The following is a 56409-nucleotide window of genomic DNA, read 5'->3' as shown; positions in this document are numbered from 1 at the left end:
GCACCGGCGACGTAGCCCGTTGGCGCCGCGATGGTGCGGTCGAGTATCTCGGCCGCAGCGACCACCAGGTGAAACTGCGCGGCTTGCGCATCGAACTGGGCGAGATCGAGGCGGCACTGCGCGAACTGCCGGGCGTGGAGCGCGTGGAAGTGCTGCTGCGCCAGGACGCGCCCGGCGATGCCCGGCTGGTGGCCTATGTGCCAACCGCGCTTGCCGATGCCGTAAAGCTGCGCAGCCACCTCGCCACGCGTGTGCCGGACTACATGGTGCCCTCGGCCTTCGTTGGTGTGGACCAGTGGCCGGTGACCGCCAACGGCAAGCTCGACCGCAACGCGTTGCCGAAGCCACCACAGCATGACGTCGCTGGATTGGCACCGCGCACGCCGCTGGAACAGGAGCTGGCGTTGCTGTTCGCACAGGCGCTCGGGCGTGAGGCGCCGGTGGCGGTGGATGCAGATTTCTTCAGTCTCGGTGGTGATTCGCTGTCGGCGGTGCACCTGCTGCTGGCGATCGAGCAGCGCTGGCGCTGCGATCTGGGTCTGGGTGCCTTGTTTGCGCAGCCCACCGTGGCCGCGCTGGCAGTTCGTATTGCCGAGCCGCCCGCGCTGGCTGATCACGCGCTGGGGCCGGTGATCGCATTGGCCGCGACCGACGCCGCCGGGCCCATGCCGCTGTTCGTGCTGCATCCGGCCGGGGGCATTGCCTGGAACTACCGCACCCTGGCCCGGGCACTGCAGCCGGCACGCCCGGTGTATGGACTGCAGTCGCCGGCACTGGACGCGCGGCAGCCGCTGCCGAGCAGCATCGAGGCGATGGCCAACGACTACGTACAGCGCGTGGTCGCATTGCAGCCAAAGGGGCCGGTGCACCTGCTGGGCTGGTCGGTGGGGGGCATCCTCGCCCAGGCGATGGCGGTGCGCCTGCATGAGATCGGCCGCGAAGTCGGCGAACTGGTGCTGCTGGACGCCTATCCCAGCGAGTGCTGGCGGGCCGAGCCGGAACCCGATCCCATTGCCGCATTGCGGGCACTGCTGGCGATTGCCGGCCACGATCCGGATACGCATCCGGAACTCGACAGCCGTGAACGCATTCTGGCGTTCCTGCGTCGTGGCGGCAGTGCACTCGGCAGCCTGCCGGATGTGGTGCTCGATGGCGTGGTGCGCGCAGTGACCGGCACCAATCGACTGATCCGCGAGCATATCCACCAGCCATTCGACGGCACGCTGGTGCACGTGCGTGCGGGCCGTGATCATCAGGCACGGCCGCAGCTGCAGTCGGCGTTGTGGCGGGCCCACGCGCGCAAGGTGCAGGCGCTGGAACTGCCGTTCCTGCACGCCGAACTGACCGGCCGCGATGCGGTGGCGCAGTTGGCGCCATGGTTGTCGGCGCGGCTGCGCCAATGGGACGAGCAACAGGAGATCGCAACATGCAGTTGACCGGTTTCGAGGGCCGCGTAGCGTTGGTTACGGGTGCATCCGGCGGCATTGGCGAGGCGTTGGTACGGCTGTTGGCCGAGGCCGGCTGCACGGTGGTGGCGACCGATCGCGAGGCGCCGCGCGTGGCCGATACCCGGGTGAAGTCGCTCGCACTCGATGTAACCGACAGCGCCGCCGTGGACGCCTTGGTGGATCAGGTCGAGTCCAGCATCGGACCGATCATGCTGGCCGCCAGCGTGGCCGGTGTACTGCATGTGGGCGGCGTGACCGATACCACCGATGATGAATGGCGCCGGGTGTTCGCGGTCAACGCCGATGGCGTGTTCCATGTCGGTCGTGCACTGTCGCGGGTGATGTCACCGCGCAGGCAGGGCGCGTTCGTTACCGTCAGCTCGAATGCGGCCGGCGTGCCGAGGCACGGCATGGCCGCCTATGCCGCATCCAAGGCCGCGGCCACCATGTTTACCCGCTGCCTCGGGCTGGAACTGGCGCCGCTGGGCATCCGTTGCAACATCGTGGCCCCGGGTTCAACACTGACCCCGATGCAGACCGGCATGTGGTTGGACGAGCATGGTGCCGAGCGGGTGATCACCGGCAGCCTGGAAACCTACAAGGCCGGCATTCCGCTGCGCAAGCTGGCCACCCCCGAGGACATCGCGCACTCGGTGATATTCCTGCTCTCGGAACAGGCCGGGCATGTGGCGATGAGCGACCTGTACGTCGACGGCGGCGCCACCCTGCGTGGGTGAGCTTTTGTAGAGCCGAGCCCATGCTCGGCTGAGGGCGAAGGCAGCCGAGCATGGGCTCGGCTCTACAGCGGGCTGGCATCGGTTTGCGCTCAGGGCAGTGTGAGGCGGTACACCAGCACGCGGTTGTCGTTGTCGTACGGGCTGTCGCAGGCCTGGCCCTGCATGCGGCAATGGCGGGCGATGAAGTCGTTGTCGTTGCCGATCAGCAGCAGTACGTCGTTCGGGTGCTGCGGGTCCAGCGCCGGCAGCACGTCCATGGCTTCCCATTTTTCCGACAGCAGCCCAGCATGCAGGCCGCGCTTCGTGTCCAGGTCCAGCCCGGCACGCGCAAGCTGCGGGCGGTCGAGCAGGTTCAGCAGTTCGTCGCTGCGTGCGGGCATGATCTCCGGCTTCAGCGCGGTGCCGGTCGGGTCGGCCAGAATCGAGGCCGTGCCGGTTTCATAAGCACGTTCGGCCAGGTTGGTGGCATCGGCCACATCGACCAGCAGCACCGACTTGTAGACGATCGGGTCGTCGCCGTCCTTGCCCAGCCCGTTTCCGTCGCGGGCCAGCAGCAGGAAGCGGCTGGCATCCAGCGCACGCAGCTCGCTCTGCGCCGCGGTTCGGTCCAGCTTGCCCTTGCCGTCGTGGGCGTAGGCAGGCAACGCCATCACGTAATGGCCGATCGGCTGCTGTGGCGTTGGCGAGGTCGTCACGTCGTAGACCAGCACGCGGGTGTTGATGCGACCGGCTGCATTGCCCCGTGCGCTGTCCTGCAGCGTCGCGCTCTGCAGGGCCACGAACAGGCGGCTGCCGTCGGGCGACAGGCCCATGCCTTCCACGCCCTGGTTGTTGCGGCGCCCAGTCTGCGGCGGCACCAGCGAACCAAAGGCGGGCTTGCCATCGCGCTGGGGACGGATCGCAGGCGGTGCCACGATCACGCCCTGCAGCTGGCCCTGTGCATCGAAGTAGTAGACGTTGGCGGTGTACTCATCGCCGATGTAGAAGTGGCCATCGGCGGTGAACTGCAACGATTCCGCGTCCAGCGAGACCTTGCCCGCACCGGCGCCGCTGGCCGGCGAGGGCAGCACCACCTCGCGCTGGGTGATCGTATGGTCGCCGGGGTCGGCGCCGGTGAACGACTGGCCGTTGAAGTCCTTCAGTACCACGCCCTTGTCCGGCACCATCGTCAGCGTACCCAGCGCACCGGCCTTGCCCGGGGTAACGTCGATACGCAGCTGCATGCGCTCGACGCGGCCGGCGTAGTCGTAGAACAGGCCTGCCTCGGGATCGTTGCGGCCACGGTCGGGCAGGGTCCACAGCACACCCTCGTAGCCGTTGGCGGTCCGTTTCCAGCTGCCGGGCTGCACCGCCAGCGACGAGAACGAGCCCAGCGTGTCGCCGAGGAAATCCACCGTGCCCGCGGGCAACCGCCCGGCGGCGACCAGACCTTTATCCACGTAAGTACGACCGCCTAACTGCAATGTGCGTGGCGGTGCGCCAGCGGCCTCGTGCGGAGCGGAGTATCCGCTGGCGGAGAGGGTGGCCAGCAGCAGGGCACTAGCAAGCATCGGTGGACTCCAGGCCGTCGATCAGAAGCGAAGGTCGATGGTACCGAACACCTGGCGCGGTGCCGAGGCATGGAACACGTACAGCTTTCCGGCCGGATCGCTGGGCGCGAACACGCTCGAATCCAGGTTGCTGGCGTAGCGCTTGTTGGTCAGGTTGGTCACGTTGAACGACAGGCGCATGCCCTTGGCGAAGCCGACCTGGCCGAAGTCGTAGCCGCCGGCCAGATCGAACACGGTGAAGCCGCCGAAACCCTGGTCGTTGGTGTAGGTGTAGAAGCGCTCGCCGGTGTACTTTCCGCGCAGGCTGGCGAACCAGCCGCTGTCGCGCCAGGTGATCTCGGTGGCCAGCAGCTGCTTGGGCGTATCGGTCTGGATCCTGCCCTTGATCTGCTGCTCGACACCCGCCTGCACGTAGTTGGAGGCATAGGTCGAGCGGTTCAGCGAGGCCGAGGTGTACCAGCTGAAGTGCTCGTTCGGGGTCCACAGCACGGTCAGCTCGGCGCCGCGGCTGTCGACGCCACCGACGTTGTAGAAGCGGTTGCCGCAGGTCGGGCCGACCGGCTGGCGCGAGTCGCAGGGGTTGTACTGCAGCAGGCGATTGTCGAAGCGCACGCTGTAGGCCGCGATCGAGGCCTGCACGGTATCGGTGACGAAACGGTAGCCGGCTTCCAGCGAGCGCGACTCTTCCGGCTTCAGGTTGCCCTGCGCATTCCAGGTGGTCTGGCTGACCGCCTGCGGGCCCAGCTTGAAACCGCCCTGGAACATGGCAATGTTCTCGGCGTAACTTGCGAACACTTCGTGGTGCTCGGCCAGGCGGAAGTTGGCGCCGATGCTGGGCAGGAAATTCTTGCTGGCCTTCAGCGAGCCGGTGGCGAACTGGTTGTTCGAGGTCGGCGAGATCGGCGTCTTCGCGTCGCCCGGTAGTGCTTGTGCATCGGAGGTGGCATGCGGGCTCTTGGCGCCCAACTCCAGCGTCAGGCGATCATCAAGCAGGCGCCAGGTGTCTTTCAGGAAGAACTGATGGGTCTTCCAGCGCGTGCGCTGGGCGAACACGCCGACGTCGGAGGGCAGGGTGTTCATGCCACTCAGGTCGCGCGGGCCATCCACGGCGGTCTGGTAGCGCTCGGCACTGCTGGTGTTGCGCTCGTACCAGACGCCGCCTTCGATGCGATGTGCACCCAGCTCCCAGTCGAACGACAGCGTGCCGCCATCGCGGTCGATGGTGTAGATGGTGTTGCGGAAGATGATTGGAATCTCCTGCGCCGTGCCCTTGTTCGACCACGCGCCACTGTTCCAGTTGTGGCCTTCGCCGCGATCGTCGTGGTGATAGGCCAGCGCCCGCAGGCTGAAGCCATCGGCCAGGAAGAAGTCGCCGGCCAGGTAGTAGAGGTTGTCATCGCGCAGGATCTGCCCGGCGGTGAAGGCACCATCGGCATCCTTGTCCGGGCCGCTGTTGTCGCACTTCTTCGCGTTGAGGCTGGCGGTATTGCAGTAGGCCTTTGCAACGGCCTTGTTCCAGTCCGGTGCGTAGCCGCCCCAGTCCCAGCCGAGGCCGCGCGACATCTCGTCCTTGGACAGGTAAAAGTAGTCGGCCTGGGTGGTGCGCGAGGTATCGACGAAACCGGTGAGCTGGCCGCGGCCGAAGTTCCACACCCCCTTGGCGTTGAACTGCTTGGTGGTGGACGTGTTATAGGCGGTCTGGTCGTTCCAGAGGTCCGAGACCGCATTCATGCCGGAAACGTAGCCGGAGAAGCCGTTGTACTCGCCGCTGTCCACGCGCACGAAGGTGCGGCGGTTGGCATCGCTGCCGAAGGTCTGCACCACGCGACCGCCGAGTTCCTGCGCCGGGCGGTCGGAGGTGTACGAGATGGTGCCGCCGAGGTTGCTGGTGGACGGCGTGCCGAGGCTGCCGATGCCCACGGCCAGTTCGGCGCCGGCCATGTTCTCGCTGATCAGCGCGCGGTTGATGGTCAGTCCGTTGTAGTTGTTGTACGCACCGTCGCCCAGCGGCACGCCGTCCAGGGTGTAGCCGAGGCGGGTGGAGTTGAAGCCGCGCAGGCTGAGCGTCATCGACTGCTCATTGGTGCCCAGCGCATCGGCCGACTGCGCGTTGACGCCCGGCAGCAGGTTCAGGGTCTTCTGCAGGCTGGTACCCGGCGGCAGGATGTCGAGGTTCTCGCGAGTGATGCGCTGCACCTGACGCGCTTCACCGCTGCCGATTACCGAGACCGCATCGAGGGTGGTGGCCGAGGGCGTGCTGGAGGTCGGGGCAGCATCCTGCGCCCAGGCCGCGGGAGCAAGCGCGATCGACAGCGCGGCGGCCAACAAAGTCTTCGTCATGTTGCAGACACTCAGGCAGGCACGAGCTACCGCGCTGGCGCGGAGCTCATGGAATTGAAAAGGGGAGACAAGCGATGCGACTGCAGGCGCTGAAGGCGCCGTGGGTCCACGTGAAAATGGTGCGCTAGACAGATGACTGTCTGGTGACATGTTCAGTTGTTGTGAGGCGCAGGCCTGTAGAGCCGAGCCCATGCTCGGCTGCGTGTTCCCGGAGCCGAGCATGGGCTCGGCTCTACAAACGCTTCAGGGTCACGGTAGACGCCAACCTTGGTTGGCATGGGCAGCATCGTGGTGAAGGAGCGCCAACCGAGGTTGGCAGCTACCAAATGCTTACCCAGCGTTGCGCGGCTTGCGCGCGCGCTTCGGCTTTGCGGTATCTGCGCCGCTGGCGGCGCCATCCTGCACCGCCTGCAGCCAGGACAAGGTGTCCACGTAGTCGATGAAGTGGCGCAGGTAGCCGGGGCTGGTCGCCTGCATCGTGTCCAGCATGCGTTGCACCAGCACCGCCGAGTTCAGCGGGCCGCCGTCGGCGGGGGCCTCGGTGCGCAGCGAGCGGCGCACCTGCAGTTCGCTGCGAAGTTCCGACCACTCGCGCTGCACCTGCTGCAGCATCGGCACCTGCGGGTAATGCGGCAGCGAGCGCGACCCTGCGTCCAGGTCGCGCACCAGTGCGCGCAGGCCTTCGAGCGCTGGCGGCTTACTTGGCATCCGGCGCCTTGGGCTTGGGAATCGGCGCGATCTCCACGCGACGGTTGCGTGCGCGGCCTTCCTCATTGGCGTTGGAGCTGACCGGCTGCTCGCTGCCGAATGCGGCGGCGAACACGGCGTCGGCCGGTACGCCATCGGCGATCAGGGTGCGGGTCACGGTCAGCGAACGCTGCGCGGACAGCTCCCAGTTGTCGGCGAAGCGGCGGTTGCCTTCGCGCACGGGCGCGTCATCGGTGAAGCCGCTGACCATGAGGATTTCTTCGCGACTGCCCAGATAGGCGGCCAGCGGTGCCGCCAGGCTGCGCAGCAGCTCCTGGCCTTCCGGCTGCAGCTGGTCGGAGTTGAGCGCGAACAACACGCTGCCGCTGATCCCGATGCGGCCGTCGACCAGCGTCACCCGGCCAGCAGCCAGCGGGCCGGCCAGTGCCTGTTCCAGGGTCTGCAGACGCTTGGCTTCGGCCTGGCGCTGCTTCACCTCCTGGTCCAGCCGCTGCGACAGCTCCAGCTGCACGGCGACCACGCCGACCAGGATCAACACGAACGCCCCCAGCAGCACTGACATCAGGTCGCCAAAGGCGGCCCAGATCGGGGCATGCGAGCCGCCATCGACCTCCAGTTCGTCGCTCATGCGCTGGCGGCCTTGCCGCGGCGCGCGGCCAGCTGCTGCAGTTCCTCCATTACCTGCTTCTGCGACAGCAGGCTGAGGTCGACCACCTCGCGCGCCTGCGCCACGTAGTAGGCCAGCTGCTCGTCGCTGCGCGCCAGCGAGGCATCCAGTGCGCCGCCGATCTGTTCCAGGCGGCCGGAAAGCTCGGTGGAGGCACTGCCGAACTGCGCGACCGCCTCACCAAAGGTGCTGGCCAACTGGCCCACTTCACCGGCGCTGCCGTTGAGCGCTGCGGCGATGCCGTCCAGCTTCCCGGTCTCGGCGGCGATATGGTCGGTGAAGCGGTTGCCGACGCGTTCCAGCAGCTCGGCGGAGCCGCCGACCAGCGCGTCCACTGCGGTGCGCTGCTCGTGCGAAGCATGATTGATCGCATCGAGCAGGGTCTGCACGGTGGCCAGCAGGCGACCGCGCTCTTCCAGCATTGCGTTGTCGCGCACCAGGCTTTCGGACAGGGTGCTGCGCAGTTCGTTGATGACGTCGGCAGCGGCCTTCGGCGCGGCTGCCGCGGTCTGCAGCAGGGTGGAGACTTCGGCCAGCGTGGCGCTGGCCTGCGCGCGACCGTTCTCACCGATCTGCTGCGCGGTGGCGGCCAGCGTGTCGCAGACCCGCTGCTGTTGTGCGGCGAGGCGTTCGCCGTTGGCCTGCAGGCGCTCGGCCAGGTCGGTGGAAACGTGCTGCAAGGCATCGCTCCAGCGCTGCAGGCGCTGTTCGTCGCCGGCCTGAAGCTGCGCATGCAGCGCGGCGTGGGCTTGCTGCAGTTCGGCGCTGACCGCGTCCCATCGCGCCTGGCGCTGCTGCTCGCGGCTGTCCAGGCTGGCCTGCAGTTCGGCATGCGCGGTTGCGGCGGCGGCCTGGGCGGCCTGCCAATCCTGCGCGCGTTGCTGTTCGTGGTCCTGCAGCAGCGACTGGCTGGCGCTGTGGCGCTGCTCCAGTGCCTGCAGCAACGCCTGCGCGTGCGCGTCCAGCTGCTGGCCGGCTGCGAGCAGCGCCTGCTGCTGGCGCTCGACCAGCGCGCTGTTCAGCGCATGCTGCTGTTCGGCGGCGGCACGCAAGGCCTCCGCATTGTCCTGTGCATCGGCCTGCAGGCGCTCGCCGATACGTGCGACCAGCGCTTCGGCATGCGTGGCCTGGCCATCGCTGAAGGCCTGCAGGTGCTGGCGCAGATCGCCCACCAGTGCCTGCTGTGCCTGGGTCTGTTCACTCACCACCTTGGCCCAGCTGGCCTCGGTCGCAATGCGACTGCGCTCGAAACCGTCGCTCAGGCCAGCCAGCTGCTGCTGCACGGCCTGCTCGACGCGGGCGTGCAGTGCCTCGCCATGGTGGGCCAGACCGGCCAACGTGGTCTCGGCCATCGGCTGCAGCGCGCCACCGATGGCGGCGGCACTGGCTTCGGCACCTTCGCGCAGCGACTGCTGCAGCGAGACCGCCAGGCGCTCCTGCAGCGCCTGGCTCTGGGTCAGGAATTCGGCCTGGCCGGCCAGCAGGCGCTCGTTGGCGGCCGTGCTGTGCTGTTCAAAGGTCTGTGTCATCGCCTGCAGGCGGTCGACCAGTGCCGGCAGCGCGGCGGACTGTACCTGCAGCAGGCGCAGCGACTCGGCGCGCTGCCAGGCCTGCGAGTAGGGATGCAGGTCGCTTGCAATGGCCCGGTCCAGCTGCTGCACGGCCTGCAGCCGGTCACGACGCAGCAGCGCCGCCAGCAGGCCGAGCATGGCCGAGCTGGCCACACCGGCGATCGAGGTGCCGAATGCCACCGCCAGGCCCTGTACCGGCGAGGCCAGCGAGCCGCGGATGGCGGCCATGTCGGTCGCGCTCTGCAGGGCCAGGCCGGTGCCGCGCAGCGTGTCCATCATGCCCAGCAGGGTGCCGAGCATGCCCAGCAGCACCAGCAGGCCGACCAGGTAAGGGGTCAGCACCGGTGCGGGCAGGGCGGTGCGCTCGCCTTCCACGCGCAGGCGCACGGCGTTGCGCAGGCCCACCGGCACGCGTTCCAGCCAAGGGGCAAGGCTTTCCCTGGCGCCGGACAGATCACTCAGCGCGGTGCGCAGGCCGTTGCTGGCCTGGCGGTAGCGGTACAGCTCCACGCCACCGGCGATGTAGCAGGCCGCGATGATCGCCGCCACCGCTGCACCCAGCGGATGCACCGAAACGTAGCCAATGCCGATCCAGCACACGGCCAGCAGGCCGACAAGGAAAACAACGACATGGAAAGCAGTTCTGGACATGGTGTTCCGGTCAGTGGGAGCGCAGGGCGTCTTGCAGCCCTTCGATCGGGTGGAAGCGCAGCTGCAGCTCGGCGAGCAGCAGCGTGCGCATGTCATGGCGGAAGGCCGTGCGCCAGCCGGGCTGGCCGTGCACGCGTTCAAAACGGGCGCCGAGCACCGCCGGCGCGGTGGCCAGCAGGCTGTGCTCGCGCGGGGTGAGGGTCTGTTCCATCACCGCATCGACCTCGGCCAGCCGTGCCAGCTCGGGCGAAACCTTCACCAGCTGGTCGCGCAGACGGCCGCGCAGGCGCCCGGTGGCGGTCTGGATGGCCTGCTGCAGTACCCGGTAGCGCTGGCGCAGCGAGGCGAAGTTGGGTGCGGCGGCAGCTTCGGCCAGGTCCAGCAGGCGCTCGGCCTCGGCATCCTCACTGATCGAGGCGAGCAGGCTGGCGTGCGCCTGGGCACAGTCGGCCAGCACATCCTCGACTGCCTCGGCGGCTTCACCGGGGTCGGGCAGGCGTCCACCGAGCGCCCCGGACAGGGCCACGGCACGGCTCCAGTCCACCCACTGGCCGAGGCGATCGGTCAGGGCGGGACTGGTGGCCGGCATCGCGCCGTCGCTGAGACGGGCGAGCAGGCGGAGGAACTCCGGTCCACCCAGGACCGGCTGCGCTGCGTTCGCCATCAAGGGGTGTGGGGCCAAAAACCATTGATTTTACAACCAGATGACCCGGCCTGGATGAAGGCCGGGCCGGGGGAGGGGACCCGCAGGCGCGACAAGGCTTAGAATGACCGGCTGCACCCATCCGTTCGACCCTTGGAGTACCCAATGACTGTTGCGCAGTTCTACCCGATCGGCACCCCCGGACAGCCCTGGGGCGACGCGGAACGCGCACAGTGGCGGGCCCGCCAGCAGCGCCAGCGCAGCTATCACGACGACGTGGTGGCCGCCCTTGAGCGGCTGGACGACAGCTTCGATGTGATCCAGTACGGCCAGCTGGACTATGCGCCGGACCATTACCCGCTGTTTGCCGTGGTCAACCACGACTGGAACCCGGCGCTGCCGACCGCGCTGATCACCGGTGGCGTGCATGGCTACGAGACCAGCGGCGTGCATGGCGCCCTGCAGTTCCTGGAACAGCAGGCCGAGCGTTACCTGGGCCGGCTGAACCTGATCGTGGCGCCGTGCGTCAGCCCGTGGGGCTACGAGCGCATCCAGCGCTGGAACCCGGATGCCATCGACCCGAACCGCAGCTTCCGTGACGGCGGCCAGATCGAGGAAGCCGCCGCGCTGATGCGCTGGGTGGCCGAGCGCAAGCCGAACCTGCTGGTGCACCTGGACCTGCACGAGACCACCGACAGCGACCTGCAGGAGTTCGATCCGGCCCGCTGCGCCCGCGACGGCAAGCCGTTCGAGCGCGACACCATTCCGGATGGCTTCTACGTGATCGGCAACAGCGAAGATCCGCAGGCCGAATTCCAGAAGGCATTGATCACCGCCGTCGCCCCGGTCACCCATATCGCCCCGGCCGACGCCGAGGGCAACCTGGTCGGCCTGCCGCTGCAGTCGCCAGGCGTGGTCTGGGGTGAGTCGCGTTCGATCGGCGCCTGCGCCGGCTTCACCGACGCGCGCTTTGCGACCACCACCGAGGTCTACCCGGACAGCCCGCGCACCAACCCGCAGGAATGCAACGACGCCCAGGTGGCGGCGGTGTGCGCGGGTCTGGATTTCGCCCTGGCGGCGCAGTAACGCGCCACGTTGCGGGCAGCGACCGGCATCAACCGGCGCTGCCTCGCTGGCGAGGTGGCCACGGCCGGCGAAGCCGACGGGCGACAGCCGGCGAAGACATCCAGTTCGCGCTGGTACACCGTGCTGTTGATCCCGAACAGGCCCAGCAGTGAGTGGAAGACGTTGTCGTGGCTGTGCGCCCTGTGCAGGGCATTCTCGCGCAGGCAGGCCAGGTCCACGCCCGCGTTGCGGCTGAATTCCGGTGAGAGCCACATCACCATCGGCACCTGGGTCTGCTCGCGCGGTGCGATGAAGTAAGGCGTACCGTGCAGGTACATGCCGCGTTCGCCCAGTGACTCGCCATGGTCGGACACATAGATCAGTGCGACATCACGCTGGTCCGAATAGCCCTGCAGCAGGTCGATGGCCTGGCCCAGCATGCGGTCGGTATGGACCAGGGTGTTGTCATAGGTGTTGACCAGCGCCTCGTTGCTGCAATGCTGGATCTGGTTGCTGTCGCAGGTGGGGCTGAATGCCCGCGACTGTGCCGGGTAGCGTTCGAAGTAGGTCGGGCCGTGGCTGCCCAGCTGGTGCAGCACGACCAGGGCGTCACCGTTCATGGCGTCAATGCGTGTTTCGAGCTGATGCAGCAGCACCTCGTCGTAGCAGGTGCCGTCGGCGTTGACACATTGGCCGGCCACCTTCAGCGCGGGCATGTCCTCGGTCGGCACGCGTTCGCACACGCCCTTGCAGCCGCCGTTGTTGTTGTTGCGCCAGAGCACGCTGATGCCGGTGCGCTGCAGGATGTCGAGCACGTTCTCCTCGGTCGCTGCGCGTACATCGTCGTACTGGCGGCGGGTCATCTGCGAGAACATGCACGGCACCGAGATCGCCGTTGCGGTTCCGCATGAGGAAACATCACTGAAGCTGATGACGCCTTCCTTGCGCGAGAGCCGGGGATTGGTCGCGCGTGGGTAGCCGTTGAGCTGGAAGTTCTGTGATCGCGCGGTCTCACCGACGACCATGACTACCAGCTTCGGGCGCGGCCCCGGTACGCGCCGTGCGTCCATGCCGATCGGGCGCAAAGGTTGCTGGCGGGTGCTGTAGAGGCCTTTCAGATAACCGTGGGTATGGCGCACGACGTTCAACGGCAGCACCTGGTCACGGAGATAGCGGTTGTTGCGCAGCAGCGAGGAGTAGTCCTTGTAGAGCGCGAAACCGATTGCCAGCAGTACCATCATGGATACCAGGACGTTGACTGGCCACACCAGCAGCGAACGTATCGAACCGGCCCCGCTGGTGGTGCGCACCAGGGCCAGCCCGGCAGCAGGCAGCACGCCCAGCGCCAGCAGGGTCAACAGCAGTGGCAGCGAGAGATAGGCGTTCAGCTCGGCCTGGTTGGTCTCGAACACGTTCTGCACCATGCTGCGATCGATCAGCACGTTGTAGTGCAGCATGAAGTAGCTGCAGGCGGCGCTGACGACAACGAGCAGCACCAGCAGCGGCCTGCGCAGGAACGGCAGTGCCAGCAGTGGCGTCAGCATCAGGTTGAACAGGCAGAACAGCACCACCGGCAAGCTGGCCAGGAACAGCACGCTGCGCAGGCTGCTAAGGTCGATCAGCCCCCACAGCGTCTTCCAGAGGGCGATGTTTCCAATCGTGGTGAAGAACAGTGCGGCGGCCCAGACCAAAGCGATCGGATGGAGCCGTGGAAAACGGAGGCATTGACGCACGAGCAGGGTCCGCGGAACGGGAGTGCGCGCAGTATCGAAACGGCTTTATCAGGAAGTTGTCAGGATTGGCGGCTCACCCCAGCAGGATCACGCCCCACACAGCGCCGACCATCATCAATGCGGTGGTCTGCGCGGCACTGCCCATGTCCTTGGCATTCTTGGACAGCGGATGCTGTTCCAGAGAGATGCGATCAACCACCGCCTCGATCGCCGAGTTGAGCAGTTCCACCAGCAGGCTGATGAAACAGACTGCCAGCACTATCGCGCGCTCGACCGCGCTGATGTCCAGCACGAACGCTGCAATGATCAACAGCGTGTGCAGAAGCAGCAGCTGACGAAAGGCAGCTTCGCCGCGGAAGGTGGCGATGAAACCATCGCGCGAATGGATGAGGGTGTGGAAGATGCGGCTCAGGCCGGTCTTGCCGTGCGGGTACTTTCCGCTGTCCTTGGGGTGCTGCATGCGGGTTCCGCCGTGAAGTGAGCCATTCCAGCATGTGCACGCGCGCGTCAGGAAACCGTCAGAGGGGCCACTCCAGGCTGAACCGGCAGCCCCGCTGCGAGGAATGCACCGTCATCCTCCAGCCCAGGTACCCGACGATGCGCTCTACGATCGACAGTCCCAGTCCCTCGCCACTGTGCGGGCTGCCAGGTAGGAAACGCTGGAACTGCTGTGGGTCGATACTGGACGGCAGGCCCGGCCCAGTGTCGGCGATGATGAGTGCGGTGTCGTGGAGGGTGATCCGTACTTCGCCCCGATCGGTGTACTGGCAGGCATTGCGCAGCAGGTTCCAGATCACGCTGTGCGCCAGATCGGCGTTGGTGTCCAGCACGGGTTCGTGCCGGGCATCAAGCGCAATGATCACCGGCTTGCCGGAAATCCAGGGCTGGCAGCGCTCCATACAGGATTCGATCAGCGGACGCAGGGCCACCTTGTTGCGCGGCACGGTACTGGGGTCGCGTGAGAGCAGCAGCAGGCAGGTCAGCTGGCGCTGCATCTCCTGGGTGGTGCGCAGGATGCGCTCGGCGCTGGGAACCAGGTGGCTGTCGGCCGGAAGCTGGCAGGCGAGCGTCTCCGCAGCGCCGCCGATGATGGCCAGCGGCGTGCGCAGCTCGTGGCTGGCATCGCCGCTGAAGCACTGTTCGCGATGCAGGAACCGTTCGAGCTCGTCACTGTGCCGGGCGAAGGCGCGGGCGAGTACACCGATCTCATCGCGGGCGTCCTGGTAGGGAAAAGGCTTCTGGCCGTCCTGCACCGCGTCCGCCAATCGCGTGATGGGTGCGATGACGTGCGTCGCTACCTTGCGGCCGATCAGGAAGGCGCCGAGCACGCAGATCGAAATGACCAGTGCCGCAAAGGCATTGATCAGGTGTTCCAGGTAGCCATAGGGTGCCGCGTCCTGCAGCAGGTAATATCGTTGGCCGTCACTATCGAACACGCGCAGGTGCCACTCGTTGGGCGCCTCTTCGCCGTGATAGCCCGGACCGTATTGGCGCAGCACGACAGGCACGTCGTGGGCATCGAACAGCTGAGTCCCCGGTGGCAGGGCGGGGCGTTGGCCGCGAGCGAGCGCGGCCTGCAGCCTTTGCACTTCGCTGTCCTGGGTCCGCGCGACGACAGCGGCCCGGACCTGGTCGTAGTCGACCTGCTCGGCCAGCACGATGAAGCCCATGGCACCGGCCATCGACAGCACGAACGAGATCGTGATGCGGGTACGCAGGCTCAGGCGGCGGTAGTGGGAGGCAGGACTCACGTCTGCATGCGCCAGCCGACGCTGTGCACCGTGGTGATCAGCGCGGTGTCGAAGCTGCGGTCCACCTGCAGGCGCAGCTCATGGATGTGTGTCCGCAGCGCGCCGCTGTCCGGTGGCTCGTCGCCCCAGACCAGGTATTCCATCTCCTGCTTGCGCACCACCGCAGGAGCCGCACGCACCAGGCACATCAGCAGCTTGTGCGACGTGGGTGTCAGCGCAATGCAGCGGCCTTGGCGCCAGGCCTGTGGCGAGCGCGTGTCCACCTGCAGGTCCCTCCACGCCAGCACGCTCTGGACCTGGCGACCCTGCGCCCGTCGTACCAGGGCCTTGATACGCGCATCCAGTTCCTTCAGCGAGAACGGTTTGACCAGGTAGTCATCCGCGCCCAGGGCCAGGCCCTGCACGCGGTCTTCGACCGGATCGCGTGCGGTCAGCATCAGGATCGGTACCGGGTTTTGGAATTCCTGGCGCAGCTTCTGGCACAGCGTCATGCCGTCCAGGCGCGGCAGCATCAGGTCCAGCAGGATGGCGTCGTAGTCGTGCTGCGTGGCCCGGCGCAGTCCGCTGGCGCCGTCGCGGGCGTCGTCCAGCACGTAGCCGAGAGGCTCGAAGAAGGCGTACAGGTTGGCTACGAGCTCGGGGTTGTCTTCGATGATCAGCAGGCGGGTCATGGCGTGCGTCCTTGCGCGTGGCCGAACTGTGCCCGATCCCTGACTGATTGCCAATGCGCATGCTGAATGGATCGCGGCCTGGGTTCGGCCCCGTCAAGCGACGTTCACTCGGCCGGGCTGCGTGAATCGCGGATCGAATAGATCACCGAAAAGATCTTCCAGCCCTGCTCGGTCCGGATCAGCTGCCACATTTCCTTGCCCCAGTTGGTCTTCACCCCATCGTCGTTGAAGCTGTAGTCGAACGACACCGAGGCCACGTCGCCATCCGTCTCGATCTTGGTGTTGGAGAATGTCTCTTCTTTTGGCTTGGGCGAAGCCACCGCTCCGTCGATCAGCGCGATGAAGTTATTGGTGGGAATCTGCCGGGCCTTGATCGCATCGGGCTTGGCCTTGCGGATGTCCTGCAGGCGCGCGTCCTCGGAGACGAACTGCCAGCCGATATCTTCCGGTTTGTCCGAAAAGAACAGGCTCATGTAAGTTGGCTTGTCCTTGTTGATCAGCGAGGTGCGGAACGATTCGATCACCTTTTCGATCGCTTTTACATCCGCAGCTGATGGGTGCTGGGTTGCGTGGGCCGGCTGGCCTGCGACAAGGAAGGCAGCGAGAAGGAAGGCAGCGAGAAGCGCGCCTTGGAATCCGATGGTTCGCATCATTGACGTGGGTCGCAGCAGGGTAGGAGCGCCGCCGGGCCCACGGCTGCAGGGCCCCGGCGCGCTCCACATTCAACGATGCAGCGCGTCAACAATCAAGCCGGTTGCGATCTCCACCAACAGGTACTCGTTGTCGGACTGGCGCACCCAACGCCGGTCGCGGCCCGGCTCACGCAGGTGATAGCGCGCATAGTCGTCCACCCAGTATCGGCGATCCACTTCGGACCACGGCAGGCGCTCACCGCGTCGCCAAGCCTTCTTCTGCCAGCCCGGCGGCGGCGCATCACGGTTGTGGGGGCCGCCGGCATGCGGCGGCGGGCCGTTGCCGCGAGCGTGGTGCGGCGGATCAGCGAAGGCGGGAGCTGCGGCGAGTGCTGCGGCCGTACTCACGGCAATGGCAAGCAGACGTATGGATGTCATCGGGATGTCTCCGTCATGGCCGCGGTATGCGGCGCTGTGAACGCGAATGTAGGGCAGGCCATGTGAATGAATACGGGTGTCGGCATGCCGTTCATGAACAGATCGGGTTGCGCCTGCTGCTGCGAAGATGATCTCAGCGTGTCGCATCATCGGCTGTGTCGCCCGCAGCCCAACCGCCGCCCAGTGACAGGAACAGTTCCATCTGACGGTCGACCCGCTCCGCGCGCGAGGTGGCCAATGCGGACTCCGCATCTGCCAGCGCGGCCTGGGCCGAAAGCACGTCAAGAAAATCAATCCTGCCGAAACGGTAGAGTTGCTGTGCCTGCCCGGCGGCCCGCGCTGCGTCCATCCGCGCCTGCGCCAGGCTGCGCTCGCGTTCAAGGTCCTGCGTGCAGGCAGAAAGCGCGGTCTCGGTCTGGCGCAGTGCCCGCAGCACGATGCCGTCAAACGAAGCGAGAGCGGTATCTGCATTGGCACCGGCCGCTGCGATGCGGGCCTTTGCCACGCGGCGGTTGGGCCAGTGCCATGACAGCACGGGGCCGATGCTCGCACCGAAGCCGTCAGCCGACAGCAGATGCGCCGGCGTGCCGACCACGCCCGAAGAGGCGCCGAGGGTGATCTGCGGATAGAGACCCGCCGTCTCAGCGCCGATCATTGCAGTTGCGGCGGCCAGGCTGCGTTCGGCTGCGCGTATGTCAGGGCGCCGCTGGAGCAGCTGCCAGCCGTCACCGACCGGCAATGCTTGCTCCAGCTCAGGGGGCTGTGGGCACCCTTCCGCTTCCCTGGGATAGTCTGCCGGGAGCCTGCCCATCAGCGCCGCCAGTTCGAACAGTGCGGCCTGGCGCTCTGCCAGCAGGTGCGGTATCCCCGCCGCGCTGCGGTTGACGGCGGCACCGGCACGGCTGACATCGAAGTCCGTTCCGCGCCCGCCTGCAGCCAGGCGTCGGGTTGCCTCCAGCGTGGCGCGCTGTATCGCCAGCACTTGCCGGGTTGCGGCGAGCGTGTGATTGCGGGTGCACACCTGGAGATAGGCACGGGTGACGGCAGCAGCGACGACCACGCGGACCTGGTCCCGTGCCGCAGCGACGGCCTCGGCGTCCGCGTTGGCGGCTTCGATACCGCGGCGGATGCCGCCTGCAAGATCCACTGGATAGGAGAGCTGAAGGCCCAGCGCGTACGACTGCGGCGCGGCCGACGCCTGGGTGTAGCCACCGGCATGGACGAGCGTGCCCGATGCATCCACGTCCCCTTGCACGGCACCGCGCGCGCGGTACTCCAGCACGGTTGCGCTGGCGCGCCGAAGGTTGGCATCGGCGGCGCGCAGGTCGGTATTGGTCGCCAGTGCTTCGCGTACGTAGGCGTCAAGCTGGGGGTCGCCATACAGTTGCCACCATCGAACCGGTGGCGCGTCGTGGCTGAACGATGCCTCCTGGCCCGAGACGAACGCCCGCGCCGCCCGTGGGGAGGCTGCGACAGCGCTCGCCGGCAGGTGATAGTCGGGGCCGGACACGCAGGCCGTCATCGGCAGCAGCAGGGCAAGCAGCCCACCACGTACTGTTCGCAAGCTCACTTGCAGGTTCCCTGTGCCGAGGGCGTGATCGTCACACTCGCAGTGCGGCCCACGATCAGGCGGGAATCCGACGGCGCATCATCGATGCGGATGCGTACCGGGATGCGCTGTGCCAGCCTCACCCAGGTATAGGTCGGCGCCACGGCCGGCAGCAGGTTGTGCGTGCTTGAGCGCTGATCGTCGGCAATGCCGGCGGCGATGGTATCCACGTGTCCGCGGACGTCGTGGTCGTCGCCCATCAGCCGGGCCACGGCGGCATCGCCCTCGGTGATGCAGCCCAGTTTGGTTTCCTCGAAGTAGCCCTCGATACGCAGGCTGCGGGTGTCGATCAGTGCCAGTGCCTGCGCACCGGGTTGCAGGTAGTCGCCCGCGTGCAGGTCCAGGTTGGTGATGATGCCATCGGTGGTCGCGCGCACCTCGGTGCGTTGCACGTTGAGCTGGGCCACGCGCTGTTCGGCTCGTGCCTGGGCCAGGGTGGCCAGCTCGGTATCGACCTTGGCGGCATTGCGTTCGCGTGTTTCCGAGGCGACCAGGTTGCCAAGTGCGTTGTCCCGGGCCGATTCGCGGCGGGCCAGCGCCAGCGTGGCATGCGCGCTCCTGACCGCCGCGTCTGCCTTCTCGAGCGTGGCGGCGAAGCGTGGCTGATCGAGCACCAGCAGCAGCTGGCCGGCGCTGACCCGCTGGTTGTCGTGCACCAGCACCTGGGTGACCAGCCCCCCCATGTCCGACGCAACGCGCACCACATCGGCGCGCACCCGCCCGTCCCGCGTCCATGGGCGCATTTCGTAACGATTCCAGATGGAGAGCGCGGCAATGATGGCAAGTGCACACACGGCCAGCGTTGCGCTCCAGCGTCCAATGACAGCAAGCAGGTATTTCATTTCATTTCTCGAGCAGGGGCGAGAGCCGGACCATCAGCTCCGCCAGGATCACGAACAGGGACAGGCCCACCAGGGGCCGCGCGGCGAACAACCGGTACAGACCGAGGCTGGCGAGCAGGCGTGAAGTCAGTATCGACAGCGCCAAGGCGGCAGCGGCCACGGCGAGCAGGCCGGGAATGAGCACGCCATCAATGGAAAGATCAGAAGGCATGAGGTCAGTGCCGATGGGTAAGCGGGGAAACGAGCAGATCGCGGCGCAATCCACAGAGCAGGTGCGACAGATGCTCCTGCTCAGCCCCGCTGCTGGCCGCCGCTGTCTCGCGCATGCGGTCCAGCAGTTCCAGAAGATGGGTGTCGACACCGTGTGCCGCGTGGGCGCGGATCCTGAAATGTGCGGCGACGCGTTCGATCAGCGCCGCATGAAGCGGCCGTACGTGTGGGTTGTCCAGATACTCTTCCAGAGCGCGGAGCTGGTTGGATGCATGTGCCGCACGAACGTCCGCAAACAATGCCCGCAGGTCGTGTGCTGCGCTGGAACGACCCTGCAACCTTGGAGCGAGCAGCCCGATGCGATCCAGCATGCGGCTGAGCCAGGCGCGGGTCACATCACCTCGTCCGGCGGCGTGTCGTGCGATGTCCCGACGGATCGAACGCTCCAACCGTGCGCGGTTGCGGCCCGCATCGGCGGTCTGGAACAGCTGCATGCTGCACAGTGCCATTGCCGTACCGACGAACAATGCAATGCTGTTGTTGAGTGCGCCGACGATGTTGACCGTATTGGTCGCACCCAGACCTGCGATGAGCGGAAAAGTCAGCACCACGCCCAGGGCGGCCATGATGAAGGGCGGCCTGGCCAGGAACGATCCGCACAGCAGCAGCACCGGCGCGAGCGCGGCAATCAGGCCGGTGATATCGGACAGCGCGGGGAAGATCAGCAGACCGTAGAGCAGGCCGACGGCAACACCGATCAACGACCCCACCAGATAGCGCATGACATGCGGCGCAGGTGCTTCGATTGTGCCGAACAGCACGCACGCCGTGCCGATGATGGACACCGCTGTGGCGCCCTCCGACCAGCCAGTAGCGATCCATAGAACGCAGCTCAGCAGGATGCCGGCGAACGCGCCCAGCGCGCTACGCAGGGCAAGCCGATGATCCCGGTGAAGTACCGCACCCTGCACATGTCGCGCAAGGCGAGCAGGTACATGCAGGCGCCAGTCGGGGCGGGCAGTGCATAGTTGTGCCTGCAGCACGCGGCAGTCGGCGTGGGCGAGGTCGAGCTCGGCCTGTTGCGCGGCGAGGCCGGCCTGCAGCAGATCGCGCCAGCCCGTTGCATCCATCGCGCCGGCCTGTGGTGAACGCAGCCGGTCGATGGAATCTTCCATCGCGCTGGACAGCATCAGGACGTCCAGCATCCGGTCATGCAGGGCACGCAGGATCTGCACCTGGGCCACGCCGTGGGCGCTGTCGAAGGGCAGGTGGATCGACAGCACATGCAGCTCGAGCAGGTCGGCGGCCACTTTCGAGCGGTCCGTCGCCAGTACCGTGTCCGATGCACCGGCGCGCATGTCGCGTGTCCATCGTTCCGCATCATCCAGTACGGCAGCAACCCGCGCGTGCACGCGCATCGAGACCCGGCGCGGCAGCACCAACCCATGTACCAGCGTGGCGGCCAGGATGCCGATGGAGATTTCCTGCACCCGCGTGATGGCAATGGTGAACACATCTCCCGGCACCATCACCGCAGGAAAACCAATCAGGCTGGTGGTATAGCCGGCCAGCAGGAACGCATACGCACGCGGCGTGCGGTCGAGCATCGCCAGGTACAGGCACAGCGCCATCCACGCCGCGAGCGCGGCGCTCAGCACCAGGGGGGCATTGGCAAATCGTGGCACCAGTGCGACGGTGGCGACGGCCCCGCCCACGGTGCCGAGCAGACGGAACAGGCCTCGGCTGAGTGTCGCCCCGGAAAGGGGCTGCGACACCAGATAGACCGTGCCGATCACCCAGAACGGGCGGTTCAGGCCGATCCGCAGGGAGACATACAGCCCCAGCGACGCGGCGAGCAGGCATTTGAGTGAGAACAGCACCGCCTCCTGGTCGGTCCTGAGGGCAGGGCTTTTCAACCGGGCGAATGCCTGGAACAGGTGGGGAAGAAAAGGTGTGGGGAGGTGCATGCGGGTCATGCTAGTGATCGGCCGCACTGGCGAATTTCGCTACAATGACAACCAATCGCTAAAACCGGTCAATGTGAGAATGGCTCGCATTTCGCTCCCCGGCTTTGACCTGGACCCGGACGAGACCGATCGCCCGGCGGTCGCCAGCCGCCTGCAGGTGGCCGAGCACGACGCGGAGATTCCCGTACATGAGCATCGCAAGGGCCAGCTCATTCTTGCGCTGCATGGGGCGGTGACCTGCGAAGTTGCCAGCGCGTTGTGGATCGTGCCGCCCCAGTGTGGCGTCTGGATTCCGGGTGGCATGCCGCACAGCAATCGCGCCACCGCCAACGCGCGCCTGTGCTACCTGTTCGTCGAGCCCGGCATCGTCGATCTGCCCATGCAATGCGTGACGCTGGCGATCTCCCCGATGCTGCGCGAGATGATCCTGCACCTGGCCGACGCGCCGCTGGACTACCCGCATGGCAGCCACACCGACCGGCTGGCGCGCGTGTTGCTGGACGAGCTGGTACAGATGCCGGCCGAGCACCTGTCGTTGCCGGTCAGCCATCACCCGAAGGTGCGTGCGCTGGCTGCGGCGCTGTCGGCGGATCCGGCAGACCGCAGCACCATCGGCCAGTGGGCCGTGCGTCTGGCCCTGGGCGAGCGCACGTTGACCCGGCTCATCGAACGGGAAACGGGATTGTCCTTCGGGCGCTGGCGGCAGCAGTTGCATCTGCTGATCGCCATTCGGGAACTTGCCGCGGGTGCACCGGTACAACGCGTTTCCGAGACGCTGGGCTATGAGTCGGTGACGGCCTTCATCACGATGTTCAAGAAAGCGCTTGGCCTTTCCCCGGCGCGGTACCTCGCGGTGCGCCTGCGAGGGCAGTAGCGGGGAACAACGGGCGAAGCCGTTGCCCGGAACGGCTACTTCGCGGTGTCGGAGACCGATTGAATCGCGGCCACCACCGCAGCAGGGTCCTCGCGCTGGAGGGTGTGGCCGGTTGCCAGGTAGCGGTGCGAGCCACGCGTGAAGCCCGAGAAGAGCAGGGCGTGTGCGGCAGTTGTGCTGCTAGTGTTGTGAGCTATGAACACGGCCTCCCTGTAGAAGAAGTCATGGGAGCGGGGCGTAGGCCGCTGAATGGCCACGGATGCTTGAATCTGTGACCGGTTACGCGACTCCACACTTGAATATGCAAGCGTCCTCAACGATAAAGGCGGCATGTGGCACTGCCGCATTCCGGACCAGGGACGATCCGAAGCATGACGCGGGGAACACCTCCGCGTTCTCGTTCCCGCCGGCGCTATGTTCGTCCAGGAAGGAGAACAGGGATGTTGGAACGACTGAAGACCATTTCGTGTGCCGTGCTGGCGATTGTTGCGGTCGGCGGCTTCGCCCCTGCAGTGGCACAGGCGCAGGAAAGCAAGATCACCTGGCGTATTTCCCAGCCCGGCGGCGACGCGACCCAGTACAAAACCCAGCAGGCGGCGGTGGCCGCCATCAAGAACTTGCCGGCACCCAGCCCGTTCCCGCCGGATTTCCAGTTCGGCTGGCAGTACGTCGACAAGATCAAGTCCAAAGTCGTGGACTTGAACGGCAACACGTCGATCACCTACTGGATGGGTAAAACTCAGCCATCAGACCCCGAGTGGACCTACTACGGCGCAGGCGATAGTGGCTTCCTATCCGAAGCGGATGTGCTGGAAGCGCTCATTGCAGGCTTGCAAGACATCAATCCCCAGTGCCCCGGGGAAACCGCTGTGCCGGAAGGCGACTGGGTCGCGACTGCCCCCGAGATGGATGGGATTTCGGAGTTCAGGGAGTATCGCGTCACCGGAATGCTGGGCAGCAATACGGCGGAGTCTCCGTGCGTACCCTTCGACGCAGGAACGACAGGGCTCGCTCGCATGCGACGCTTGAACTGCCCCATTCCGTTCACGCAGTGGTCCAACAAGCACAACGCCTGCGTCAGTGAGGAATTCGTTGCGACCATCACCTCGAAGTCGCAGAAGTGCGACAAGGACGGCGGCAACGGTAGCTGCCCCATGTCCCGCAACGATACAGCGGCGAACATGAGTCCGATTCCCGACAAGGACCCGGCCTCCAACGGCGGTACCTGCGACGGCAATGTCGGCAACCCATGTGATGTCAAAACGGGCGAGAAGTACGAGATCGCGCCGGACTTCGATCTGGGCTGGATCGCGCTGACGCGGTTCTACCACTCCGGCATCTCCACCTCATCCGGCGGCTTCGGCTATGGCTGGACCCATTCGCTGGGCGCCCACCTGGCACTGGATGGCGTTGACAGTGTGGGCATCATTGAAAGCACCGGTTTCCAGCGTGCATTCAAGAAGATCGGGCAAGCCTATGAGGCGGACGACGACAGTGGTGACCGTCTGGTCCAGAACGGCAACTGGACACTGTACTCGGCGGATTCCATCTCTACCTTCGGCGCGGACGGGCGTCTTGCCGCCAAGCGCTTCGCGGATGGCACGTCGCTGGCCTACATCTACGACGACAGCGACCGCCTTGCGGCGGTCACCCACAGCAGCGGCCGCACACTGGAGTTCGTTTATCAGTCCAACGACTATGAGGCGCTGATCAGTTCGGTGCTGGTCGAAGGCGTTGCGCTCGCCACCTATACCTACACGCCGCAGAACCAGGTCGCCACGGTGACCTATGCGGGTGGTGGTGTGCGGACATATCACTACGAGAACCAGGACTTCCCCCAGCACCTGACCGGCATCACCGCTGAGGACGGTCGCCGCTACAGCACCTTTACCTACGATTCCATCGGTCGTGTGATCTCCAGTCAGCATGCCGGCGGTGCCGATGGCGTGACACTGGCCTACAGCCCCAATGGCGGTGCGGTGGTGACCGACGCGCTGGGGCGGCAGACCGACTACACCCTGACACCCGGAGGCGATAGCGCTCCGTCGCGCAAGGTGACCGGCCTGACGGATTCGCAGGGAACCGTCAGCCGAACCTACTACGACCAGAGTGTCGACTTCCGCCGGCGTCTGAATACCTACACCGATCGCCGCGGCATCCAGACCAAGCACACCTATGCGCAGGGCACCGATCCGGTGAGCGGTCGTGCCGTCAGCATCCATACCGTGACCGAAGCGGTCGGCTTGCCCGAGCAGCGTGTGGTGACCACGGCGCGCGACGTCGAAACCAATGCGGTACTGACCACCCGGATCGGTAGCCGCGAAACCCGCACGGCCTTCAATTCCCGACGCCAGCCGACGGCCAACACCGTGACCGACACCGCTTCCGGTCAGACGCGCATCACCAACTACACGTACTGCGAAGCCGCTGATGTGGCAGCGGCAGGCAGCTGCCCGGTGGAGGGGCTGCTGAAGAGTGTGGATGGCCCGCGCACGGATGTGGCCGATGCCGTTACCTATGCCTATTACTCGGCGGATGATGCAGGGTGCGCGACGGGAGGTGCCTGCACCTATCGCAAGGGCGACCTGCGCAGCGTGACCAATGCGCTGGGCCAGATGGTCGAGACTCTGGCCTACGACGCTTTCGGGCGGCCGTTGTCGGTCAAGGATGCCAACGGCGTGGTCACCGACTACACCTACCATGCTCGCGGCTGGCCAACCTCGGTCACCGTACGTGGCGCGACCACTGCCGAGAATCGGGTTACCCAGATCAGCTACTGGCCGACCGGCCAGGTGCAACAGGTCACCGAGCCTGACGGCAGCAGCGTCACCTATGTCTACGACGCAGCGCAGCGCCTGACCGACATTGCGGACAGCAGCGGCAATACGATCCACTATGCGTTGGACAACGCCGGCAACCGCCTCAAGGAAGACACGCTGGATACCAGCGGCACCCTCCGCCGTACCCTGGCACGGACGTTCAACACGCTCGGCCAGCTGACCGCACTGAAGGACGCGGGCAATCACGCCACCGGCTTCGCCTACGATGCGAACGGAAACCCGCAGACGGTGACCGACGCACTGCAGCGCGTGACCAGCCAGCAGTACGACCCGCTGAACCGCCTGGCCCAGACCTTGCAGGACGTGGGTGGCGTGGCCGCCGAGATCCGCAGCCAGTACAACGCGCTGGACCAGGTCACCCAGGTCACTGACCCGAAGGGCCTGCATACCACCTACGCCTACAACGGATTCGGTGACCTGACCGGGCAGGTCAGCCCGGACAGTGGCGCGAGCAGCTTCACCGTGGACGCCGCCGGCAACCGCAAGACGGCCACCGATGCACGCGGCATCACTGCCACCTATCACTACGATGCACTCAACCGCCTGATCGGCATCGCTTACCCGGACCCCAATCTGGACGTGGGCTACAGCTATGACGTGGCGCCGGCCGCCTGTGCCGCCGACGAGCGCTTTGCCAAGGGCCGCCTGGGGCAGGTGCTGCACGCCAATGGCAGCACCCAGTACTGCCATGACCGCTTCGGCCAGGTCACCCGCAAGGTGCAGACCGTCAATGGTGTGGCCAGCACCCTGCGCTATGCCTACAGCAAGACGGGTCGCTTGACCGAGTTGACCTACCCCGACGGCAGCGTGGCCGACTACGTGCGCGATACCCAGGGCCGCATCAGCCAGATCGGCCTGACCCGCCCCGGCCAGGCGCGCCAGATCGTGGTGAACAACGTGACCTATGCGGCCTTCGGCCCGGCGACCGGCTGGACCTATGGCAATGGCCGCCAGCTGCAGCGTCCGCTGGACCTGGACTATCGCCCGCAAGCGGTGCATGACCCGGCTGCAGGCGGCCTGTCGCTGGGCTATGGCTATGATCCGGTCGGCTCGATCACTGAGCTGAAGAATGGCGCAGGCTCGACGGTGCTGGCCAAGTACGCCTACGACACGCTGGGCCGACTGACCCAGACCCAGGACGGCGCGACCGGCACGCCGATTGAAACCTATGCCTATGACGCCACCGGCAATCGCACTGCGCTGACCACCTCAGCAGGCACCGCCAGCTACACCTATCCCGCAACCAGCCATCGCCTGACTGCGGTGGATGGCGAGGCGCGCAACCATGACGCGGTGGGCAACACCACCAGCATCGGCGGCAAGACGTTCACCTACAACGATGCCAACCGCATGAACGCCGTGAAGCAGGGCGATGCCGTGCTGGAAAGTTATGCCTACAACCACCGCGGCGAGCGCGTGCTGCGCACCCCAGCCGGTGGTGTGGCTCAGATCACCCTGTACGACGAGGCCGGGCAGTGGCTCGGTAACTACTCGGCCACGGGCCAGGCGCAGCAGCAGGCCATCTGGCTGGACAACTATCCGGTGGCGCTGATCAACACGCCGGCTACCGGCGTGCCGGAGCTGGCCTACGTGCAGCCGGATCATCTGGGCACGCCGCGCGTGGTGATCGACCCGGTGCGGAATGTCTCGATATGGGAGTGGAGCAACAAGAGCGAGGTGTTCGGCAACCAGATTCCGAGTCTTGATCCGGATGGCGATGGTGTGGCGTTCGAGTTGGCGCTGCGCTTCGCCGGGCAGCAGGCGACGGATGCGAGTGGGCTGTTCTACAACTATCGGAGGGAATACGACCCGGCAGTGGGGCGGTATACCCAGAGCGATCCGATTGGGTTGATGGGTGGACTGAACTCGTTCGCGTATGGAAGCGGAGATCCCACTGGCCGTGTCGATTCGCTAGGCTTGGCCGATAAAAAATACATACCTCAGGCCGTACCTGTTTCACCGGAGTTGCAGGCGGTCGGAAATCGGCTCCAGAGGCTGGCAAACCAAGCAGCGTCCACCATTGACGCCACCTGTGGATGGCGTTGCTCACTGCCTTGGATACGCGGAACGCTCATCCATAGTGAGTTCAAGCGCCTGGTGGATACCACATGCCCGACGTCTCAGTATGCGACTGAGGTGAGCTACGCTGGCCGTAGGGTTGTTAGGTATGGGTACCCGGGGTCCTCACGGGCGGACGCTGTGTACGGCCCAGTTGATGCACCTCAAGCCATCTTCGATCTGAAGACTGGTTGGGCTTACATCTCCTGGGATCAGTACAATAAGTACGTCAAGAATCTCCCCGAGGGAACTCTCGTGGTGGAACTTAAGCCTGAAGGCCGTTGATAAGATGAACAAGCGATACATTTGCAGCCTTCTGCGGAAAAGGTCCGGCCTGATCGGCGGGTCAAGCGGATATTTTTTCCGAAGTGACTATGACTATGTGGCACAAGGAATTGTTCTGGAGTTCGTCCCAAGGGGGCTCTATGTATGGAATTTTGTATTTCCATTGTTTGACTCCTTTGGGCCGCATCTTTCCTACAGCAACCGAATCGCGGATCGGCCGTTTATCGGAAGGGATCAAATGGCAGACGATGATGTGGTTGAGAGCATTCTTTCATCGATCGAGCTGCGAAACGTTATTGAAGCGAAATCTTCAATGACCTTGATGGAATTTGCATCATTTCTTGAGACGCGGGGCTTGAGAGGTGCTCACGCTCATATCAATCATGCAACTGCATTGGCGCTATTGGGGAAGACGGATCTAGCGCTGAAGTTGCTGAAGGAACTAGTCCCGGCGTTGGATGATCATGATCTGAAACTTTGCGATTCTCTAATGGTGGCCCTGAATCTTGGAGTTGAGGCGGTCAAATCGATGCTGGACGTGGTGAAGGAGAAGAATGTTAAGAAGCTGGGCGGCGCCTGATCCAAAGGTTAATCGTCCAGTGTTTCCCGGGTAGCCATCAGCCGCCAAGTGCCTGCTGCGTCTCGAACTTTATCGGGGCGGCTCGTCGCTGAAGCGGTGGCGCGGTCTTGGGTTCTAGAACATCTCGATGTGCAGGGCGACGTTTGCGCGTGTCTCGTCGTGATTGCTTTAGATCCTCTGCTTTGTATGTTCCCGCTACTGTCGCTGGAAGAAGTTCTCCATCGATGCGTTGTCATGGCTGTTTCCTATCCGGCTCATGCTGCACAGGATGTCTGCTCGCGCAGAACGCTCTGCGAGTTTTACTGGGTGAAGAGCGAATTGAGTTCGCCAGGGTTGACGATAACGAGCCGGGACTTGCTGATCTTCTTGATCGTTGGAAAGCGGTCGGCTATCCGCTGTCCGGCCTGAAGTGTTTCCGTATCGAGACCCGCTCGACCGGAAGCGTCATTCTCATCTACGCCAAGACATGGCGGATCGTGCATCTGCTGATGGCGGGCGCGGTGCTCTGAAGGACATCCCGTGCCCAGATTCCTCACCCCCGACGAGGTCTCCCTCATCCACAGGCTGCTGCCTGGGGCGACCGAGCTGTCCGAACGGTTGTTGAAGGATCTGGCGCTATCCCAGGTGGAGGACGTGGAGGTCGTCGGATTTGGGGGTGTAGTGTTCCTGTCCAGCACGACCCAGGTCTTCGGAAGTGACATTGCCACGGCGATGCTTGCCGATGCCGACGGCGTGCCGGTGAGAGTCACCCTGTGCCTGGACAATCACGATCAGCTCTTCGAGCTGGAGCTGTGGAAGGCGGACTTCTCACCGATCATCGGCGTCGATCTGAGGGGCGCTTTCAGCGAGCATTGACGCCTGCTGAAAGCGTTCCTCGCTTAAGGGCGTTGCGCATCGCGCTCACCCTTCGGGCTGCAACCGCCCCACCGCCTGCGCGCACAACGACTGGCAGGCCTTGACCAATCCCTCCATCACCCGGTCGCCCACGTACTCTTCCGGTTCGCCGTTCTGCCGGGTGCGTTCCGCCGCCAGCAGCATTTCCAGCACCACCCGCAACCCGCTCAACGCGCAATCGGCATCGGCCAGGGCCAGGGCCAGGCAGCGCCCGGGCAGCTGATGCCGCTCCGGCCAGGGCTGTTCGTCGGCCGCCGCACCGCAGCCAATGCGGTTGAGGTTGGCAATATCGGAACGGGCAGGGAGGGCCTATTGCGACAGGTGGTGCCAATTCAGGTTTGGCACTTCCCGGGTTGACGCTTTCACCGCCCCAGCGCACTCTGCGCTCTGGGGTCGACAACCCGTTCAGGGGGAAGGCTGCAGGGTGGTACCAGGAGGTGGAACAGCCATGAGCCAACTCACCGACAGCTTCGGACGCAGCTTTCCGTACCTGCGCTTGTCGCTTACCGAGGCCTGCAACTTCCGTTGCAGCTACTGCCTGCCCGACGGCTACCAGGCCGATGGCCGCCCGCGCTTCCTGCAGGTGGACGAGATTGCCCGTCTGGTGCGTGCGTTCGCCGCGCTGGGCATGAGCAAGATCCGCCTGACCGGCGGCGAGCCCAGCCTGCGCAAGGATCTGGAAGAGATCATCGCCACCGTGGCGGCGGTGCCGGGCATCCGCAAGGTGGCCATCACCACCAATGGCACGCTGCTGCCGAGGCGCCTGCCGGGTTGGCACCGGGCCGGCCTGACCGCGCTGAACGTGAGCATGGACAGCCTGCAACGCGAGCGTTTCCACACCATCACCGGGCACGACCGCCTGCCGGAGATCCAGCAGGGCCTGGCCCTGGCGCAGGCGTTGGGCCTGCCGGCGATCAAGCTCAACGCGGTGCTGCTGCGTGGCCTGAACGACGACGAGCTGCCGCAGTGGATGGACTACCTGCGTGACCGCCCCTTCAGCGTGCGCTTCATTGAACTGATGCGCACCGGCGACAACGAAGCCTATTTCCAGCGCCACCACCTGCGCGCCGACGTGGTGGTCGAGCAGCTGCTGGCCGCGGGTTGGCAAGAGCGTCCGCGCGCGGCCGATGCCGGTCCTGCACGCGAGTTCGGCCACCCCGACCATCGCGGCAGCATCGGCATCATCGCGCCGTATTCGCGTGACTTCTGCAAGGGCTGCAACCGCCTGCGGGTGACCGCCAAGGGTGACCTGCGGCTGTGCCTGTTTGGCGAGTTCGGGGTGCCGTTGCGCCCGCTGCTGCAGCGCGACGATGACCATGACGCGCTGTTGGCACGCATCACCACCCAGCTTGGCCTGAAAGCGGCCGGGCATGGACTGCACCAGGGCCAGACCGGGCTGACCCCGCACCTGGCCTCCATCGGAGGATGAGCAACACGATGAGTGGGGAATTGAATGCGGCCTTCCACATGGCCGATGTCCGTAACAAGCGCATCAGCCGCCGCCGTGCGGTGGCGGTGGGCGAGCTGCATGCCGGTCCAGTGGCCTATCCGCTGATCGTCGAGCGCCGCCTGCCCAAGGGCGATGCGCTGGTGATGGCCGAGATTGCAGGCCTGCAGGGCGCCAAGATGGCGTCGATGCTGATGCCGCTGTGCCATCCGCTGCCGCTGGAACTGGTGCAGGTGTTCTGCGCACCGGTGCCGGAGCGGCAGGCGATCCGTGTGTGGTGCGAGTGCGCCAGCGAGGCGCGCACCGGCGTGGAGATGGAGGCACTGTCCGGCGTCAACGCGGCGCTGCTGACCCTGTACGACCTGAGCAAGCCAGTGGAGCCGGCACTGCGCATCGAAGGCATCCGCCTGCTGTTCAAGGAAGGCGGCAAGCGCGGGGTCTGGCTGCACCCGGACGGCATGGACGAGGCCGAGCGCGCGCGTTTCAAGCCGCGTGCACCGAAGGGGCTGCAGGGCGCGGCCTGCGCGGTGATCACGCTGAGCGATCGCGCCAGCGAAGGCACCTATGAGGATATCTCTGGCCCGACCCTGGTGACCGGCCTGAAAAAGCTGGGTGGCGAGGTGGTGGCCGCCGAGGTACTGCCCGATGGCATCGAGCCATTGGCGGGCCGCCTGCAGGCCTTGGCCGCCGAGGGCGTGCGCCTGTGCCTGTGTACCGGCGGTACCGGGCTGGGCCCGCGCGACCTGACCCCGGAGGCGCTGCGTTCCTTGAACGCGCGGCCGGTGCATGGCCTGGCGCAGATGGTGCGGGCACTGAGTGCACAGCATACGCCGATGGCCTGGCTGAGCCGCGCCGAGGTGGTGCAGCTGGGCAACATGCTGGTGTTCGCGCTGCCCGGCAGCCCGAAGGCGGCGGCGCAGTGCCTGGACATCCTGGCGCCGGTACTGGGCCACGCCCTGGCCATGGCCGATGGCGGTGGCCACTGATGATTGCCTACAGCGAGGCCTTGCAGCACCTGCTGGATGCGGCCATGCCGCTGCCGGCCGAACATCTGCCGCTGCATGAGGCCGGCGGCCGCACTCTGGCCAGTGACATCATCAGTGGGCAGTCGTTGCCGCCGTTCGACAATTCGGCGATGGACGGCTTCGCGCTGCGCGCCGACGGCGCGACGTTCGAGGCCGGTACCGAATTCGGGGTGCAGGGCTGGCAGGCGGCCGGCGATGCCGGTGCCGAAGGCGGCGAGGGTGCCTGGGAAATCATGACCGGGGCACGCATGCCGGTTGGGCTGGACACGGTGGTGCCGGTCGAGAATGTGGAGATCCTCGCCAGCGAGGACGGCCGCCCGACCCGCATTGCCCTGAAGGGCGCGGTGAAGCCCGGCCAGAACGTGCGCCTGCGTGGCGAGGATGTGAGCGACGGTGAGCGCGTGCTGCAGGCCGGGCAGGTGCTGGATATCAACGCGCGCACCCTGCTGCATGCCATCGGCGTGGGCGAGGTGGCGGTGGTGGCGCGGCCAAAAACGGCGGTGATTGCCACCGGCAAGGAGCTGGTGACCGAGGCGGCGCAGACGCTGGCATCCGGGCAGATTCGTGACAGCAACCGGCCGTATCTGGTCGGCCGCCTGCAGGCCGCCGGTGCCGAGGTGGTCTGGCAGGGCACGGTGGGCGATGAGGTGGCGGCGTTCAACGCGGTGCTGGATGAAGCGCTGGACGCGGGTGCGCAGCTGTTGATCAGCACAGGCGCGGTGTCGGCCGGCCGCTACGATTTCATTCCCGACGCGCTTCGCGGCCGGGGTGCGCGCATCGTGTTCCACAAGGTGGCAATCCGCCCGGGCAAGCCGTTGCTGTTTGCGGTGCTGCCCAATGGCGCACTGTACTTCGGCCTGCCGGGCAACCCGGTGTCGGCTGCGGTGGGCCAGCGCTTCTTCGTCGAGCCGGTACTGCGCCGCCTGCTGGGGCTGGCACCGGAGCCGGTGTTGACATTGCCTCTGCAGGCCGACGTGCGCACGCCGCCCGGCCTGCGCTTCCACGCGCGGGCGCGGGTGGAGGTGGACGCACAGGGGCGGCTGAGTGCGCGCGTGCTGGCCGGGCAGGAGTCGTTCCGTTTGATGTCCATGCTGCAGGCCAACGCCTGGGTGGTGCTGGAAGGCGAGGGCGGTCTGGCCCCTGCCGGCACGCCGGTGCGTGTGCAGGGCTGGGGTCATCAGGACCCGGTGCAGCTGGCGAGCCAGGAGCCGTGATGAGACAGGTAAATCTGCAGTTGTTCGGCGCGTTCTCCGATCTGGATGCCAGCCGCGAGATTGCCGTGGAGGTGGCCGGCGGCACCGTGGCCGATCTGCGCCAGGCGCTGCGTGAGCTGCTGCCGGTGCGCTGGCCGGACTTCCGTGCCGGCCTGCTGGATTACTCGGCATTCGCCGACCAGCAACGGGTGCTGCGCGACCACGAGGCACTGCCCGACGATGGCCGGGTGGCGATCCTGCCGCCGGTGAGTGGGGGCTGAGCGATGAGCGAGACAATCATCGCCAAGGTCGTGGACCGCGCGCAGGCGGCGATCGATCCGGCCGAAGGCATCGCGGCGGTCTCCGATCCCGGCTTCGGCGGCATCGATGTGTTCATCGGCAAGGTGCGCGACGTCAATGTGGGCCGGCGGGTGACCGGGATCACCTACGACCTGTTCGAACCGCTGGTGTTGAACGAGTTCAAGCGGTTGGCGGCCGAGGTCGAAGCCACGTTCGGTCCGAAGCTGAAGCTGTATGTGGCGCATGCCAAGGGCCGGCTTGGCATCGGCGATGTGGCGGTGGTGGTGGCCGCCGGCAGCCCGCACCGTGACGAGGCGTTCCGGGCCTGCCGGCAGTTGATCGAAGTGGTGAAGCACCAGTGCCCGATCTGGAAGCAGGAGCATTACGAAGACGGCGACAGCCAGTGGAGCGAAGGTTGCAGCCTCTGCCATGCGGACAGCGAAGCTTCGCACTCCCACGACCACACACATGACCACGGGCATTGATCGCGCCCTTCGGGGGGCTTCGGGTCCAGTAGATCCACGCCATGCGTGGATGAGGCTCTCCCGATGAATCCGGTGGGTGCAGCCACGCATGGCGTGGCTCTACCATGAATGGAACCATCAACGGCATCGTGCTGGCCGGTGGCCTGTCCGCCCGGATGGGCCGCGACAAGGCACTGCTGCCCTGGCAGGGGCGCACATTGCTGGAACACATGCGCGGCCTGTTGAAGCAGGCGGGCGCGCGCGAGGTCTGGGTCAGCGGCAACTATCCGGCGTTTGGCGGGATCCCGGATCGGGTTGCGCGCTGCGGACCACTGGGTGGACTCTACAGCGTGGCGATGCAGATGACTGATGGCCCCGCCTGGGTGGTGCCGGTCGATACGCCGCAGGTGACACCCATGCTGTTGCAACGGCTGCAGGCCGATCAAGCGCGTGCCTGCACGGTATTCGACGATGAACCGTTGCCGATGCGGTTGCAGATCGATGATCATTGCCGCCGCGTGCTGCAGGCCTTCATCAATGACCCGATGGCGCGCCGTTCACTGCGCGCCCTGCAGGAGCGCCTGGGCGTGACGCGGTTGCCACTGGCGCCGGAGGATCAGGCGTTGCTGCTCAACTGCAATACCCCGTCGGAATGGGAGTCCATCACAGCATGAAGGTCCAGCTGCAACAGCAATCGATGCGCCTGCGCGTGGATGAAGAGGAACTGGCACGACTGCTTGGGGGGGAGTCGGTGGAGAACCTGACCCGCTTCGGTGGGAGTGGCGGCTGGGGCGCAGCGGTCTCGTTGCATGCAGGCGATCAGGCCGTGCTGCTTGATGGCGGCACGTTCTGCCGGTTGGTGTTGCCACGCGAAGCTGTTGAAGGGCTGGCGGGGCGGCTGCCCTGCCGCGATGGCCTGGGCTTCGGTATCGCGTTGGACGACGACAGCATGCTGCAGCTGCAGTTCGACGTGGACGTGCGCGACAGCATGCGCCAGCGTGGCCCGCAGCGACGTTCTGAACCTGCGCCAGAGTAGGCGCAATGTGCGCAGGGGGGGGCGCGCCCCGCTGTCGTATGATGACGGCCTTCGTTCCTGCGTTGCTGCAATGCCCCTGAACCCCTCCGCTCCCTCTGCGTCCCGACCGGCCACGCCCAATCCTGCGGCGGCCGATGACGGTGATGCGCTGCATTTCTGCAGCACCTGCGCGTTCTCCGATGCCTGCATGTCGCAGGGCTATGACAAGACCGCGCTGGGCGAGCTGCATGTGCTGGTTGACCACGTGGGGCCGTTCCAGGCCGGTGACTACCTGTTCCGTGCCGGCGATCCGTTCGATTCGATCGCCGCCGTGCGTGCCGGCATGGTCAAGACCTTTGTCGATGACAGCCAGGGCAACGAGCAGGTGCTGGGCTTCAGCCTGCCCGGTGAAGTGATCGGGCTCAATGCCATCCACGGTGCGCGCTTTCCCTGCAATGCCGTGGCGCTGGACACGGTCTATCTGTGCCGCATCTCCTTCCCGCGATTGAGCCTGCTGGCCAGCCGCATGCCGGGGTTGCAGGCACGGCTGTTCAGCCTGCTCAGTGCCGAGATCGGCAAGGTCGCTACGTTGGCCGCCAACCATCGCACCGAGGAGCGCATGGCGGCGTTCCTGCTGGATCTTTCCGAGCGCTATGCCCGGCGCGGATTCTCGGCCACCCGGTTCAACCTGAGCATGGCCCGTACCGAGATCGCCAACTACCTGCGGATGGCGCCGGAGACGGTGAGCCGGGTGCTGCGCCGGTTGAGCGACGAGGGTGTGATTGCGGTGAACCAACGTGAGATGCTGTTGCTGCAACCCGAGCGGCTGGCGGAACTGGCCGTGACCCGGGAATCCGGATTGGACTGATCAGACAACCAAGGGGCCGACCATGAAGCGAGCGGGGCTGTTGTTGCTGGGAATGCTGGCTGCAGTTCCGGCCTGGGCGGCCGACCTGACGGTGTCGGCGGCGTCGAGTCTGACCGAGAGCTTCCGTGAACTGGGCGCGGCCTATGAGAAGGCGCACCCGGGCACCAAGGTCGACTTCAACTTTGCCGCGTCTGGCGTACTGCTGCAGCAGATCAGCCGCGGTGCACCGGTGGATGTATTCGCCTCGGCCGACGAAACCACGATGGACCAGGCGCAGCAGCAGGATCTGCTGGCCGCCGGTACCCGCGAGGTGTTCGCGGTGAATGCGCTGTGGGTGGTGGTGCCGCCGCAGGCCAAGGCGGCGCCGCGTACCTTGAAGGACCTGGCCGGTGCTGGTGTGCAGCGCATCGCACTGGGCAACCCGGACAGCGTGCCGGTGGGCCGCTATGCCAAGGGTGCACTGGAAGCGGCGGGCCTGTGGCCGTCGGTGCAGGGCAAGGCCATCACCACGCAGAACGTGCGCCAGTCGTTGGACTACGTGGCACGCGGTGAAGTGGATGCCGGCTTCGTCTATGCCACCGATGCGCAGGCGATGCCCGACCGGGTGCGCCGCGCCTTTGCGGTGCCGGTGGCCGGTCGCATCGCGTATCCGCTGGCCGTGATCAAGGCCAGTGCACAGCCGGCGGAGGCCAAGCGCTTCACCGCCTTCGTGCGCTCGGCACAGGGCCACGCGATCCTGGCCAAACACGGGTTCGGCAAGCCCTGAGGCATGGATCTGGACTGGAGCGCGCTGGGGTTGTCGCTGAAGGTGGCCGGTTGGGCCACCGCGATCAACCTGGTGCTGGGCGTAGCACTGGGCGCGCTGCTGGCGCGCCGGCGCTTTCCCGGCCGCGAGCTGCTGGATTCGCTGCTGACCCTGCCGATGGTGCTGCCACCGACGGTGCTGGGGTACTACCTGTTGGTACTGATCGGTCGCAACGGCCCTATCGGGGCGTGGCTGCAATCGTGGTTCGGCATCAATCTGGTGTTCACCTGGCAGGCGGCGGTGATCGCTGCGGCGGTGGCCTCGCTGCCGTTGGTGTTCAAGCCGGCGCGCGCGGCGTTCGAGGAAGTGGACGGGCAGCTGGAGCAGGCCGCACGCACGCTCGGAGTGTCCGAAGCGGCGGTGTTCTTCCGCATCACGTTGCCGCTGGCCTGGCGCGGCATTCTTGCCGGGCTGCTGCTGGCGTTTGCACGCGCGATGGGCGAGTTCGGCGCGACGCTGATGGTGGCTGGCAGCATTCCAGGTCGCACGCAGACGCTGTCGATCGCCATCTACGAGGCGGTGCAGGCCGGACAGGATGGCAAGGCCAATGCGCTGGTCATCCTGACCTCGGTGGTCTGCATCGTGATCCTGTTGCTGGCCGCGCGGCTGGTGGGCGGGCGTCGCCGGGAGCTGCGCGATGTGGCTTGATCTGCAGGTGCAGCGCCGCCTGCAGGCGGCCGGCCAGGATTTCGTGTTGGACGTATCGCTGCAGTGCACGCAGCGCCAGGTGGTGCTGTTCGGGCCTTCGGGCGCGGGCAAGAGCCTGACGCTGAAGGCGGTGGCCGGGCTGCTGCGGCCGGGTCGGGGCCATGTGCGCGTGCAGGGGCAGACTCTGTTCGATGCGGCCACCGGCGTGGATCTGCCGCCGCAGCGCCGCCGGTTGGGCTATGTGTTCCAGGATTACGCGTTGTTCCCGCACCTGAGCGTGCGCCAGAACGTGGCGTTCGGTCTGCAGAAGGGGTGGTTGAATCCGCGCGCGGGCCAGCGCTTCGATTCGGTGGAGCAGTGGTTGCACGCATTCCGCATCGACACGGTGGGCGAACTGCTGCCCGCGCAGGTCTCCGGTGGCCAGCGCCAGCGCACTGCACTGGCGCGCGCGCTGGTGACACAACCGCAGGCGTTGCTGCTGGATGAACCATTCTCCGCGCTGGACCATGACCTGCGCCAGCACCTGCGGCAGGAGCTGGAGGCCGTGCTGGACAAGACCGGCATCCCGTTGTTGTTGATCAGCCACGACCCGCAGGACGTGGCCATGTTCGGCCAGCAGGTGGCGCGCGTGGTGGACGGCCGCATCGTCGGCGATTGACCTGCACCTGTAGAGCCGAGCCCATGCTCGGCTGCTCTGCGCGACACCGCCAACAGCAGCCGAGCATGGGCTCGGCTGTACAGGATCAAAGGATCAATACAATTCGCAGTGCGTGCGGCCTTCGCCCCGCAGTGTGTCCCAGTGTCCTTCACCACCGATGGCATCGATGGCCTCGCGCACCGCGCCCTCCAGATGGGTCTTGTTGCCGCACAGGTACAGATGCCCGCCGCGGGCCAGCACATCACGCACCTCGCTGGCGCGCTGCTGCAGCACGTGCTGCACATAGACCTTTTCGGCGCCATCGCGCGAGAACGCGGTATGCAGGCCGGCCAGCACGCCACGCGTGTGCCAGTCCTGCAGCTGGTCGCGATACAGGTAGTCGTGCTGGCTGTGCTTTTCGCCAAACACCAGGTGCACTTCGCGTTCGCAGGCACCGGCCTGCAGTTCCTGCATCAGGCCCATCAAGGGTGCGATGCCGGTGCCGGTGCCGACCAGCAGCAGCGGTGCCTCGCCGGTATCGGGCAGGTGGAAGCCGGGGTTGGAGCGGCAGTACACACGGGCATGGTCGCCGCCATTCAGCAGGCTGCCGGTGGCAGTGCCGAAGCGTTCGCGGCCGCGCAGGGTGTAGCGTACTTCGCGCACGCACAGGCTCAGCTGGTCGTCGCACGGGTGCGAGGCGATCGAATAGGCGCGCGGCAGTCGCGGTGACAGCAGTTCACGCAGTCGGGCCAGCGGCACGCTGCCCGGACTGGCGTGGTCCTGCAGCACGTCCAGCAGGTCCAGGCCGTGCAGGTAGGCGTCCAGCTCGCGCTTCTGGCTGACCTTCAACAGGCCCTTCAGCAGCTCGCTGCCACCGAGCTTGGCCAGTTCGCGCAGCACGCCCTTGCTCAGCAGGCGCAGCTCGCGGTCATGCAGGGCGGCCACGGCGGCGGTGTCGCCGTACCAGGTGGCCAATGCCTGCAGCAGGGCAGGATCGTTCTCGGGTACTACGTGCAGGGTGTCGCCCGCGCGATAGGCCATGCCACTGCCGGCAATGTCCAGTTGCAGGTGCCACGCGGCCGGGGCGCTGCTGTTCAGGCGGCGACGCTCGAGAATGGGGGCGGCAAAGGCATTGTCTTCGCCATAGGCGGTGACCTGCAGGTGCAGGTCCTGGCCAGCGCTGAGGTCGCCATCCAGCACCTGGCCCAGCACCGGCTGCCATTGCTGGAAGAACTGCTCGTAGCCCAGATCGGCGTCCACGCGGTGCAGCAGCGGCTGGGCCTGGCGCTCGCTTAGTGCTACATCCAGCGCCTTGGTGAAGCCGCAGAAGCTGGGGTAGCCGGTGTCACCAAGGCCGAACACCGCATAGCGCAGGCCGCTCAGCGTCGGGGTCTGGCGCAGTGTTTCGAAGAACTGCTCGCCGTTGGCCGGCGGTTCGCCATCGCCGAACGAGCTGGAAATCGCCAGCAGCACATCGCCTTGGCCGAGACTGGCCACGTCGATGTCGTTGAACGGGAGCACCTGCGGCGCGTGCGGCTGCAGGTCCGCGCCCAGGCGCTGGGCCAGGGCGCGGGCATTGCCCGACTCGGACGCGAAACCCACCAGCAGGCGGCTGAAGGGCGTACTGGTCGGGAGGGCGTTCACGCGGCCTCGTAGAAGTCGTCGAACTTTTCCTTGCTGAACTCGACCAGGTCGTAGTTCTGCATCAGGTCGTTCACCACGCGGCGGATGCTGATGTAGGAGGTGATGTTGCCGTCGGCGTCGAACAGCGGCTGCACGGTGGTATCGACCACATAGAGCACACCGCCCTTGCCGAGGTTGGGCACGATGCCGGTCCAGGTCTTGCCGGCCTTGATGGTGTCCCACATGTCCTTGTAGACAGCCTTGGGCACATCCGGATGGCGCACGATGCTGTGCGGCTGGCCGATCAGTTCCTCGCGGGCGAAGCCGGTGAGCGTGCAGAACAGGTCGTTGGCATAGGTGATGTTGCCCTGCAGGTCGGTGGTGGAGATCACCATGACGTTCTGCATGGCGTTCAGCAGCTGGGTGTTGTCGGGGGTGTAGCTCATCGCAGGGTCCTTGTGGATGCCGGTAGCGCCGGCGTGTTCGGGTCCTGCATAGAGATACGCCCGCACGGCAGCGGGCGGTTTGACATTGGTCAAGTGCGTGGCGCGAAGGCCTGCGACCGGGTGTCGCAGTGGGCGTTCACTGCTGCAGGGGAAAACCGATCGTCTCGTGGCAATGCTGCACCAGGTGGCGGCCTCCCTCATTGATGCGCAAGGTTTCCGCGTCACCGAAGAACCGCAGCAGCGCTGTCCCGGTCGTACTGCCCGCGTGCGCGGAGCGCCTGGCTGCGGATGGCAGGAACGGATCAGCTCGCGGATCGTGTCCGCTTGGCAGATCCGTACGTGCAACTGCACCTTCGATCACCAGCTGGGCACATGCGCCTGCCAGATAGGCGTCTGGTTCCCGCTGCCCGCCGCGCCGCGGCTGCCCAGACAATGCGGTGGCGATATGCTGGAACTCATGCGCGGTGGTGGCGATCACGCGCTTGCGCAGCGAATCGGTGTCGGGGCCGGAGGGAAACCAGAAGCTGACCACCTGGCCCGGCGGCTCTGGTCCTGGCAGTTGTCGCCAGATGCCGCCTCCGTCACTTACGATCGTGAGCTGGTAACGCACAGGCATCCATTCCAGCCCATTTGCCTGGAGCGGCAGTCCAGCGGATCGTGCGGCGGCCTTGCAAAGCTGTGATGCTTGCATGGCCGAAAGCGCTCCATCTGCCCAGAGAAGCAGAGTTGCGACGGATGACCACCCGCACTCGATGGATCGGTTGGCATACTCCGAGCTTTCCGGGCCGGGTAGCACTGACACTGTGCTGATCTTCAGATGCGAGGAAGGGCCTCGCAACAGGGTGGCATACCCTCCATCGGGACTGACCAGGTTCCGGGGAGGCAGCTGGAGGGATTGGCACGCACTTGTGGCCAGAAGGATTGCCGCCAGCCCAGCATAGTGCCCGAGGGCGGAGCCTGGTTGGGTACGCCTGGACTGGCGGCGCTGCATCAGGGGGTCAGCCCGCATTGATACGGCGATGGATACTTCGTACAGACTTGAAATTCCGAGACTGAAGCCGCTTTGGTGGCTCCGCCATATCGAGAGGCCGCCGCGATGGTGTTTGGTCCAGGGGCTGCACCTACATCGAATGTTGCAAGGTCATACCTCAACTCGGTCGCTGGACCGGACGCAGATGCGGCCCAGGCGTTCGCGCCATCCGGATCGACAAGCCGGAGGACGGTTCCTGTTCGATGCCATTGGAACTGCTTGGCGGCGATGGTGGCTCCTTGCCTGGCGTCAAACAGCAGCAGGGTTACAGATCCATTGGCTGGGAAGGCTATGGATGAACCCGAGACGTCGATTTCGAATTGCGCGGCATCTGGGACTTCCGATGTCGACGCCAGCAGAATTCGCTCGAACCAAAATATGCCATCGCGTTCGCCTCCGCCGATCTTGCCTCCAATCCTGCCTTCTATCCGGCACTTCTTGGTTTCTTCGCACGATGCGCTCAACTGCCACTCCATTGGCCCGCAGCCAGCAGAGATGAGGGTGATACCGATTGCCGCCACGATCGCTCGTAGATTGCTCATTGGTACTCTCCACGTTTGACGTCGATTGACCGATCAGCTCAACCCGCTGGCTCGGTAGTCAATGCGTATCGACTGTGGCTCGATCAGGCAATCGGAATTGTTTCAAACACCTCCAGTAGGTGGCTCCGGGCCACATTTGACGCGGCAGGCAAATGTCCAGGTCGTGCTAATGGCGACACTTGTGCCTCCAGTCGCACCACGTTGTGAAGTCGCGCGTGTGTCAGCCCATCAGATAACGCAACACTCCGGCCGAGGCCACGCCGATCAGCACCGTCGGCAGCATCGACAGCCGCGTGGCGGCCAGCAGGGTGATCGCCAGTGCGGCCAGGTCGGCGGGCTTGTCGGCGACGAAGTCCGGGGCGATCACCGAGATCAGCACGCAGCCCGGTGCGGCTTCCATCACCGTTACCGCGCGCTTGCTCAGCGTGCGGTTGCGCAGCGCGAGGAAGCCGACGATGCGGGTCAGGTAGGTGGCGGCGGCCATCAGCACGATGGTCAGCACCGAGGTCCAGTGGATCAGTCCGTTGAAGATCATGCTGCGTCCTCCGCCAGCAGCCAGGCGGCGGCCAGGCCGGCCAGGGCGCCGCTGGCCACGTACCACGCTCCCGGGATCAGCAGGTAGGTTGCAGCGGCCACCACCAGGCTCACCAGCCACGGCCGCGCCGCTTTCATGCCCTGCCACATGCCGCGCAGCAGCACCAGGAACACGGCGGGGAAGGCCATGTCGAAGCCGTAGGCGTGGATGTCGCCCAGCATCGGCCCGACGATTGCGCCCAGCGCGGTGCAGGCCACCCAGACCGTGTACAGGCCTGCCGATACGCCCAGGTAGTAGGCCAGGCTGAAGCCGAGCGCACGGCGGCGCGCATCGGCCACGCCCATCGCCCAGCTTTCGTCGCACATGAAGAACAGGGCCGGCAGCACGCGGCGGCGCGGCAGGTGCTGCAGCAGCGGGGCCAGGCTGGCGCCCATCAACAGGTGGCGGCTGTTGACCAGCGCGGTGATGGCCACGATCAGCGCGATGTGTGGCGGCGACGTCCACAGTTCGACGGCGGCGAACTCCGACCCGCCGGCAAAGTTGAGGCCGGTCATCAGCGGCACTTCCAGTGCGCTCAGGCCCTTCTGGGCCGCCTGCGCGCCGAGTACCAGGGCGAAGGGAATGAAGCCGATCATCACCGGTACCGCGGCGCGCAGGCCGCGCAGGAATTCGGCACGCGGCGCGGTATCGCAGATGTCTGGCAGGGGGAGGGTGGTACGGGCGTCCATGGAACGGCACAACGAGGTGGGGGTGGCCCATGCTAGCGGTCCGATCACGAAATCGGGTTGCGTTGATGCCACTTGATTCTGGATGATTGATATTTCATGCGGCCAGAAGTCACACGGGTGAAATCCCATGCAGTACCAGCTCGACAACCTCGATCGGCGCATTCTCGACGCCCTGCAGCGCGACGGCCGCCTGCAGAACCTGGAGCTGGCTCGCCTGGTCGGGCTGTCGCCGTCGGCCTGCCTGCGCCGGGTGCGGTTGCTGGAGGAGGGCGGCTACATCGATCGCTATGTGGCCTTGTTGAACGAGGCCAAGGTGGGCCGCGGCTTCACGGTGTTCGTGCGGGTGTGGCTGCGCGGGCAGGACGAGGACACCACCAACCACTTCATCAACAGCATCAAGTCATTCCCGGAAGTGCTTGAATGCCATCTGATGGCGGGCGACTGCGATTTCCTGCTGCGGGTGGCGGTGGCCGACCTTGATGCCTACCGGCAGTTCCAGATGCAGCACCTGAACCGGATCGCCGGGGTGCAGAACACGAAGACCGAAATTCCGATGCAGCGGATCAAGCAGACGACCCAGTTGCCGCTTTGAGGATGGTGGGTTCCGGCCGGGTTGCACCCGGCACCCGCGGTAGTGCCGGCCGCTGGCCGGCAACCTCAGGAGCAACAGCACAGCAACAGAGATTCTCCGTGGGGCGGCGGGGCGGTATGGCCAGGCAGGACACGCCGTAAACCCTTCCTTGGGGGCTCGATGGCGCCATCCATGGCGCCAACGGTCCTGCCTGGCCATACCGCCCCGCCGCCTGACAGCTTCCGCGATCTGTCGGGGTCGGATCCCGTGCGCAGATGAACCTGTCTGCTCGATTCATTGATTCCTGATGCGTGACTGGCTTTACGGAGCCTGCCTCGGCGTCAGCCGTGGCGGCGGTCATCGCAATGACATCTGGCACCGGTACGGTTTGAGCCCGCTTGCGGGTCGCGCGCGGGCCGGGGTTCCGGTCGTGGTGCGCGTCCACTGCAGCTGCTGTCGCTGCCGAGGGTCATGTGTTCTACGTCAGGGGGCTGAATGGACACCATGCGGTCAGAACTTGGAAGGTGGCCATCGCCGCATGGCTGCTGCTGTCCTTTGCCGCTGCCGCACAGGACGCTGTTCATGCCTACGACATCCCTGCGCAGCCGCTGGAACAGGCGGTCGAGCGCTTCAGCGTCATCAGCGGGTGGTCGGTGATGTACCCGGGCGATCTTGCTGCGGGCCGCAGCAGCCATGCGCTGCGCGCCAGCCTGGCGCCGCTGCCTGCGCTGAAGGTGCTGTTGCAGGACTCCGGTATCGAGGCCGAGGTGATCGGCGAGCAGCGTGTGGTGCTGCGCCGGGGCACGTCCTCCGTCGCCGAACCCGGTGTTGGCGTCGATCTTCCCGATGCCGAGCGCCGGCGTCGCTACGGCGGGCTGCAGCAGCGCCTGCGCGCAGTGTTCTGTGACGACCCGGAGATCGCGCCCGGCCGCTATGCCGCGACGCTGCGTTTCCATGTCGACAGCGAAGGCCAGGTGCATGCGCCCGAGCTGCTGTCAGGCAGTGGCAGCGCCCGTCGCGATGCACGCCTGCTGCAGGCGATGCAGGGCCTGGTGCTGGCGGCCGAGGCTGGCGCGCTGGCGCAGCCGGTAACGCTGCAGATCCGACCTTCCGGCACCGACCACGACTGTGGCCGGCGCGCGCCCCTTCCATGACTTCAAGGATTCGAACATGAGCAACGGTACGGCTGGGGCAGTTGACCTGATGGACCACCTTCTGGGTGCCTACGATGAGCTGAAGCGCCGGCTGGTGCGCAAGCTGGGCTCGGAAGAGCTGGCCGGCGACGCGCTGCAGGACACCTGGATGCGCCTGAGCGCGCGGCGTGATCGCCTGGACGCCGTACAGAACCCCGCGGCCTACCTGCTGCGCATGGCGATGAATACCGTGATCGACCGCCAACGTGCAGACCACCGCCTGCTGAGCCTGGAGGAGGTGGATACGCTGATGGACATGGCCGACCCGGCACCCGGCCCGGCGCAGGCGGCCGAACTGGACTTCGCGCTGGAAGACATGGTCGGCCTGCTGCAGCGCATGCCCGAGCGCCGTCGCCGCATCCTGCTGGCAATCCGCGTCGATGGCCTGCAGCAGCGCGACGTGGCCGACCACCTCGGCGTGTCGCTGCGGCTGGTGCAGCGTGAGCTGAAGGCGGCCCAGGATTACCTGGCCGAGCGCAGCGGGCAGGGGCGCCAGGTGCGGTTCTGAGCGACGGCATCCGTCTACACTTTGACGCCGAGCAGAACCCCGCAGCGTGCGGGTCCGGCATGAGCCCTCATGGATCCTGACGATCGCCCGCAACGCCCGCTGGATGCCGTCGAGCGTCAGGCCCACGCGTGGGTGGTGCGGCTGACCTCGGGCGAGGCGACCGCCGCCGACGGGCGCAGGTTCCGTACCTGGTGTGAGGCTGACCCGCGTCATCGCGAAGCGTTTGGCCGAGCGCGCCGGCAATGGGAGCAGGTACGCCTGGCAGGCGAGCAGCTGCCCGCCACCGCGCGTCAACCGGTCGTGCCGACGCCGGCCCAGCGCTGGAGCCGACGCGCCTTCCTGGGCGCCGCGATTGCCGCCCCGGCCAGCCTGGTAGTGGTGGCGGCCATCCGCCCGCCGCTGGGGCTGTGGCCCTCGGTGACGGCCATGGCAGCCGATTTCCATACTGGCACCGGTGAGCGACTGCAGATCGCGCCCTCGCCGCAGCTGAAGATCGAACTGGATACGCAGAGCAGCCTGCGCCGCCGCGCGGACACGCAGGGCGAAGGCTTCGAGCTGGTGCAGGGCCAGGCCGCGATCGAGACCCAGGCCGGCCTGCGCCTGGCGTTGTTCGCGGGCCCGGGCTGCGTGATTGCCGATGAGGGAGCGGTGCGCCTGGACGTCCGCAACACCCATGGCCAGGTGCGGGTGACCTGCCTGCAGGGCAGTGCCCGCATCGAGCATCCGCAGGGCCGGCTGCAGCTGCAGGCGGGCCAGCAGACCCAGTACGACGAGCGCCTCAGTGGTGTGGTGGCCGAGGCCGTGGCGTCGGAAGTGAGTGCCTGGACCGAGGGCATGCTGGTGTTCCGCCGCGCACCGCTGCGTGAGGTGGTGGAGGAGATCAACCGTTACCGCCGCGGCAAGGTACTGCTGGGCGAATCGGCGTTGGCGCGCGCACCGGTCAGCGGTCGTTTCCGCATCGATGATCCGGACGCGGCACTTGAGCAGCTGCGACTGACGATGTCGCTGGATCTGCGTCGCTTTCCGGGTGGCATTGCCGTCCTTGGATAGATGAAGACGCTGGCCGTGCGCACCGCGCAGGGCTGTTGCAAGCAAGGAGAAGCCAAGGATGCGCAACGAGACCATCGGTGTGCTGGATCTGCGTCGCAATCTGTCGGCGTTGCTGGAAACCACGCAGCGACGGCCGTTGATGGTGCATCGATATGGCTCGCCCTGGGTGTGCGTGGTGTCCGATGCGCAGTGGCAGCAACAGGCGGTGCTGCTGGATTTCGATCCGCAGTCGCACCCGCTGGCGATGCTGCTGCGCCTGCAGCAGCAGGCGCTTCCCCTGTCTGAAGCCGGTGCGTTGTCACCTGCGGTCCTCGCGCGCGCCCTGCTGTTGACGGGGGTTCATGGCATTGACGATCTGGCGCAGCTGCACGAGCAGGTGCTGCACCATCGGCTGTGGCACTGGTTCGTGGCGGGCACCCACGGTGTGATGGACAGCTGGCAATTGCCGGCGCTGCGCGTTGCGATGGGGGCATGGTGCGATGACGCGGAGATGACCGATGCGCTGGCCGCGTTCGCCGCGCGCAGCGACGTGGCGATACTGGCGCGCCGTTGCGGAGGCGACGCACCGCGACTGGAGCGCGAAGCCTGCAGGCAGATGACGCTGCGATGACGTTGGCGATGAAGCGCCACGCAGCGCACAGAGCTGCGTGTGCGCTGTCGCTTCACCTGCCTTGCTGACGTCTTCTCCAGAGTACGGCGCACCACGCGTCGCGGAGCACGGGCGGCGCCGATGGCAGACAGTCGCAGGATCAGCATGCTGGAGCTGGATCGTCACCTGAGCCAGTCACTGGAGCAGGCACGGCATACGCCATTGAACGTGCAGCGCTATGGGCACTCCTGGGTCTGGGTGTTGTCCAGTGACGCCTGGGCAGATGCGGGGCGTTGGGCGGCACTGGATGGTAGTGCGCACCCACTGGTGGCGCTGCGAGAAGCGCTCGACCTGCAGCTGCGGCCCTGGCCCGAAGCAGCCATGAGCCCGCTCCCGCTTGATGCAGGTGATGCGCGGCTGCTGCAACGCGCGGCCCTGCTGGTGGTCATGCGCGATCTGAATAGTGCCCAGCGCGTGTACGACGACCTGCGCTATCACCAGGCCTATCGGATGTTCATCGGCCTCGATCATGGAACAGCGTGGTCGCCGATGCAGTGCGTGCGGCTGCTGCAGGCCTGCGCGCACCCATTGCTGCGCGGCTGCATCGACGATGCGCTGGCCAGCGTGCCGCGGCACCTGCTCGAGTCTGCATGTGCGCCGGCTGCGCGTGTTGCGCCTGCACAGGCACACGCGCAGCGAATTGCCGGCGGATGTTTATCGTACTGACACATGCACCGCTGACCATGGCGCAGCGGTCTCTTCCAGGATGACGAGGGCGGAACAATGGCAAGGCAGATTCGTGGTCGCAAAGCTCGGCAGAAGGGTTTCAGCCTGATCGAGATCATGGTGGTGGTGGTGATCATCGGCATCCTCGCCGCGCTGATCGTGCCGCGGTTGATGGACCGTCCGGACCAGGCACGGGTGGTGGCGGCGCGCCAGGACATCGCGGCGCTGATGCAGGCATTGAAACTGTTCAAGCTGGACAATGGTCGCTATCCCAGTGCCGAACAGGGCCTGCAGGCACTGGTGAAGCCCCCGCAGGGCGGTGGCGCGATGCCGGTCACGCCCTATCTGGATCGCCTGCCCAATGACCCGTGGGGCCATCCGTACCAGTATCAGATACCTGGCACCCACGGCGACATCGATGTGTTCTCGCTGGGTGCGGACAGCAAGCCCGGTGGCGACGCCGGGAACGCGGACATCGGCTCCTGGCAGCTGTGAGGCAGGCCGATGTCAGCCCGGATGCGTTCTTTTTCGAGTGTCCGTCAACGTGGCATGGCGGTGATTGTCGCCCTGCTGGTGGTGGCACTGGTGGCGGTGATTGCCACGGCACTGCTGACCCGGCAGTCGGCCCAGCTGCGCGCGCTGCGTGGCGACCAGCTGCGCGCACAGGTACGCATGGCCGTGGACGTAACGCTGGAGCGTGCAGCGCAGCAGCTGCGTGAGGATGTAAAGGAACAGCTGACCACGGTGCGCAGCGGGCGCTGGGCCCGCCCGTTGGAGCTGCAGGCGCCGTTGCCGGTGCAGCTGCAACTGGTCGATGCGCAGTCGATGTTCAACCTGCGCAACCTGCTGGCGCATGGCAGGCCGGACCCCGAGGCGCGGCGCGCGTTCATCGCGTTGTGTGCCGGGCAGGGGCTGGGCCAGGGCGCCTGCGCATCCGCCGCGGACCACATCCAGGCGCGCCTGCGCGATGGCGACATGCAGGCGCAGGCGCCGCTGCCGCGTGAATCACTGATCGAACAGGCGCTGGCCGGCGCTGACCCGGTAGCGCTGCAGGCGCTGGCGCGGCGCACCGTGGTGCTGCCGGCGCAGACCCTGGTCAACGCCAACACCAGCGACCTGCGCGTTCTGCAGGCGGTGACGCCTGCGGTCGAACCGGCACGGCTGCAGGCGCTGCTCGGTGAGCGCGACGCTGGTCATTGGCTGCTCAATCGCGGCGACATCGCCAATCGACTCCAACTGAGCAACGAACAGATGGCCGTGCTTCCCCTGGGTATCCATAGCGAGTGGTTCCTTGCCGTCGGCCAGGTGCAGGCTGACGGCAGCGCGGTTGATTTTCGCGCGCTGCTCTGGCGCGAGTACCGCGACGATGGCGTGCGTGTGCAACGCGTGTGGACGAGGATCGGCGCATGACCGTGCAGCTTCGGGTGCGCTTGCCGGCGCTTGAGCGTCTGCGCGCCGACAGCGCGGTGGACTGGGCGCAGCTGCACAAGGGCGAGGTGCTGGCTCACGGCCGCGACACGCTGGCGGCGCTGGGGCTGCGCCATCCGCAGGCTGCGGTGCATGCCTGCCTCGATCCGAACGACCTGATCCTGCTGGAACTGCAGTTGCCACCGTTGTCCGGGCGCCGTCTGCAGTCGGCGCTGCAGGGTGAGGTGGAGGCGATGCTGCTGGATGACCTGCAGGAGGTAGCGCTGGCCCACGGTGTGCAGGCGACGGACGGCACGGTTCCTGTGACCTGGTTGGGCCAGCAGGCGGTCCTGCAGGCGCAGCAGCTGCTGGCTTCGTGTGCACTGCGGCTGCAGGCACTGTATCCGACGCCGCTGCTGCTGCCCTGGCAGGACGGCCATGCCACGCTGCAGATCAGCGGCGAGCACCTGCTGGTACGCAGCGGGCGCGATCGGGGTTTCGTTCAATGGTATGGCGGACGTGATGCCTGTGCGGTGATGCAGGCGTTGGCAGTGCGCCTGCAACAGGCCGGCGTGCAGGCCGTGCAGTGGATCGATGGTGTGCCGCCGACGTGGCCGGACAGTCTGCCGGCCACCGCCATCCCCCATGAACGGCAGGCCTCTGGCCCCTTGCCAGGCTGGTCATTGCCGCTGCCCGGGGCGGGCCAGAAAGCGCCGCGGCTTGCGATCGGGCTGGCATTGGCGGCGATGTTGCTGGCCGCGCTCGGTCTGCAACTGCAGGTCTCGCGGTGGCGAAGTGAGGGCGAGGCCCTGCAACAGGACATGGCACGCCAGTTCAGCGCACGCTTCCCGGAAATCACCGACGTGGTGGACCCGGTGCTGCAGGCAAGGCGAGCACTGGCCGTGCCACTGCCGGCGCCGCCGTTGCCGCCGCTGCAGCGTCAGGTAGCCGGCACGCTGCAGGCGGTTCCGGAGCTGGCGGGACAGGTACGCAGCCTGCATTACCAGCCCGGGCAGCTGGACATGGAGCTGGATGCCGACGCCCAGGCATTGGCCGACGATCCGCAGCGGCTTGAGCATTGGCAGCAAGCGGTCCAGGCGCAGGGCCTCCAGTTGGCGCGCGAAGCCGGTGGACGCCTGCGGGTGAGCGGAGCTGGACAGTGACGACCCGGACCCTGCGGCTGGTCGCGGGAATGACGGGCGTGCAGCAGCGCTGGCAACGCCTGCCACCGCGCGACCGGCTGATGCTGTGGGTGATGGTGGTGGCGCTGCTGGCGGCGGGTCTGTGGATGTTGTGGCTGGAGCCGCTGCTGAAGCAGCGCACGCACTGGCAGGCCGAGCTGCCGCGGCTGCAGGCGCAGGCGCGTGTCCTGGCGCCACTGCTGCACGCACGCGAGCGCCAGCAGCGGACGCAGGGGCAGCGCCCGACGATGGCCAGGTTGCGTGACGGAATCAAGTCGGCCGGCCTCGCCGACGGACTGCATATCGAAGCGCGCGACGGGCGCTGGCACCTGCAGGTGCAGGCGGTGCCCGCTGACGCGCTGTGGAACTGGCTGCTGCCCGTGCTGGCCGATCCGGCCATCGAACTGCAGCAGCTGCAACTGACACGCACAGGGGATGCGAACATGCCGGCGGCACGGATTTCCGGAAACATCGTGATGGCGCTCAACGTGGGTGCCCATCCATGAGGGCGATGCGCAGCCTTGCCTGCAGTACCGCACTGGCCCTGATCGTGTGCATGGCCCACGCACCGGCGCCGGTGCTGGCGCAGGACACCCGCGATGAGCCGGTGCAGTTGAACCTGGTGGATACCGATATCGGTGGCGTGTTGCGCATGGCGGCACGCTTCACCGGACGCCAGTTCCTGGTCGACCCACGGGTGACCGGCAAGATGACAGTGGTTTCCGATGGTCCGGTCAGCCGTACCCAGGCCTACCAGTTGCTGCTGGGCGCACTGCGCATGCGTGGCTTCGCGGTGGTTGAGAACGGCGGCGTCAGCCGGGTGGTGCCGCAGGCCGATGCCAAGCTGCTTGGTGGCCGGGTCGGTAGTGGTGGTGCAGGGGGCGAGGTCGCCACGCGCACCTTCGCGCTGCGCTACGAGAACGCGGCCGCGCTGGTGGCAGTGCTGCGGCCGATGATCAGCCCGGACAATCCGATCACCGCCAATCCGGGCAACAACACCCTGGTGATCACCGACTACGCCGACAACCTGGAGCGCATCGCGCGGGTGATCGCCAGCGTCGATACGCCGGCCGGCATGGACACCGATGTGGTGAAGCTGCAGCAGGGCATTGCGGTTGACGTAGCGGCGATGGTCGCGCCGCTGCTGGATGCGCAGGGCGCCGAGCCCACCCAGAAGGTGGTGGTGATGGCCGACCCGCGCAGCAACAGCGTGCTGCTGCGCTCCAGCAGTCCCGGCCGCACCCGCCTGGCGCGGCAGCTGGTGGAGAAGCTGGACCGCGCCCAGGACGAGTCCGGCAACCTGCATGTGGTCTACCTGCGCAATGCCCAGGCCAACCAGCTGGCCGGTGTGTTGCGAGGCGTGGTGGCGGGGCAGAGCGATGCACCGGCGATGGGCAGCAATGAAGGCATCACACCACTGCCGGGTGACGCCAACCGTTCCACGCCAACGCAGCCGTCGCAGCCGCAGCAGGCCAAGACCGGAGGCAATGCGCTGGAATCGCAGCGCCTGGACCCCAGCCGCCGTGACCCGATCGATGCGGGAAGCACCGGCTTCAGCCAGAACGGCATCTCGGTGCAGGCGGACGTGGCCACCAACACGCTGCTGATCTCGGCGCCGGAGCCGGTGTACCGCAACCTGCGGCGGGTGATCGACCAGCTCGACCAGCGCCGTGCACAGGTGCTGGTCGAGAGCCTGATCGTGGAGGTCAACCAGACCGACGCGGCCGAGCTAGGCGTGCAGTGGATGCTGGGCAATGGACGCACCTTTGGTGGCACCCACTTCGGTGGTGCCACCGGCGGTAGCGGGCTCAATACCGGCGCGCGTACCACGCTGGACGTGCTGCCCAAGGATGGCCTGAAGATCGGCGTGATCGACGGCACCATCAACCTACCCGGTGTCGGCCAGATCCTCAACATGAAAGCGCTGGCCACTGCGCTGCAGAGCAAGGGCGGTGCCAACATCCTGTCCACGCCGAACCTGATGACGCTGGACAACGAGGCGGCCAGCATCATGGTCGGCCAGACCGTACCGTTCGTCAGCGGCCGCTACGTGACCGACGGCGGTGGCGGCAGCAACAACCCGTTCCAGACCATCGTGCGCGAGGACGTGGGCCTGAAGCTGCGGGTGCGCCCGCAGATCTCCGAGGGCGGAACGGTGAAGCTGGACATCTACCAGGAAGTCAGCAGCATCGACGCGCAGAGTGCCAACAGTGCCGCCGGCATCATCACCAACAAGCGTGCGCTGGATACCAGCGTGCTGCTGGACGATGGCCAGATCATGGTCCTGGGTGGCCTGCTGGAGGACAACGTCAGCCACGGTCGTGATGCGGTGCCGGGGCTGGGCAAGCTGCCGTTGCTGGGGGCGCTGTTCCGCAGTGATACGCGCAAGCGCTCCAAGACCAACCTGATGGTGTTCCTGCGCCCGCACGTGGTGCGCGACCCCGCCGCCGGCCAGCGTCTGACCCGCGACCGCTACGACTACATGCGCAACGCGCAGGCCAGCGCGCAGCCGGTACAGAGCTGGGCATTGCCGGCGCTGTCGGCACCACAGCTGCCGCCGCAGGACCTGTCTGTACTCGGCCAGGGCAATGTGCGCGACGGGCAGGGCCAGCCGCTGCAGAACACCAGCCTGGCGGCGTTGTATCCGGCCGGTGACGGCGACGCGCAGCTGGTGCAGTTCGCGCAGGGGCTGGACCCGGCCCGTGCCAGCCAGGGGGTTGCACAGGTGCGGGCACTGGGCCTGCAGGCCTACGCGGAGGCGACGCCGGGCGAGAGTGGGCAACGCCTGCGCGTGCGCCTGCCGCGTGATCCGGCGACGCTGGATCCGGCATTGCAGCAGCTGCGCGGGCTGGGCTACACGCCGGAACTGGTGATCGGGCCGTGAGCGCGTCTGCGCCACTGCCGTATGCCTGGGTGCGCAGCCATGGCGTGATGCTGTCCGAGGCGGGCGGCGAGCCCGTGTTGCTGGGCACCGCCGACACCGCGGCGTGGGCCGTGGCCGAACTGCGCCGCCGGCATGGCCCGCTGCCGTTCCATGCGCTGGATGCGGCGACCTGGCAGCAGCGGCTGGGTGAGCAATACCGTGACGGCGGCGATGCCGCTGCCGTGGTCGGTGCCGCCGAAAGCGAAGTCGACCTGGACCGGCTGATGCAGGACATGCCGGAGGTCACCGATCTGCTGGATGCGCAGGACGATGCACCGGTGATCCGCATGATCAATGCGCTGTTGGCACAGGCCGCACGCGATGGCGCCAGCGATCTGCATATCGAACCGTTCGAGACCCATTCGGTGGTGCGCTACCGTGTCGACGGCACGCTGCGCGACATGGTGCAGCCGCGTCGCGCGTTGCATGCAGCACTGGTTTCGCGCATCAAGATCATGGCCCACCTGGACATCGCCGAGAAGCGGCTGCCGCAGGACGGGCGCATCGCGATCCGCGTGGGCGGGCGGCCGCTGGATATCCGTGTCTCCACGGTGCCGACCGGGCATGGCGAGCGCGCCGTGCTGCGACTGCTGGAGAAGGATGCCGGCCGCCTGCAGCTGCAGCGCCTGGGCATGGCGGATGACACCCTGGCCACGTTCACCGGGTTGATCCGGCAGCCACATGGCATCGTGCTGGTCACCGGGCCGACCGGTAGCGGCAAGACCACGTCGCTGTACGCCGCACTGGGCCAGCTCGACAGCAGCACCAGCAACATCCTCACCGTGGAAGATCCGGTGGAGTACGACTTTGCAGGCATCGGCCAGATCCAGGTCAACGCACGCATCGGCATGAGCTTCGGCACCGCGCTGCGCGCGATCCTGCGCCAGGACCCGGACACGATCATGATCGGCGAGATCCGCGACCTGGAAACCGCGCAGATCGCTGTGCAGTCGTCACTGACTGGGCATGGCGTCCTGGCCTCGCTGCACACCAACGATGCGATCTCGGCGGTGACCCGCCTGGCCGACATGGGCGTGGAGCCTTTCCTGCTGGCGTCCTCGCTGCGCGGCGTGCTGGCGCAGCGGCTGGTGCGGCGGCTGTGCACGCAGTGCCGGCGTGCCGAGGTGGACGGCGAGGGTCGTACCGTATGGCGCGCTGTGGGCTGCGCGGCCTGCGGCAATAGCGGCTATCGGGGACGCACTGGCATCCATGAACTGTTCGTGGTCGACGACCGCGTGCGCGCGTTGATCCATGAAGGACAGGGTGAGCCCGCGCTGCGCGAGGCGGCCCGGCGTGCCGGCATGCGGACCTTGCGGCAGGACGGCCAGCGCTGGGTCGACAGCGGGGTGACCACGCTGGAAGAGATCCTGCGCGTCACCGGCGACGATTGAGGCCTGCATGGCACTGTTCGACTACCAGGCTGCCAACGCGCAGGGCCGCATCGAGAAGGGTCAGCTGGATGCCGACAGCCCGCGCGGTGCGCGCCAGCTGCTGCGTGGGCGCGGGCTGACCCCTGTGCAGGTGAGTGCGGCGCGCAGTGCCGGCAGTGGTTGGGGGGCTCGCCGGTTGTCTGCCAGCGAGCTGGCCTGGGCCACGCGCCAGCTGGCCAGCCTGCTGGCCGCCAGCCTGCCGTTGGAAGGTGCTTTGAGTGCGGTGATCGAGCAGGCCGAGCGCCCGCATGTTGCGCAGGCGCTCACTGCAGTTCGCGCCGACGTGCGCGCAGGCCAGCGGCTGACCGTGGCGCTGGCCGCGCGGCCACGCGATTTTCCACCGATCTATCGGGCGCTGGTGGGGGCGGGTGAAGACTCCGGCGACCTGGCGCGAGTGATGGAGCGCCTGGCCGACTACATCGAAGAACGCAACGCGCTGCAGGCCAAGGTGCTGACCGCCTTCATCTACCCGGCGGCGATCAGCCTGGTGTCGGTGGCGATCGTGATCTTCCTGCTCAGCTACGTGGTGCCACAGGTGGTGACCGCGTTCGTGCAGGCGCGGCAGACGCTGCCGATGCTGACCCAGGTGATGCTGGCGGCCAGCGCCTTCGTGCGCAGCTGGGGCGTGTGGGTGGGGCTGGGCATCGCTGCGCTGGTGGTGGCGTGGCGGCTGGCGCTGCGCCGGCCAGAGCTGCGCCTGCGCTGGGATGCGCTGTTGCTGAGGGTGCCGATGATCGGGCGCTTCGTGTTGGGCGTGAACAGTGCGCGCTTCGCCTCGACGCTGGCGATCCTGCTCGATGCCGGCGTGCCGCTGCTGCGTGCGCTGGAGGCGGCACGACAGACGCTTGGCAATGCATTGCTGGCGCGCTGTGCCGATGACGTATCTGGGCGCGTGCGCGAAGGTGCCGCGCTTGGCTCTGCGCTGAAGGTACAGAAGGTGTATCCGCCGATCCTGGTGCACCTGGTGGCCAGTGGCGAAAAGACCGGTTCGCTGGCGCCGTTGCTGGATCGCGCTGCGCAGACGATCTCGCGGGAGATCGAGCGTCGCGCGATGGCGCTGACCGCGCTGCTGGAACCCACCATGATCCTGGTGATGGGCGGCGTGGTGCTGACGATCGTGCTGGCGGTGCTGATGCCGATCATGGAAATGAACCAACTGGTGCAGTAGATCCGCGCCATGCGTGGATGGATCACCGCGCCATGGGCGGCACATCCACGCATGGCGTGGATCTACTGACAGCTGGATTCCTCCACACAATCCTCCACACCTTTTTCTGATCTTCCAGAGGTTTCTTAAGCGGCCTGTCATCGGCGCGCACCAGCATAGCCACGTCGCCGCAGAGTGGGCTGGGAGGCCCTCGGCGGCAGCAGGCGTGTAGTGACCGTTCCTCCCTTGGCGTTTCCCTTCGCAGTAAACCCTTCAGGAGAAGATCATGAACAAGTACAAGACCCTGGCCGCGCTGGTTGCCACCGCGCTGCTGGCCACTGCCGGTGCCGCTTCGGCGCAGACTGTCACCGGCGGCGGCGCTTCGCTGCCGGCCGACCTCTACAAGGGTTCGTCCGACAGCATTCTGCCGGCGAACTTCACCTACGCCGTGACCGGTTCGGGCACCGGCAAGAAGGCCTTCCTGGAAAACAACTCGCTGCTGTTCTCGACCACCGGCACCGTGCACTTCGCCGGCAGCGATTCGGTGCTGAGCAACACCGAGCTGACCACCTACACCACCAACTTCAACCAGCCGACCAATGCCAACCGCTACGGCGCGCTGATCCAGGTGCCGTCGGTGGCCACCTCGGTCACCATCCCGTTCAACAAGGCCGGTTCTGCGGTGAACCTGAGCGTGGCGCAGATCTGCGGCGTGTTCTCGGGTGCGATCAGCGACTGGTCGACCATCGATGCCAACCGCAGCGGCCCGATCCAGGTCGTGTACCGCCCGGAAAGCAGCGGCACCAGCGAAATGTTCAGCCGCTTCCTGACCGCGGCCTGTGCCGCTGAGAACGCTGAAACCTCGAAGCTGGTGGGCGGCAAGTTCGCCATCAAGTCGACCTTCGCCGACCTGTACAAGCGCGATGCCAACGGCAACCTGCCGGCGTTCCTGGTGCCCGCCCCGGCTACCGGTGGCACCTCGCTGTACAACGCTGTCTACGCTGCTGAAGGACGTATCGGCTACGTTGGCCCGGACGTGATCCCGAACGTGACCGATGCGACCAAGGTCGCCAAGGTCAAGGGCTTCTCGCCGGACCAGGTGAGCGTGCAGGCCACCCTGGACACCGTCGCTCCGCCGACCGGCACCGCTGCCGAGGACCCCGCCAACTGGGTGCCGGTGTTCGGCAACCCGTCGGCCGGCTATCCGATCGCCGGCTACACCAACCTGGTAATCGGCCAGTGCTACAAGGATTCGAGCGTCGCCACCAGCCTGCGCGGCTTCCTGGCCCGCCACTATCCTGCGACCTACACCGTCGCGTATGAGAAGTCGATCACCGACCACGGCTTCATTCCGCTGACCAAGGCCTGGCGCGATGCGATCCGCAACCGTTTCGTGCTGGCCAGCAGCACTGCCGGCCTGAACAATCCCAGCACCTGCGCCGGCATCGGTCGTCCGCTGTAATCCGCAGCACTGGTTGAATCCTGCTTGACCCGACGCCGGCCCTTGGGCCGGCGTCGCCATTTCCGCGACGGTGCCGCCGCTGCAGCGTTTCGCTGTCGGCTTCGTGTCACGTGAACCGTCTATCAGTGGCAGGGCATGCGTTGCGCGTGTCT

At 66.5% G+C, this 56409-nt stretch carries 55 protein-coding genes and 3 pseudogenes (1 of these 58 cut by a window edge); 33 read left to right on the top strand and 25 right to left on the bottom strand.

Features of this window, described 5'->3' with window-relative positions; genetic code table 11:
- Positions 1–1436, top strand: the final stretch of a protein-coding gene (locus tag ACW5IY_RS12695) for an enterobactin synthase subunit F (RefSeq protein WP_049437642.1). The gene continues 2455 nt to the left of window position 1, outside the view; only the last 1436 of its 3891 coding nucleotides appear in the window; its start codon lies off the left edge, out of view; the stop codon is at positions 1434–1436.
- Positions 1427–2185 (top strand): 2,3-dihydro-2,3-dihydroxybenzoate dehydrogenase, encoded by a 759-nt coding sequence (locus ACW5IY_RS12690; protein WP_049437640.1) that lies wholly within the window; start codon positions 1427–1429, stop codon positions 2183–2185. Before ACW5IY_RS12695 ends, ACW5IY_RS12690 begins: the two co-directional genes overlap by 10 nt.
- A gap of 89 nt (positions 2186–2274) precedes the next feature.
- Here ACW5IY_RS12690 and ACW5IY_RS12685 read toward each other — a convergent pair whose 3' ends face one another.
- From ACW5IY_RS12685 to ACW5IY_RS12660, 6 genes are all read right to left on the bottom strand, one after another.
- The gene (locus ACW5IY_RS12685) at positions 2275–3735 is read right to left on the bottom strand and encodes an esterase-like activity of phytase family protein (protein WP_049437638.1); all 1461 of its coding nucleotides are present in this window, start codon (positions 3733–3735) and stop codon (positions 2275–2277) included.
- 21 nt (positions 3736–3756) lie between these two features.
- Positions 3757–6075 (bottom strand): TonB-dependent receptor, encoded by a 2319-nt coding sequence (locus ACW5IY_RS12680; protein ID WP_049437636.1) that lies wholly within the window; start codon positions 6073–6075, stop codon positions 3757–3759.
- Positions 6076–6405: 330 nt separating this feature from the next.
- The gene (locus tag ACW5IY_RS12675; RefSeq protein ID WP_425602585.1) at positions 6406–6849 is read right to left on the bottom strand and encodes a DUF2894 domain-containing protein; all 444 of its coding nucleotides are present in this window, start codon (positions 6847–6849) and stop codon (positions 6406–6408) included.
- Positions 6773–7411, bottom strand: a complete 639-nt coding sequence (locus tag ACW5IY_RS12670; RefSeq protein WP_005409939.1) for an OmpA family protein — start codon at positions 7409–7411, stop codon at positions 6773–6775. Before ACW5IY_RS12670 ends, ACW5IY_RS12675 begins: the two co-directional genes overlap by 77 nt.
- A complete protein-coding gene (locus ACW5IY_RS12665; protein WP_049437632.1) occupies positions 7408–9672 on the bottom strand; it encodes a DUF802 domain-containing protein in 2265 nt (754 codons plus the stop codon). Before ACW5IY_RS12665 ends, ACW5IY_RS12670 begins: the two co-directional genes overlap by 4 nt.
- Before the next feature lie 10 nt (positions 9673–9682).
- Positions 9683–10336, bottom strand: coding sequence for a DUF3348 family protein (locus tag ACW5IY_RS12660; protein WP_049437630.1), 654 nt, complete (start codon positions 10334–10336; stop codon positions 9683–9685).
- 144 nt (positions 10337–10480) lie between these two features.
- Here ACW5IY_RS12660 and ACW5IY_RS12655 point away from each other — a divergent pair, with 144 nt between their 5' ends.
- A complete protein-coding gene (locus tag ACW5IY_RS12655) occupies positions 10481–11401 on the top strand; it encodes a M14 family metallopeptidase (protein WP_049437628.1) in 921 nt (306 codons plus the stop codon).
- On the opposite strand, the gene eptA is transcribed toward ACW5IY_RS12655, so the two are convergent.
- From eptA to ACW5IY_RS12605, 10 genes are all read right to left on the bottom strand, one after another.
- Positions 11305–13113, bottom strand: coding sequence for a phosphoethanolamine transferase EptA (gene eptA, locus ACW5IY_RS12650; protein WP_049437626.1), 1809 nt, complete (start codon positions 13111–13113; stop codon positions 11305–11307). The genes ACW5IY_RS12655 and eptA overlap by 97 nt on opposite strands.
- 73 nt (positions 13114–13186) lie before the next feature.
- Positions 13187–13573 carry a diacylglycerol kinase gene (locus ACW5IY_RS12645; protein ID WP_049437623.1) on the bottom strand — a complete coding sequence of 129 codons (387 nt, stop codon included), beginning with the start codon at positions 13571–13573 and terminating at the stop codon, positions 13187–13189.
- A gap of 58 nt (positions 13574–13631) precedes the next feature.
- A complete protein-coding gene (locus tag ACW5IY_RS12640; protein ID WP_049437622.1) occupies positions 13632–14864 on the bottom strand; it encodes a sensor histidine kinase in 1233 nt (410 codons plus the stop codon).
- A complete protein-coding gene (locus ACW5IY_RS12635) occupies positions 14861–15535 on the bottom strand; it encodes a response regulator transcription factor (protein ID WP_049437620.1) in 675 nt (224 codons plus the stop codon). The genes ACW5IY_RS12640 and ACW5IY_RS12635 overlap by 4 nt, the downstream gene beginning before the upstream one ends.
- Before the next feature lie 104 nt (positions 15536–15639).
- Positions 15640–16188, bottom strand: coding sequence for a Cif family virulence factor (locus ACW5IY_RS12630; RefSeq protein ID WP_049437618.1), 549 nt, complete (start codon positions 16186–16188; stop codon positions 15640–15642).
- Positions 16189–16257: 69 nt separating this feature from the next.
- Entirely contained in the window at positions 16258–16605 is a 348-nt protein-coding gene (locus tag ACW5IY_RS12625) for an RcnB family protein (RefSeq protein WP_049437616.1), read from the bottom strand.
- 133 nt (positions 16606–16738) lie between these two features.
- Positions 16739–18175 (bottom strand): efflux transporter outer membrane subunit, encoded by a 1437-nt coding sequence (locus tag ACW5IY_RS12620; protein WP_049437614.1) that lies wholly within the window; start codon positions 18173–18175, stop codon positions 16739–16741.
- Positions 18172–19056 (bottom strand): efflux RND transporter periplasmic adaptor subunit, encoded by an 885-nt coding sequence (locus tag ACW5IY_RS12615; protein WP_049437612.1) that lies wholly within the window; start codon positions 19054–19056, stop codon positions 18172–18174. Before ACW5IY_RS12615 ends, ACW5IY_RS12620 begins: the two co-directional genes overlap by 4 nt.
- 1 nt (position 19057) lies before the next feature.
- Entirely contained in the window at positions 19058–19267 is a 210-nt protein-coding gene (locus tag ACW5IY_RS12610) for a DUF1656 domain-containing protein (protein ID WP_019659903.1), read from the bottom strand.
- Between the two features lie 4 nt (positions 19268–19271).
- Complete coding sequence (locus ACW5IY_RS12605; RefSeq protein WP_239682863.1) at positions 19272–21242, bottom strand: FUSC family protein; 1971 nt, start codon at positions 21240–21242, stop codon at positions 19272–19274.
- A 70-nt stretch (positions 21243–21312) separates the two neighbouring features.
- Here ACW5IY_RS12605 and ACW5IY_RS12600 point away from each other — a divergent pair, with 70 nt between their 5' ends.
- Entirely contained in the window at positions 21313–22107 is a 795-nt protein-coding gene (locus tag ACW5IY_RS12600; RefSeq protein ID WP_049437608.1) for an AraC family transcriptional regulator, read from the top strand.
- Between the two features lie 35 nt (positions 22108–22142).
- Here the strand turns inward: ACW5IY_RS12600 and ACW5IY_RS12595 are convergent.
- Positions 22143–22277: pseudogene (locus tag ACW5IY_RS12595) on the bottom strand (alpha/beta fold hydrolase); the annotation flags it as partial.
- A 270-nt stretch (positions 22278–22547) separates the two neighbouring features.
- On the opposite strand from ACW5IY_RS12595, the gene ACW5IY_RS12590 reads away from it, so the two are divergent.
- Positions 22548–27290, top strand: a complete 4743-nt coding sequence (locus tag ACW5IY_RS12590; RefSeq protein WP_049437604.1) for an RHS repeat-associated core domain-containing protein — start codon at positions 22548–22550, stop codon at positions 27288–27290.
- 4 nt (positions 27291–27294) lie between these two features.
- Positions 27295–27870, top strand: a complete 576-nt coding sequence (locus ACW5IY_RS12585; protein WP_239682864.1) for a hypothetical protein — start codon at positions 27295–27297, stop codon at positions 27868–27870.
- 37 nt (positions 27871–27907) lie between these two features.
- Here the strand turns inward: ACW5IY_RS12585 and ACW5IY_RS12580 are convergent.
- Positions 27908–28143: pseudogene (locus tag ACW5IY_RS12580) on the bottom strand (IS3 family transposase); the annotation flags it as partial.
- Here ACW5IY_RS12580 and ACW5IY_RS12575 point away from each other — a divergent pair.
- Both ACW5IY_RS12575 and ACW5IY_RS12570 read left to right on the top strand, forming a co-directional pair.
- The gene (locus ACW5IY_RS12575) at positions 28095–28379 is read left to right on the top strand and encodes a hypothetical protein (RefSeq protein WP_239682865.1); all 285 of its coding nucleotides are present in this window, start codon (positions 28095–28097) and stop codon (positions 28377–28379) included. The pseudogene ACW5IY_RS12580 and the gene ACW5IY_RS12575 sit on opposite strands and share 49 nt — an antisense overlap.
- 10 nt (positions 28380–28389) lie before the next feature.
- On the top strand, positions 28390–28725 hold the full coding sequence (locus tag ACW5IY_RS12570) for a DUF6984 family protein (protein WP_049437601.1): 336 nt from the start codon (positions 28390–28392) through the stop codon (positions 28723–28725).
- A 45-nt stretch (positions 28726–28770) separates the two neighbouring features.
- Here ACW5IY_RS12570 and ACW5IY_RS12565 read toward each other — a convergent pair.
- Positions 28771–29052 (bottom strand): annotated as a pseudogene (locus tag ACW5IY_RS12565) (hypothetical protein); the annotation flags it as partial.
- 160 nt (positions 29053–29212) lie between these two features.
- Here ACW5IY_RS12565 and moaA point away from each other — a divergent pair.
- The 11 genes from moaA to ACW5IY_RS12510 all read left to right on the top strand — a co-directional run bounded on the left by moaA (position 29213) and on the right by ACW5IY_RS12510 (position 37187).
- Complete coding sequence (gene moaA, locus ACW5IY_RS12560) at positions 29213–30193, top strand: GTP 3',8-cyclase MoaA (RefSeq protein ID WP_049437598.1); 981 nt, start codon at positions 29213–29215, stop codon at positions 30191–30193.
- Between the two features lie 8 nt (positions 30194–30201).
- Entirely contained in the window at positions 30202–31197 is a 996-nt protein-coding gene (gene moaCB, locus ACW5IY_RS12555; RefSeq protein ID WP_049437596.1) for a bifunctional molybdenum cofactor biosynthesis protein MoaC/MoaB, read from the top strand.
- Positions 31197–32450 (top strand): molybdopterin molybdotransferase MoeA, encoded by a 1254-nt coding sequence (locus tag ACW5IY_RS12550; protein ID WP_049437594.1) that lies wholly within the window; start codon positions 31197–31199, stop codon positions 32448–32450. The genes moaCB and ACW5IY_RS12550 overlap by 1 nt, the downstream gene beginning before the upstream one ends.
- Positions 32450–32710 carry a MoaD/ThiS family protein gene (locus ACW5IY_RS12545; RefSeq protein ID WP_049437591.1) on the top strand — a complete coding sequence of 87 codons (261 nt, stop codon included), beginning with the start codon at positions 32450–32452 and terminating at the stop codon, positions 32708–32710. Before ACW5IY_RS12550 ends, ACW5IY_RS12545 begins: the two co-directional genes overlap by 1 nt.
- Before the next feature lie 3 nt (positions 32711–32713).
- The gene (locus ACW5IY_RS12540) at positions 32714–33214 is read left to right on the top strand and encodes a molybdenum cofactor biosynthesis protein MoaE (protein ID WP_049437589.1); all 501 of its coding nucleotides are present in this window, start codon (positions 32714–32716) and stop codon (positions 33212–33214) included.
- A 104-nt stretch (positions 33215–33318) separates the two neighbouring features.
- Complete coding sequence (gene mobA, locus ACW5IY_RS12535; protein ID WP_049437587.1) at positions 33319–33867, top strand: molybdenum cofactor guanylyltransferase; 549 nt, start codon at positions 33319–33321, stop codon at positions 33865–33867.
- Positions 33864–34229, top strand: coding sequence for a hypothetical protein (locus ACW5IY_RS12530; RefSeq protein WP_049437586.1), 366 nt, complete (start codon positions 33864–33866; stop codon positions 34227–34229). The genes mobA and ACW5IY_RS12530 overlap by 4 nt, the downstream gene beginning before the upstream one ends.
- 70 nt (positions 34230–34299) lie before the next feature.
- Positions 34300–35076, top strand: coding sequence for a helix-turn-helix domain-containing protein (locus ACW5IY_RS12525; protein WP_049437584.1), 777 nt, complete (start codon positions 34300–34302; stop codon positions 35074–35076).
- Between the two features lie 22 nt (positions 35077–35098).
- Complete coding sequence (gene modA / locus ACW5IY_RS12520) at positions 35099–35842, top strand: molybdate ABC transporter substrate-binding protein (RefSeq protein WP_049437583.1); 744 nt, start codon at positions 35099–35101, stop codon at positions 35840–35842.
- Positions 35843–35845: 3 nt separating this feature from the next.
- Positions 35846–36529, top strand: coding sequence for a molybdate ABC transporter permease subunit (modB, locus tag ACW5IY_RS12515; RefSeq protein WP_006371078.1), 684 nt, complete (start codon positions 35846–35848; stop codon positions 36527–36529).
- Positions 36519–37187, top strand: a complete 669-nt coding sequence (locus ACW5IY_RS12510) for an ATP-binding cassette domain-containing protein (RefSeq protein WP_049437581.1) — start codon at positions 36519–36521, stop codon at positions 37185–37187. The genes modB and ACW5IY_RS12510 overlap by 11 nt, the downstream gene beginning before the upstream one ends.
- Positions 37188–37280: 93 nt before the next feature.
- Here the strand turns inward: ACW5IY_RS12510 and ACW5IY_RS12505 are convergent, their stop codons facing one another.
- The 6 genes from ACW5IY_RS12505 to ACW5IY_RS12480 all read right to left on the bottom strand — a co-directional run bounded on the left by ACW5IY_RS12505 (position 37281) and on the right by ACW5IY_RS12480 (position 42070).
- Positions 37281–38810 carry a diflavin oxidoreductase gene (locus ACW5IY_RS12505; protein ID WP_049437580.1) on the bottom strand — a complete coding sequence of 510 codons (1530 nt, stop codon included), beginning with the start codon at positions 38808–38810 and terminating at the stop codon, positions 37281–37283.
- A complete protein-coding gene (locus tag ACW5IY_RS12500) occupies positions 38807–39235 on the bottom strand; it encodes a PAS domain-containing protein (protein ID WP_049403401.1) in 429 nt (142 codons plus the stop codon). The genes ACW5IY_RS12505 and ACW5IY_RS12500 overlap by 4 nt, the downstream gene beginning before the upstream one ends.
- A 136-nt stretch (positions 39236–39371) precedes the next feature.
- A complete protein-coding gene (locus ACW5IY_RS12495; RefSeq protein ID WP_152907694.1) occupies positions 39372–39926 on the bottom strand; it encodes a hypothetical protein in 555 nt (184 codons plus the stop codon).
- A 299-nt stretch (positions 39927–40225) separates the two neighbouring features.
- A complete protein-coding gene (locus tag ACW5IY_RS12490) occupies positions 40226–40807 on the bottom strand; it encodes a hypothetical protein (protein WP_152906228.1) in 582 nt (193 codons plus the stop codon).
- Positions 40808–41027: 220 nt separating this feature from the next.
- On the bottom strand, positions 41028–41342 hold the full coding sequence (locus ACW5IY_RS12485) for an AzlD family protein (RefSeq protein ID WP_049437576.1): 315 nt from the start codon (positions 41340–41342) through the stop codon (positions 41028–41030).
- Positions 41339–42070, bottom strand: coding sequence for an AzlC family ABC transporter permease (locus ACW5IY_RS12480; RefSeq protein WP_049437574.1), 732 nt, complete (start codon positions 42068–42070; stop codon positions 41339–41341). The genes ACW5IY_RS12485 and ACW5IY_RS12480 overlap by 4 nt, the downstream gene beginning before the upstream one ends.
- A 127-nt stretch (positions 42071–42197) precedes the next feature.
- Between ACW5IY_RS12480 and ACW5IY_RS12475 the strand changes: the two genes are divergently transcribed.
- The 14 genes from ACW5IY_RS12475 (at position 42198) to ACW5IY_RS12410 (ending at position 56257) form a co-directional block, all read left to right on the top strand.
- Positions 42198–42662 carry an Lrp/AsnC family transcriptional regulator gene (locus ACW5IY_RS12475; RefSeq protein WP_005413654.1) on the top strand — a complete coding sequence of 155 codons (465 nt, stop codon included), beginning with the start codon at positions 42198–42200 and terminating at the stop codon, positions 42660–42662.
- 452 nt (positions 42663–43114) lie between these two features.
- Entirely contained in the window at positions 43115–43795 is a 681-nt protein-coding gene (locus ACW5IY_RS12470; RefSeq protein WP_049437573.1) for an STN domain-containing protein, read from the top strand.
- Positions 43796–43811: 16 nt separating this feature from the next.
- Positions 43812–44342, top strand: coding sequence for an RNA polymerase sigma factor (locus ACW5IY_RS12465; protein ID WP_019337777.1), 531 nt, complete (start codon positions 43812–43814; stop codon positions 44340–44342).
- Positions 44343–44411: 69 nt separating this feature from the next.
- A complete protein-coding gene (locus ACW5IY_RS12460) occupies positions 44412–45392 on the top strand; it encodes a FecR family protein (protein WP_049437571.1) in 981 nt (326 codons plus the stop codon).
- Positions 45393–45450: 58 nt separating this feature from the next.
- Positions 45451–46002: a hypothetical protein gene (locus tag ACW5IY_RS12455; RefSeq protein WP_049437569.1), complete on the top strand. Its 552-nt coding sequence runs from the start codon at positions 45451–45453 to the stop codon at positions 46000–46002.
- 144 nt (positions 46003–46146) lie between these two features.
- A complete protein-coding gene (locus ACW5IY_RS12450; protein WP_239682866.1) occupies positions 46147–46707 on the top strand; it encodes a hypothetical protein in 561 nt (186 codons plus the stop codon).
- Positions 46708–46764: 57 nt separating this feature from the next.
- A complete protein-coding gene (gspG, locus tag ACW5IY_RS12445; RefSeq protein ID WP_049437566.1) occupies positions 46765–47202 on the top strand; it encodes a type II secretion system major pseudopilin GspG in 438 nt (145 codons plus the stop codon).
- A 9-nt stretch (positions 47203–47211) separates the two neighbouring features.
- Positions 47212–48117: a type II secretion system minor pseudopilin GspK gene (gene gspK, locus ACW5IY_RS12440; RefSeq protein ID WP_049437565.1), complete on the top strand. Its 906-nt coding sequence runs from the start codon at positions 47212–47214 to the stop codon at positions 48115–48117.
- On the top strand, positions 48114–49277 hold the full coding sequence (gene gspL, locus ACW5IY_RS12435) for a type II secretion system protein GspL (RefSeq protein ID WP_049437564.1): 1164 nt from the start codon (positions 48114–48116) through the stop codon (positions 49275–49277). Before gspK ends, gspL begins: the two co-directional genes overlap by 4 nt.
- The gene (gspM, locus tag ACW5IY_RS12430) at positions 49274–49801 is read left to right on the top strand and encodes a type II secretion system protein GspM (RefSeq protein ID WP_049437563.1); all 528 of its coding nucleotides are present in this window, start codon (positions 49274–49276) and stop codon (positions 49799–49801) included. Before gspL ends, gspM begins: the two co-directional genes overlap by 4 nt.
- Positions 49798–52179, top strand: a complete 2382-nt coding sequence (gene gspD / locus ACW5IY_RS12425) for a type II secretion system secretin GspD (protein ID WP_049437562.1) — start codon at positions 49798–49800, stop codon at positions 52177–52179. Before gspM ends, gspD begins: the two co-directional genes overlap by 4 nt.
- Complete coding sequence (gspE, locus tag ACW5IY_RS12420; RefSeq protein ID WP_049437560.1) at positions 52176–53609, top strand: type II secretion system ATPase GspE; 1434 nt, start codon at positions 52176–52178, stop codon at positions 53607–53609. Before gspD ends, gspE begins: the two co-directional genes overlap by 4 nt.
- A 7-nt stretch (positions 53610–53616) precedes the next feature.
- Positions 53617–54816, top strand: coding sequence for a type II secretion system inner membrane protein GspF (gspF, locus tag ACW5IY_RS12415; protein WP_049437558.1), 1200 nt, complete (start codon positions 53617–53619; stop codon positions 54814–54816).
- 265 nt (positions 54817–55081) lie between these two features.
- The gene (locus tag ACW5IY_RS12410; protein ID WP_049437555.1) at positions 55082–56257 is read left to right on the top strand and encodes a substrate-binding domain-containing protein; all 1176 of its coding nucleotides are present in this window, start codon (positions 55082–55084) and stop codon (positions 56255–56257) included.
- Positions 56258–56409 lie beyond the last annotated feature (152 nt).

The sequence above is a fragment of the Stenotrophomonas sp. C-A genome (assembly GCF_054030835.1).
The sequence above is the reverse complement of the archived record's forward strand: the minus strand, read 5'-3'. Positions and strand labels throughout refer to the sequence as shown.

Bases quoted from the DNA above. Each gene is read 5' to 3' on its own strand.
- ACW5IY_RS12545 (WP_049437591.1), top strand. From the start codon at position 32,450: ATGAGACAGGTAAATCTGCAGTTGTTCGGCGCGTTCTCCGATCTGGAT.
- ACW5IY_RS12680 (WP_049437636.1), bottom strand. From the start codon at position 6,075: ATGACGAAGACTTTGTTGGCCGCCGCGCTGTCGATCGCGCTTGCTCCC.
- ACW5IY_RS12665 (WP_049437632.1), bottom strand. From the start codon at position 9,672: ATGTCCAGAACTGCTTTCCATGTCGTTGTTTTCCTTGTCGGCCTGCTG.
- gspF (WP_049437558.1), top strand. From the start codon at position 53,617: ATGGCACTGTTCGACTACCAGGCTGCCAACGCGCAGGGCCGCATCGAG.
- ACW5IY_RS12690 (WP_049437640.1), top strand. From the start codon at position 1,427: ATGCAGTTGACCGGTTTCGAGGGCCGCGTAGCGTTGGTTACGGGTGCA.
- ACW5IY_RS12670 (WP_005409939.1), bottom strand. From the start codon at position 7,411: ATGAGCGACGAACTGGAGGTCGATGGCGGCTCGCATGCCCCGATCTGG.
- ACW5IY_RS12655 (WP_049437628.1), top strand. From the start codon at position 10,481: ATGACTGTTGCGCAGTTCTACCCGATCGGCACCCCCGGACAGCCCTGG.
- ACW5IY_RS12675 (WP_425602585.1), bottom strand. From the start codon at position 6,849: ATGAGGAAGGCCGCGCACGCAACCGTCGCGTGGAGATCGCGCCGATTC.
- ACW5IY_RS12550 (WP_049437594.1), top strand. From the start codon at position 31,197: ATGATTGCCTACAGCGAGGCCTTGCAGCACCTGCTGGATGCGGCCATG.
- moaCB (WP_049437596.1), top strand. From the start codon at position 30,202: ATGAGTGGGGAATTGAATGCGGCCTTCCACATGGCCGATGTCCGTAAC.
- ACW5IY_RS12510 (WP_049437581.1), top strand. From the start codon at position 36,519: ATGTGGCTTGATCTGCAGGTGCAGCGCCGCCTGCAGGCGGCCGGCCAG.
- ACW5IY_RS12525 (WP_049437584.1), top strand. From the start codon at position 34,300: ATGCCCCTGAACCCCTCCGCTCCCTCTGCGTCCCGACCGGCCACGCCC.
- ACW5IY_RS12490 (WP_152906228.1), bottom strand. From the start codon at position 40,807: ATGAGCAATCTACGAGCGATCGTGGCGGCAATCGGTATCACCCTCATC.
- ACW5IY_RS12485 (WP_049437576.1), bottom strand. From the start codon at position 41,342: ATGATCTTCAACGGACTGATCCACTGGACCTCGGTGCTGACCATCGTG.
- gspK (WP_049437565.1), top strand. From the start codon at position 47,212: ATGTCAGCCCGGATGCGTTCTTTTTCGAGTGTCCGTCAACGTGGCATG.
- gspG (WP_049437566.1), top strand. From the start codon at position 46,765: ATGGCAAGGCAGATTCGTGGTCGCAAAGCTCGGCAGAAGGGTTTCAGC.
- ACW5IY_RS12455 (WP_049437569.1), top strand. From the start codon at position 45,451: ATGCGCAACGAGACCATCGGTGTGCTGGATCTGCGTCGCAATCTGTCG.
- ACW5IY_RS12495 (WP_152907694.1), bottom strand. From the start codon at position 39,926: ATGCAAGCATCACAGCTTTGCAAGGCCGCCGCACGATCCGCTGGACTG.
- ACW5IY_RS12610 (WP_019659903.1), bottom strand. From the start codon at position 19,267: ATGCCTTCTGATCTTTCCATTGATGGCGTGCTCATTCCCGGCCTGCTC.
- ACW5IY_RS12600 (WP_049437608.1), top strand. From the start codon at position 21,313: ATGGCTCGCATTTCGCTCCCCGGCTTTGACCTGGACCCGGACGAGACC.
- ACW5IY_RS12500 (WP_049403401.1), bottom strand. From the start codon at position 39,235: ATGAGCTACACCCCCGACAACACCCAGCTGCTGAACGCCATGCAGAAC.
- ACW5IY_RS12475 (WP_005413654.1), top strand. From the start codon at position 42,198: ATGCAGTACCAGCTCGACAACCTCGATCGGCGCATTCTCGACGCCCTG.
- mobA (WP_049437587.1), top strand. From the start codon at position 33,319: ATGAATGGAACCATCAACGGCATCGTGCTGGCCGGTGGCCTGTCCGCC.
- ACW5IY_RS12480 (WP_049437574.1), bottom strand. From the start codon at position 42,070: ATGGACGCCCGTACCACCCTCCCCCTGCCAGACATCTGCGATACCGCG.
- ACW5IY_RS12645 (WP_049437623.1), bottom strand. From the start codon at position 13,573: ATGCAGCACCCCAAGGACAGCGGAAAGTACCCGCACGGCAAGACCGGC.
- ACW5IY_RS12460 (WP_049437571.1), top strand. From the start codon at position 44,412: ATGGATCCTGACGATCGCCCGCAACGCCCGCTGGATGCCGTCGAGCGT.
- ACW5IY_RS12465 (WP_019337777.1), top strand. From the start codon at position 43,812: ATGAGCAACGGTACGGCTGGGGCAGTTGACCTGATGGACCACCTTCTG.
- ACW5IY_RS12590 (WP_049437604.1), top strand. From the start codon at position 22,548: ATGTTGGAACGACTGAAGACCATTTCGTGTGCCGTGCTGGCGATTGTT.
- ACW5IY_RS12605 (WP_239682863.1), bottom strand. From the start codon at position 21,242: ATGACCCGCATGCACCTCCCCACACCTTTTCTTCCCCACCTGTTCCAG.
- ACW5IY_RS12635 (WP_049437620.1), bottom strand. From the start codon at position 15,535: ATGACCCGCCTGCTGATCATCGAAGACAACCCCGAGCTCGTAGCCAAC.
- ACW5IY_RS12540 (WP_049437589.1), top strand. From the start codon at position 32,714: ATGAGCGAGACAATCATCGCCAAGGTCGTGGACCGCGCGCAGGCGGCG.
- ACW5IY_RS12685 (WP_049437638.1), bottom strand. From the start codon at position 3,735: ATGCTTGCTAGTGCCCTGCTGCTGGCCACCCTCTCCGCCAGCGGATAC.
- moaA (WP_049437598.1), top strand. From the start codon at position 29,213: ATGAGCCAACTCACCGACAGCTTCGGACGCAGCTTTCCGTACCTGCGC.
- ACW5IY_RS12450 (WP_239682866.1), top strand. From the start codon at position 46,147: ATGCTGGAGCTGGATCGTCACCTGAGCCAGTCACTGGAGCAGGCACGG.
- ACW5IY_RS12575 (WP_239682865.1), top strand. From the start codon at position 28,095: ATGCGTTGTCATGGCTGTTTCCTATCCGGCTCATGCTGCACAGGATGT.
- ACW5IY_RS12660 (WP_049437630.1), bottom strand. From the start codon at position 10,336: ATGGCGAACGCAGCGCAGCCGGTCCTGGGTGGACCGGAGTTCCTCCGC.
- ACW5IY_RS12625 (WP_049437616.1), bottom strand. From the start codon at position 16,605: ATGACATCCATACGTCTGCTTGCCATTGCCGTGAGTACGGCCGCAGCA.
- ACW5IY_RS12615 (WP_049437612.1), bottom strand. From the start codon at position 19,056: ATGAAATACCTGCTTGCTGTCATTGGACGCTGGAGCGCAACGCTGGCC.
- modA (WP_049437583.1), top strand. From the start codon at position 35,099: ATGAAGCGAGCGGGGCTGTTGTTGCTGGGAATGCTGGCTGCAGTTCCG.
- ACW5IY_RS12630 (WP_049437618.1), bottom strand. From the start codon at position 16,188: ATGATGCGAACCATCGGATTCCAAGGCGCGCTTCTCGCTGCCTTCCTT.
- ACW5IY_RS12585 (WP_239682864.1), top strand. From the start codon at position 27,295: ATGAACAAGCGATACATTTGCAGCCTTCTGCGGAAAAGGTCCGGCCTG.
- gspD (WP_049437562.1), top strand. From the start codon at position 49,798: ATGAGGGCGATGCGCAGCCTTGCCTGCAGTACCGCACTGGCCCTGATC.
- gspL (WP_049437564.1), top strand. From the start codon at position 48,114: ATGACCGTGCAGCTTCGGGTGCGCTTGCCGGCGCTTGAGCGTCTGCGC.
- ACW5IY_RS12410 (WP_049437555.1), top strand. From the start codon at position 55,082: ATGAACAAGTACAAGACCCTGGCCGCGCTGGTTGCCACCGCGCTGCTG.
- ACW5IY_RS12530 (WP_049437586.1), top strand. From the start codon at position 33,864: ATGAAGGTCCAGCTGCAACAGCAATCGATGCGCCTGCGCGTGGATGAA.
- modB (WP_006371078.1), top strand. From the start codon at position 35,846: ATGGATCTGGACTGGAGCGCGCTGGGGTTGTCGCTGAAGGTGGCCGGT.